This is a genomic window from Streptomyces sp. NPDC006510 (assembly GCF_040611955.1).
Lineage (GTDB): Bacteria > Actinomycetota > Actinomycetes > Streptomycetales > Streptomycetaceae > Streptomyces.
Genome location: NZ_JBEXPH010000020.1, coordinates 1 through 56,319 on the forward strand (window position 1 = coordinate 1; position 56,319 = coordinate 56,319).

At 69.7% G+C, this 56,319-nt stretch carries 52 protein-coding genes and 9 pseudogenes (1 of these 61 only partly in view); 33 read left to right on the forward strand and 28 right to left on the reverse strand.

The features are described from left to right. From ABZY11_RS09355 to ABZY11_RS09380, 6 genes are all read left to right on the forward strand, one after another. The coding region (locus ABZY11_RS09355) for a helix-turn-helix transcriptional regulator (protein WP_356478557.1) at positions 1-390 on the forward strand (390 nt) is incomplete at its 5' end. Positions 391-586: 196 nt separating this feature from the next. Then, a complete protein-coding gene (locus ABZY11_RS09360; protein WP_356478558.1) occupies positions 587-2,290 on the forward strand; it encodes an SMI1/KNR4 family protein in 1,704 nt (567 codons plus the stop codon). Between the two features lie 221 nt (positions 2,291-2,511). Next, positions 2,512-4,002 (forward strand): hypothetical protein, encoded by a 1,491-nt coding sequence (locus ABZY11_RS09365; protein ID WP_356478559.1) that lies wholly within the window; start codon positions 2,512-2,514, stop codon positions 4,000-4,002. 105 nt (positions 4,003-4,107) lie between these two features. Further along, a complete protein-coding gene (locus tag ABZY11_RS09370; protein WP_356478560.1) occupies positions 4,108-6,453 on the forward strand; it encodes a leucine-rich repeat domain-containing protein in 2,346 nt (781 codons plus the stop codon). Between the two features lie 214 nt (positions 6,454-6,667). Continuing rightward, entirely contained in the window at positions 6,668-7,462 is a 795-nt protein-coding gene (locus tag ABZY11_RS09375; protein WP_356478561.1) for a hypothetical protein, read from the forward strand. Between the two features lie 533 nt (positions 7,463-7,995). Next, positions 7,996-8,922 (forward strand): hypothetical protein, encoded by a 927-nt coding sequence (locus ABZY11_RS09380; protein WP_356478562.1) that lies wholly within the window; start codon positions 7,996-7,998, stop codon positions 8,920-8,922. 152 nt (positions 8,923-9,074) lie between these two features. Here the strand turns inward: ABZY11_RS09380 and ABZY11_RS09385 are convergent, their stop codons facing one another. Both ABZY11_RS09385 and ABZY11_RS09390 read right to left on the reverse strand, forming a co-directional pair. Then, complete coding sequence (locus ABZY11_RS09385) at positions 9,075-9,521, reverse strand: hypothetical protein (protein WP_356478563.1); 447 nt, start codon at positions 9,519-9,521, stop codon at positions 9,075-9,077. A gap of 234 nt (positions 9,522-9,755) precedes the next feature. Next, positions 9,756-10,613 (reverse strand): annotated as a pseudogene (locus ABZY11_RS09390) (MFS transporter); the annotation flags it as partial. 117 nt (positions 10,614-10,730) lie between these two features. On the opposite strand from ABZY11_RS09390, the pseudogene ABZY11_RS09395 reads away from it, so the two are divergent. The 3 genes and pseudogenes from ABZY11_RS09395 to ABZY11_RS09405 all read left to right on the forward strand — a co-directional run. Then, positions 10,731-10,994, forward strand: a pseudogene (locus ABZY11_RS09395) (transposase); the annotation flags it as partial. Positions 10,995-11,504: 510 nt separating this feature from the next. Next, positions 11,505-14,354, forward strand: a complete 2,850-nt coding sequence (gene uvrA / locus ABZY11_RS09400) for an excinuclease ABC subunit UvrA (RefSeq protein ID WP_356478564.1) — start codon at positions 11,505-11,507, stop codon at positions 14,352-14,354. Further along, a complete protein-coding gene (locus ABZY11_RS09405; RefSeq protein ID WP_356478565.1) occupies positions 14,351-15,376 on the forward strand; it encodes an RNA polymerase sigma factor in 1,026 nt (341 codons plus the stop codon). The genes uvrA and ABZY11_RS09405 overlap by 4 nt, the downstream gene beginning before the upstream one ends. A gap of 107 nt (positions 15,377-15,483) precedes the next feature. Here the strand turns inward: ABZY11_RS09405 and recA are convergent, their stop codons facing one another. Beyond that, entirely contained in the window at positions 15,484-16,683 is a 1,200-nt protein-coding gene (recA, locus tag ABZY11_RS09410; protein ID WP_356478566.1) for a recombinase RecA, read from the reverse strand. Between the two features lie 501 nt (positions 16,684-17,184). On the opposite strand from recA, the gene ABZY11_RS09415 reads away from it, so the two are divergent. Then, the gene (locus ABZY11_RS09415; RefSeq protein WP_356478567.1) at positions 17,185-17,820 is read left to right on the forward strand and encodes a CarD family transcriptional regulator; all 636 of its coding nucleotides are present in this window, start codon (positions 17,185-17,187) and stop codon (positions 17,818-17,820) included. A 104-nt stretch (positions 17,821-17,924) separates the two neighbouring features. Next, complete coding sequence (locus ABZY11_RS09420) at positions 17,925-18,251, forward strand: HAD-IA family hydrolase (protein ID WP_356478568.1); 327 nt, start codon at positions 17,925-17,927, stop codon at positions 18,249-18,251. 403 nt (positions 18,252-18,654) lie between these two features. On the opposite strand, the gene ABZY11_RS09425 is transcribed toward ABZY11_RS09420, so the two are convergent. Further along, positions 18,655-19,371, reverse strand: a complete 717-nt coding sequence (locus ABZY11_RS09425) for a hypothetical protein (protein WP_356478569.1) — start codon at positions 19,369-19,371, stop codon at positions 18,655-18,657. 89 nt (positions 19,372-19,460) lie between these two features. Here ABZY11_RS09425 and ABZY11_RS09430 point away from each other — a divergent pair. Beyond that, positions 19,461-19,892 (forward strand): annotated as a pseudogene (locus ABZY11_RS09430) (transposase); the annotation flags it as partial. 28 nt (positions 19,893-19,920) lie between these two features. Here the strand turns inward: ABZY11_RS09430 and ABZY11_RS09435 are convergent. Further along, positions 19,921-20,796 (reverse strand): DUF3626 domain-containing protein, encoded by an 876-nt coding sequence (locus ABZY11_RS09435; RefSeq protein WP_356478570.1) that lies wholly within the window; start codon positions 20,794-20,796, stop codon positions 19,921-19,923. A 365-nt stretch (positions 20,797-21,161) separates the two neighbouring features. On the opposite strand from ABZY11_RS09435, the gene ABZY11_RS09440 reads away from it, so the two are divergent. From ABZY11_RS09440 to ABZY11_RS09455, 4 genes are all read left to right on the forward strand, one after another. Beyond that, positions 21,162-21,680, forward strand: a complete 519-nt coding sequence (locus tag ABZY11_RS09440; protein ID WP_356478571.1) for a hypothetical protein — start codon at positions 21,162-21,164, stop codon at positions 21,678-21,680. A 92-nt stretch (positions 21,681-21,772) separates the two neighbouring features. Beyond that, positions 21,773-22,615: a DUF4097 family beta strand repeat-containing protein gene (locus tag ABZY11_RS09445; RefSeq protein WP_356478572.1), complete on the forward strand. Its 843-nt coding sequence runs from the start codon at positions 21,773-21,775 to the stop codon at positions 22,613-22,615. 146 nt (positions 22,616-22,761) lie between these two features. Further along, entirely contained in the window at positions 22,762-23,751 is a 990-nt protein-coding gene (locus tag ABZY11_RS09450) for an ATP-binding cassette domain-containing protein (RefSeq protein WP_356478618.1), read from the forward strand. Further along, positions 23,748-24,530, forward strand: coding sequence for an ABC transporter permease (locus ABZY11_RS09455; protein WP_356478573.1), 783 nt, complete (start codon positions 23,748-23,750; stop codon positions 24,528-24,530). Before ABZY11_RS09450 ends, ABZY11_RS09455 begins: the two co-directional genes overlap by 4 nt. Before the next feature lie 323 nt (positions 24,531-24,853). Here ABZY11_RS09455 and ABZY11_RS09460 read toward each other — a convergent pair. From ABZY11_RS09460 to ABZY11_RS09470, 3 genes and pseudogenes are all read right to left on the reverse strand, one after another. Continuing rightward, positions 24,854-25,031, reverse strand: a pseudogene (locus ABZY11_RS09460) (cytosine deaminase); the annotation flags it as partial. Between the two features lie 184 nt (positions 25,032-25,215). Continuing rightward, complete coding sequence (locus tag ABZY11_RS09465; protein WP_356478574.1) at positions 25,216-25,785, reverse strand: TetR family transcriptional regulator; 570 nt, start codon at positions 25,783-25,785, stop codon at positions 25,216-25,218. After that, on the reverse strand, positions 25,782-26,171 hold the full coding sequence (locus tag ABZY11_RS09470; RefSeq protein ID WP_356478575.1) for a hypothetical protein: 390 nt from the start codon (positions 26,169-26,171) through the stop codon (positions 25,782-25,784). The genes ABZY11_RS09465 and ABZY11_RS09470 overlap by 4 nt, the downstream gene beginning before the upstream one ends. 727 nt (positions 26,172-26,898) lie before the next feature. Between ABZY11_RS09470 and ABZY11_RS09475 the strand changes: the two genes are divergently transcribed. Both ABZY11_RS09475 and ABZY11_RS09480 read left to right on the forward strand, forming a co-directional pair. Continuing rightward, a complete protein-coding gene (locus tag ABZY11_RS09475; RefSeq protein ID WP_356478576.1) occupies positions 26,899-27,396 on the forward strand; it encodes a DUF4232 domain-containing protein in 498 nt (165 codons plus the stop codon). Further along, positions 27,390-27,620: a hypothetical protein gene (locus ABZY11_RS09480; RefSeq protein ID WP_356478577.1), complete on the forward strand. Its 231-nt coding sequence runs from the start codon at positions 27,390-27,392 to the stop codon at positions 27,618-27,620. The genes ABZY11_RS09475 and ABZY11_RS09480 overlap by 7 nt, the downstream gene beginning before the upstream one ends. Positions 27,621-27,749: 129 nt before the next feature. Here ABZY11_RS09480 and ABZY11_RS09485 read toward each other — a convergent pair whose 3' ends face one another. After that, positions 27,750-29,036, reverse strand: a complete 1,287-nt coding sequence (locus tag ABZY11_RS09485; RefSeq protein WP_356478578.1) for an MFS transporter — start codon at positions 29,034-29,036, stop codon at positions 27,750-27,752. Positions 29,037-29,284: 248 nt separating this feature from the next. On the opposite strand from ABZY11_RS09485, the gene ABZY11_RS09490 reads away from it, so the two are divergent. From ABZY11_RS09490 to ABZY11_RS09500, 3 genes are all read left to right on the forward strand, one after another. Then, complete coding sequence (locus ABZY11_RS09490; RefSeq protein WP_356478579.1) at positions 29,285-29,872, forward strand: YdeI/OmpD-associated family protein; 588 nt, start codon at positions 29,285-29,287, stop codon at positions 29,870-29,872. Further along, positions 29,869-30,273 carry a hypothetical protein gene (locus ABZY11_RS09495; RefSeq protein WP_356478580.1) on the forward strand — a complete coding sequence of 135 codons (405 nt, stop codon included), beginning with the start codon at positions 29,869-29,871 and terminating at the stop codon, positions 30,271-30,273. Before ABZY11_RS09490 ends, ABZY11_RS09495 begins: the two co-directional genes overlap by 4 nt. 68 nt (positions 30,274-30,341) lie before the next feature. Beyond that, a complete protein-coding gene (locus ABZY11_RS09500; protein WP_356478581.1) occupies positions 30,342-31,106 on the forward strand; it encodes a class I SAM-dependent methyltransferase in 765 nt (254 codons plus the stop codon). A 40-nt stretch (positions 31,107-31,146) separates the two neighbouring features. Here ABZY11_RS09500 and ABZY11_RS09505 read toward each other — a convergent pair whose 3' ends face one another. From ABZY11_RS09505 to ABZY11_RS09525, 5 genes are all read right to left on the reverse strand, one after another. Then, positions 31,147-31,995: a MerR family transcriptional regulator gene (locus ABZY11_RS09505; RefSeq protein WP_356478582.1), complete on the reverse strand. Its 849-nt coding sequence runs from the start codon at positions 31,993-31,995 to the stop codon at positions 31,147-31,149. Next, entirely contained in the window at positions 31,992-32,966 is a 975-nt protein-coding gene (locus ABZY11_RS09510; RefSeq protein ID WP_356478583.1) for a DUF2268 domain-containing putative Zn-dependent protease, read from the reverse strand. Before ABZY11_RS09510 ends, ABZY11_RS09505 begins: the two co-directional genes overlap by 4 nt. A 63-nt stretch (positions 32,967-33,029) precedes the next feature. Beyond that, positions 33,030-33,599 carry a transcriptional regulator gene (locus ABZY11_RS09515; protein ID WP_356478584.1) on the reverse strand — a complete coding sequence of 190 codons (570 nt, stop codon included), beginning with the start codon at positions 33,597-33,599 and terminating at the stop codon, positions 33,030-33,032. After that, positions 33,600-35,189 (reverse strand): helix-turn-helix domain-containing protein, encoded by a 1,590-nt coding sequence (locus ABZY11_RS09520; protein ID WP_356478585.1) that lies wholly within the window; start codon positions 35,187-35,189, stop codon positions 33,600-33,602. It abuts the gene before it with no gap. A gap of 76 nt (positions 35,190-35,265) precedes the next feature. After that, positions 35,266-35,598: a hypothetical protein gene (locus ABZY11_RS09525; protein WP_124723588.1), complete on the reverse strand. Its 333-nt coding sequence runs from the start codon at positions 35,596-35,598 to the stop codon at positions 35,266-35,268. 266 nt (positions 35,599-35,864) lie between these two features. On the opposite strand from ABZY11_RS09525, the gene ABZY11_RS09530 reads away from it, so the two are divergent. Further along, the gene (locus tag ABZY11_RS09530) at positions 35,865-36,077 is read left to right on the forward strand and encodes a DUF5988 family protein (protein WP_356478586.1); all 213 of its coding nucleotides are present in this window, start codon (positions 35,865-35,867) and stop codon (positions 36,075-36,077) included. Positions 36,078-36,091: 14 nt separating this feature from the next. Here ABZY11_RS09530 and ABZY11_RS09535 read toward each other — a convergent pair whose 3' ends face one another. The 6 genes from ABZY11_RS09535 to ABZY11_RS09560 form a co-directional block, all read right to left on the reverse strand. After that, complete coding sequence (locus ABZY11_RS09535) at positions 36,092-36,679, reverse strand: TetR family transcriptional regulator (RefSeq protein ID WP_356478587.1); 588 nt, start codon at positions 36,677-36,679, stop codon at positions 36,092-36,094. 383 nt (positions 36,680-37,062) lie between these two features. Beyond that, positions 37,063-37,539: an anthrone oxygenase family protein gene (locus tag ABZY11_RS09540; protein WP_356478588.1), complete on the reverse strand. Its 477-nt coding sequence runs from the start codon at positions 37,537-37,539 to the stop codon at positions 37,063-37,065. A 164-nt stretch (positions 37,540-37,703) separates the two neighbouring features. Then, positions 37,704-38,696, reverse strand: coding sequence for an AraC family transcriptional regulator (locus ABZY11_RS09545; RefSeq protein ID WP_356478589.1), 993 nt, complete (start codon positions 38,694-38,696; stop codon positions 37,704-37,706). Between the two features lie 49 nt (positions 38,697-38,745). Then, entirely contained in the window at positions 38,746-39,537 is a 792-nt protein-coding gene (locus tag ABZY11_RS09550) for an NmrA family NAD(P)-binding protein (RefSeq protein ID WP_356478619.1), read from the reverse strand. 269 nt (positions 39,538-39,806) lie between these two features. After that, entirely contained in the window at positions 39,807-40,505 is a 699-nt protein-coding gene (locus ABZY11_RS09555; RefSeq protein WP_356478590.1) for a sigma-70 family RNA polymerase sigma factor, read from the reverse strand. A gap of 145 nt (positions 40,506-40,650) precedes the next feature. Then, positions 40,651-41,013 carry a hypothetical protein gene (locus tag ABZY11_RS09560; protein WP_356478591.1) on the reverse strand — a complete coding sequence of 121 codons (363 nt, stop codon included), beginning with the start codon at positions 41,011-41,013 and terminating at the stop codon, positions 40,651-40,653. A gap of 119 nt (positions 41,014-41,132) precedes the next feature. Between ABZY11_RS09560 and ABZY11_RS09565 the strand changes: the two are divergent. The 3 genes and pseudogenes from ABZY11_RS09565 to ABZY11_RS09575 form a co-directional block, all read left to right on the forward strand. Further along, positions 41,133-41,699, forward strand: a pseudogene (locus tag ABZY11_RS09565) (MFS transporter); the annotation flags it as partial. Next, a complete protein-coding gene (locus ABZY11_RS09570; RefSeq protein WP_356478620.1) occupies positions 41,696-41,983 on the forward strand; it encodes a hypothetical protein in 288 nt (95 codons plus the stop codon). The pseudogene ABZY11_RS09565 and the gene ABZY11_RS09570, both read left to right, overlap by 4 nt. Before the next feature lie 77 nt (positions 41,984-42,060). Further along, positions 42,061-42,444 (forward strand): annotated as a pseudogene (locus ABZY11_RS09575) (long-chain fatty acid--CoA ligase); the annotation flags it as partial. Between the two features lie 55 nt (positions 42,445-42,499). Here ABZY11_RS09575 and ABZY11_RS09580 read toward each other — a convergent pair. The 3 genes from ABZY11_RS09580 to ABZY11_RS09590 are packed head-to-tail and all read right to left on the reverse strand — an operon-like array spanning position 42,500 to position 44,768. Continuing rightward, a complete protein-coding gene (locus tag ABZY11_RS09580) occupies positions 42,500-43,309 on the reverse strand; it encodes a zinc ABC transporter substrate-binding protein (protein ID WP_356478592.1) in 810 nt (269 codons plus the stop codon). Beyond that, on the reverse strand, positions 43,258-44,136 hold the full coding sequence (locus tag ABZY11_RS09585) for a metal ABC transporter permease (RefSeq protein WP_356478593.1): 879 nt from the start codon (positions 44,134-44,136) through the stop codon (positions 43,258-43,260). The genes ABZY11_RS09580 and ABZY11_RS09585 overlap by 52 nt, the downstream gene beginning before the upstream one ends. Next, positions 44,133-44,768: an ATP-binding cassette domain-containing protein gene (locus tag ABZY11_RS09590; RefSeq protein WP_356478594.1), complete on the reverse strand. Its 636-nt coding sequence runs from the start codon at positions 44,766-44,768 to the stop codon at positions 44,133-44,135. Before ABZY11_RS09590 ends, ABZY11_RS09585 begins: the two co-directional genes overlap by 4 nt. 141 nt (positions 44,769-44,909) lie before the next feature. On the opposite strand from ABZY11_RS09590, the gene ABZY11_RS09595 reads away from it, so the two are divergent. After that, on the forward strand, positions 44,910-45,638 hold the full coding sequence (locus ABZY11_RS09595; RefSeq protein WP_356478595.1) for a DJ-1/PfpI family protein: 729 nt from the start codon (positions 44,910-44,912) through the stop codon (positions 45,636-45,638). Between the two features lie 219 nt (positions 45,639-45,857). Here the strand turns inward: ABZY11_RS09595 and pip are convergent, their stop codons facing one another. Then, entirely contained in the window at positions 45,858-46,817 is a 960-nt protein-coding gene (gene pip / locus ABZY11_RS09600; protein WP_356478596.1) for a prolyl aminopeptidase, read from the reverse strand. A 206-nt stretch (positions 46,818-47,023) separates the two neighbouring features. Between pip and ABZY11_RS09605 the strand changes: the two genes are divergently transcribed. The 5 genes and pseudogenes from ABZY11_RS09605 to ABZY11_RS09625 form a co-directional block, all read left to right on the forward strand. Continuing rightward, a complete protein-coding gene (locus ABZY11_RS09605) occupies positions 47,024-47,236 on the forward strand; it encodes a hypothetical protein (RefSeq protein WP_356478597.1) in 213 nt (70 codons plus the stop codon). 225 nt (positions 47,237-47,461) lie between these two features. Then, the gene (gene abc-f / locus ABZY11_RS09610) at positions 47,462-49,096 is read left to right on the forward strand and encodes a ribosomal protection-like ABC-F family protein (protein ID WP_356478598.1); all 1,635 of its coding nucleotides are present in this window, start codon (positions 47,462-47,464) and stop codon (positions 49,094-49,096) included. Positions 49,097-49,180: 84 nt separating this feature from the next. Beyond that, positions 49,181-50,878, forward strand: a complete 1,698-nt coding sequence (locus ABZY11_RS09615) for an ABC-F family ATP-binding cassette domain-containing protein (protein ID WP_356478599.1) — start codon at positions 49,181-49,183, stop codon at positions 50,876-50,878. Between the two features lies 1 nt (position 50,879). Beyond that, entirely contained in the window at positions 50,880-51,443 is a 564-nt protein-coding gene (locus ABZY11_RS09620) for a CGNR zinc finger domain-containing protein (protein ID WP_356478600.1), read from the forward strand. 15 nt (positions 51,444-51,458) lie between these two features. Then, positions 51,459-51,614 (forward strand): annotated as a pseudogene (locus ABZY11_RS09625) (Tn3 family transposase); the annotation flags it as partial. A 257-nt stretch (positions 51,615-51,871) separates the two neighbouring features. On the opposite strand, the pseudogene ABZY11_RS09630 reads toward ABZY11_RS09625, so the two are convergent. From ABZY11_RS09630 to ABZY11_RS09640, 3 genes and pseudogenes are all read right to left on the reverse strand, one after another. Beyond that, positions 51,872-52,302, reverse strand: a pseudogene (locus ABZY11_RS09630) (VOC family protein). Positions 52,303-52,414: 112 nt separating this feature from the next. After that, positions 52,415-52,768, reverse strand: a pseudogene (locus ABZY11_RS09635) (hypothetical protein); the annotation flags it as partial. Between the two features lie 42 nt (positions 52,769-52,810). After that, on the reverse strand, positions 52,811-53,431 hold the full coding sequence (locus ABZY11_RS09640) for a ScbR family autoregulator-binding transcription factor (RefSeq protein WP_356478601.1): 621 nt from the start codon (positions 53,429-53,431) through the stop codon (positions 52,811-52,813). A 453-nt stretch (positions 53,432-53,884) separates the two neighbouring features. Here ABZY11_RS09640 and ABZY11_RS09645 point away from each other — a divergent pair, with 453 nt between their 5' ends. After that, entirely contained in the window at positions 53,885-54,859 is a 975-nt protein-coding gene (locus tag ABZY11_RS09645) for a ScbA/BarX family gamma-butyrolactone biosynthesis protein (RefSeq protein ID WP_356478602.1), read from the forward strand. Positions 54,860-54,994: 135 nt separating this feature from the next. Here the strand turns inward: ABZY11_RS09645 and ABZY11_RS09650 are convergent, their stop codons facing one another. Then, positions 54,995-55,834: an NAD(P)H-binding protein gene (locus ABZY11_RS09650; RefSeq protein WP_356478603.1), complete on the reverse strand. Its 840-nt coding sequence runs from the start codon at positions 55,832-55,834 to the stop codon at positions 54,995-54,997. A gap of 128 nt (positions 55,835-55,962) precedes the next feature. Between ABZY11_RS09650 and ABZY11_RS09655 the strand changes: the two genes are divergently transcribed. Continuing rightward, positions 55,963-56,319, forward strand: partial view of a ScbR family autoregulator-binding transcription factor gene (locus ABZY11_RS09655; protein WP_356478604.1) — the 5' portion only. 315 nt of this gene lie beyond the right edge of the window; the window shows 357 of its 672 coding nt (coding positions 1-357); its start codon is at positions 55,963-55,965; its stop codon lies off the right edge, out of view.

The window sequence follows — 56,319 nt, forward strand, 5'->3', positions numbered from 1 at the left end:
TTCACCAGGGCCGCCGGTGACGGCGCCGGCGCGGCCGCCATGTGGCGCCGTGCCCGTCGGCAGGCCGCCGAGGGCGGGGCCACGCTGCTGGTCGCCCTGGCCGACCAGCAGCGCCCGGAGGTGCTGGGTGACACGGACGGGTCGGCGGAGCCGTCCGGACCGGCCGCCGGGCTGGCCCAACTGACCTCGCGGGAACGGGAGATAGCGGAACTGGTCGCAGAGGGTCTCACCAACCAGGCCGTGGCCTCCCGGCTCTGCCTCAGTCCGCGCACGGTCGAGAGCCACATCGCCCGCGTCTACCGCAAGACGGGCGTCCCGTCCCGCGCGGCCCTCGCCACCCTGGTGGCCCGCCACACGGTTACGGCACCGGGCACGCCGCCGCCCTCGTGACCAAGTGCCGTCGGCCGGACGCGGACCGGGACGCTCCTCGGCCGAGCGTCCCGGAGGGCCTCCGTGCCGTGGAGTGCGGGTCGAGTTGCGTAGTTTCACTGAACCTCGCTCGACAGGGGACGGGCGACGGGACGTCGGAGTGCCATCGGACCAGACTGTCGGTGCGGGTGCGGGAAACCAGTTCGATTGCTGCGGATTGCTGTGGGAGGAACATGTGGCCGGTGACGTGGTGTGGACCGAGGAGCAGCGCGGCAAGGTGTATTCCACGCGGACGCGGGTCAATCCGGACCATCTGACCGAGGGGCTCGACCGGGGGCCGTGCTGGCTGGCGGCGGTGCCGCCGTTCGACGCCGCGGGCTGCTTCGCCGAGGCGCGTGACAAGAGCCGTCACGCCACGGACAAAGGCTGGGAGTACGCGGTCCACCAGGTGGAGAAGGGGGCGCGGCACGCGGCGCCTTCGATGGCCGCACTCGGGCAGAGGGCGGCGGCGCTGTACCGCAGCGGTGAGCGTTCGGATGTGCTCGACCTGGACGTGGAAGTGGCCATGGTGGAGCTGCAGTTGCAGGCGACGTGGGACGCGGTGCCCTTCTGGCTGGCGGCCGAGGGTGTCGTATGGACTCTGCGCGCGATGCTGCGGCTGCATGAACTGGCCCACAACCAGCACAAAATCCACTACGACCCGCGGTTGGAGTGGAGCGGGACCTGGCTCGTCGAGACCACCGCACATGCCTCGTTCCAGGTGGCCGAGTGCGAATCGAGCTGGCAGTTGCTGCGGGGCGTGCTCGCGGTGGCCGACGAGGCGGACCACCGTGCGGCGCGCGCGGTCGCGGAGGCCGCGTTCGAAGCGGCGCCGGTGCCGGTGAAGGCGGCGCTGTCCTTCGTGTTCCCCGACGAGCGGGAGTGGGCCGACCGGGCGGCGGAGGACTGCCTCGCCCAGGGAGGTGGCGGTGACAAGGTGGTGCGGATGCTGGTCACCACCGCCGGTGTCGACTGGGGCGAGCGGCTCGTCGAGCGGCAGCCGGGCTGTCTGGACGAGGCGACCCTGCTGACCCTGCTGGCGCGGGAAGGGGCGGGCGCCGCTCCCGTCCTGGACGCGGCGATGCGCCATGCCCGCGGCAACAACGAGCGGCTGGTGTTCGCCCGCCATCTCGCCATGATCCGCACCCGGGACGCGGCGGAGCGGCTGGCGGCCTGGCGGGGCAACCGCAGGCTCGCCCCGCTGATCGAGGACTACTTCCGGCAGGCACCCCACCTGGAGCCCTCGCCGTCCGGGGCGTCGGAGCCCCGCATACCGGCCGAGGACGCGACCGCCGCCGCACTGACCGGACTCTTCGAGGAGTACCGCACCTGGTATCGCGAGCACTGGGTGCCCAAGCTGCTCGACGACGGATGGGAAGAGGAGGAGCTGGACGAGGAGGGCTGGCTGGATCCGACCGGCGACCTCAGCCCGGTCGGCGAGGACGACATCGCCGTCCTCGAAGCGCGGTTCGGGCCGCTTCCGGCCGACTACCGGGCCTTTCTGCGCGTGATCGGCACCGGAACACTGCTCCAGCCGATGGAAGCGATGCCCGGTGCCGCCCTGGAGCCGACAACGCAGAACTTCATCCATCCCGCGGACATTCCGGGGGCGCACACGGTCTACACCCGCTGGCTGCACGACGGCTGGCACGAGGAGAACGAGGGCGTCGCGGATATGACGAGGATGATGCCGGTCATGGGCCATGACGGGTACGCGAACTTCGCTCTGCTCTCGCTCCAGCACGAGGGCGACGACCGTGTCCACGTCTGGTACCACGACGAGGAGCCGGACCGGATGGACGACGGCGTGCCCTTCGTGGAGTTCCTGCGCAGGATGATCGACAGCGCCCGGCAGGAGGAGCCGTTCCCCAACGGGATATGACCGGGACGCGGCGCCCTGTGCCGACCGATCGTCCTTCCCGGACCGGCCCCGGGTCCGTCCCGACCTCGGCCCATGGGGCCGAATACGTGGGGAGTCCCTTACTACGCCCGGCGAGGGCATCAGTAGAACTACCCAATCGGCTACGGAAGGGCCGGTCGTCGGCAGGCAGGCCCGGCCCACTGTCAGAGGCACGTCCTATGGTCCCCACTGTGAGTGAATCGATGAGTGAATCCCTTCTTGCTGCTGTCACCCCTGCCCATGGCGGCGACGCCCCGGAGCAGGCCAACCTGGTCCGTTCCCTGATCGCGGACGGGGCGGATGTCTCGGCGCACGACGAGCAGGGCGCCACCGCGCTGCACCGGGCGGTGAAGGCCCCGTACAGCGCCGACGACCCGCTGCCTTCCCTTGAGGTGATACGGGCGCTGCTGGAGTGCGGCGCGGATGTGCACGCCGTCGACAACCGCGGTGTCACCCCCGCCGTGTGGGCCGTGGCCTTGAGCGACTCCGATCCGGCGGCCTGGGCGGAGCGTTCCGTGGAGGTGCTGGCGCTGCTCGTCGAGCACGGCGCCCGGCTGGACGGCCCGAGCCGTTTCACCGTCGGCGGGTCCCTCGCACACGAGAGCTGCGCAGCCGTACCGGTCTACGCCTTCCTGCTCGACCACGGCGCACCGACGGACGCGGTCACCGATCGCGGAGACACTCCGCTGCATGCGACCGTCCGTTCGGCGCGACCGGGGCTGGTGAAGCTGCTGCTGGAGCGCGGCGCCGACAACGCCGCGGTGGACGGCCTCGGCCGGACTCCGCTGGGGATCGCGTTGCGTCTGCCGGAGTACAGCATGGAGCAGCGGCAGGCACGGTCGGAGATCGTGGCTCTGTTGGAGGCTGCGGGTGCCCCGGCGCATGTGCGGTATCCCGTGGTGGAGGGCGGGCCGCTGCCCATCGACATGGAGGCGCTGCGGCAAGTGGCCGGGGTGATGCGGGCCGAGCTGGCCGAGGTGTGTGAGGCCGCCGGGATCCCGGACGACAGCGGCTGGCTCACCAGGCGGGTGGAGCCGGACTTCGACAGCTACCAGGACTTCGTGGCCGGACTGGGCTACGGCTGCCATCCCGACCATCTGCCGCATTTTCCCGAGTTGTGCGCCAGGGTGCTCGGCGGGACGGGCGCGACGCGCACCCTGGTCGGCGACCAGTCGGTGGACACGCCGTTCTTTCATCACGGCGACCTGGTGGTGAAGGGCGACCTGGATGTGGTGGCTCCCTTCGTGGTCACCGGCTCGCTGACGGTCGAAGGCGTGCTGGCGGACTGCGGCCCGGATTCGGTGGTGGCCATCCGCGGCGGGGTGACGGCCCGAGGGGTGTACACCGACGGCGAGATGTCCGTCGACGGAGACATCGAGGCCGACGTCGTCTACGGCTACTACAACGACAACACGCTCCAGGCGGGCACCATCCGCGCCCGCCTGGTCATCGAGGACGAGCACGCGACGATCGCCTCGGTGGAAGCGGATCTCCACTTCGACCTGGACGACTTCCAGCAGGGGTACGGCGATGGCGTCCAGGAGCAGTTGCGCGAGCTGCTGGTGGACGAGGTCTTCGCCGTTGACGAGGACGAGGACGAGGGCAAGGAAATGATGGACCGGGGTCTGCTGTTCGCCCGGCTCCGCGAGGGTCTGCCGGTCTTCCGCACGGACGCGCAAGCCGAGGCCCACTGAGCGCAAGTACCCGTCGGCCTGGCGGCTTGCCCCAGCCGACCGCGCCTCGCGCTTCCCCCACCGAATCCGCCTTACCGGGCACTTCACCCCACGGAGCAACCACAGATGGCCGATGACGAATCCCAGAGCGGCCCTGCAGCATCCCCGGTCCTCGCGGCGGTGCACTCACCAGTGGGGTACCGCCTCATCGGCGCCCAGGAGGCGGAGGAGCGGTTCCGGGTCTCCGCCGATGTCGGCTACCCGTACGCCGAGTTCGCCGACGAGCAGGAGATCCGCTTGTACGAGGGCGGCCTGCATGTCGCGGGCCACCTGGAGCCGGAGGGCGACAGCGACTGGGTGCCGTACAACACCATCGTGGACGGTGACCTCACCGTCGACGGTGACCTGGACTGGTGGGACGACAGCGGCGGCAACTTCCTCATGGTGACGGGCAGTCTGCGGGCCCGCAATGTGATCCTGTCCGGCTGCCCCAACGTGGTGGTGCGCGGGGACCTGGAAGTGACCGGCGGCATCTGCGGCTCATACGGGGAAGACGGCGGTGTGCTCGTGGTGTGCGGACGCACACGCGCCCAACTCGCCATCGGCATGCTGTACTTCGGCATGACCTTCGCCGAGCAGCCGCAGGCACTGCTCGTCGCCGATCCCTACCGCACCAACTGCCCGGTGGACTTCACCGACGAGGAACTGGACACCGTCCTGCTGCCCGAACTCCTCGACGACCACGGCACGGCCGACGCGCGGAAGATCAAGGAGGCGCTGAGCGAGGGACGGCAGGTGCTGCGCGCCGGGGTCCGGCCGAGCCATCTGGCCGCCTTGGAGGAGCTGGACGCCCTGCTGGTGCGTGCGGAGGAGGTGACCGGACTCGACCTGTCCGAACGCAAGCTGAGGCACTTCCCCGAGCAGCTCCTCTCCTTCCCCAACCTGCGGGTCCTCTCCCTGGCGGGCAACGCCGAGCTCAAGACAATCGACCCGCGCATCGGCGAGCTGGCCGCCCTCGAAGAACTCCACCTGGCCGGGACACAGCTGACCGGGCTGCCCGAGTCCGTCGGCCGGCTGCGGAACCTGCGGCTGCTGGACATCTCGGACAACGCCTTCACAGCCCTGCCAGAGTCCCTTGGTGACCTGGACCGTCTGGAGGTGCTGCGCGCCGCGCATCTGACGTGCCCGCTCCCCGACGCGCTCGCCCGGCTGCACACGCTGCGCGAGCTGGACCTGTCCCGCCAGCACCAGGGCCGCTACTACTGCGACACCCTGGTCGACTTCCCCCCGATCGTCACCCGCCTGACCGGACTGAGGACGCTCGACCTGTCGTACGTCTGGCTGGCCTCCGTCCCCGACGAGCTGCTGAACCTGACCGAACTGGAGGAACTCAACCTGCGCAACTCCCTGTCCGCCCGGCTGGCGCGGCTGCCCGACCTGGCCCGGCTGCCCCGGCTGCGCGTCCTGCGCCTGAGCGGCAGCGCCCCGGGCTCCAACCAGCCCCCGCCCAGCCGCGACCTGCTCTCCGGCATCTGGGACATCACCACCCTCGAACACCTGGAGATCGACCGCTGGGGCAAGGAAACGTTCGACGGCCGGAAGGCGCGCACCGCCTTCCGCGCGCTGCCCGACGACGCGTTCACCCACCTGTCGAACCTGCGGCGCATCGACCTGTCGTTCAACGAACTCACCACCCTTCCCGAGTCGTTCTTCGGACTGCGCCGGCTCGAGTTCGCGGGCCTGCGGTACACCAGGCTCGACCGGCCCACGCTGGAGCGTCTGCGCACGGCGTTTCCGCGGACCCGGCTCGACCTGCGGGACACCGGCACCAAGGAGGTCGTCCACGACCCGAACTGGCAGGCCGTGCACGCCCTGGTCAGGACCGGCGCCGAGAAGCAGGCCGCCCAGCACCACGCGGCGGCCGTCACCGCCTTCGAGGAAGCCGTCGCGCTCTGCGCCCCCGGCACGCGCTACTCCGACTACGACCAGCTCTACGCCCACTACGGCCTGGTCGACGCCCTCGGCCACCTCGCCGACAACGCACCGGACGCCGACCAGCCCCGGTTGACCGCCACACTCATCCGGTACGCCGAGCAGACACTCTCCCTGATACCCGGCACGATCTGGCACTTCACCAACGAGGGCGCCTTCCAGGAAGAAGTCAAACGCCGCACCGGCAACGCCCTGGCCTGGCATCTGCTGCACAGCGGCGAACCCGAGCGCGCGCTCGCCGCCGTCGAACAGGCGCTGTCGGTGGCCGACGACCGGGAATACGACTTCGTCCGCGACACCCAGGTCCGCGTCCTGCTCGCCCTCGGCCGCACCGACGACGCCTACCGGATCGCCGACCAGGTCCTCACCCGCGACCCGTCCTTCGGCGACTTCACCGACATCGCGGCCCTGCCCGAGTTCCAGTCCTGGCGGCAGGCCCAGCGCACCGCCGCACGCGAGGCCCCGGGGAGCGTCCGGTGAGACCCGACCGCGCCGTACCGTCGCCCGGCACCCGCCCACTCGACGAACTCGACCAGGTGCCCTGGGCCGAACTCCGCCACGCCTACGGCCCGGCGACCGACGTCCCGGAGCAGCTGCGCGCTCTGGTCCGCGACGACGGGGAACGCCGGACACAGGTATGGGACCGTATGTGGTCCAACCTCTACCACCAGGGAAGCGTCTACGAGGCCACGCGGTGCCGTTCCTGTTGCACATGCTCGCCGAGGAGACCACACCTCACCCGGCCCGCGTCCTCGTCTCCCTGCGTCACCTGCTCGTCGGCGAGGATGAGGCCGAGTTGCTGCCGGACGGCTACGACGAGGCCGGATTCGCGGACTGGCCACAACAGGACAGGGAACTCGAGGCCGCCACCCATGCGGCCGTGGCAGCGGGCGTGCCGGTCATCGTGCCGCTGCTGGACCACCAGGACCCGGGGATCGCGGGCGAGGCGGCCCATCTCCTGGCCTGGTTCCCCGGCAGGGCGGCGGACATTCTGCCCGCGCTGCGCCGGCTGAGCGTCCGGAGCCCGCTGCCCAGAAGCGACCGCACGACGGTGCTCATCGCCATCGGGCTGCTGGCGGGCGTCTGCGGGGACCGGTCCGGCACTGCCTTTCTGGAACGGATGCTCGACGACGTGGACGACCCCGACCGCTGGGCGGCGGCGGTGGCGCTGAGCAGGATCGCCACCCCCGATGTCCCGGCCGCAGCCATTGACGTACTGGTCGCGGAGCTGGGCGCGATCAGTGTCGATCCGGAGGAGTACGAGATGGAGCCCAGGACCGGCTTCTGCTTCAACTCCCCGGAACGGCTGATCGTCCCGACGCTCCACCAGCTGCCCACCGCCTCCCAGGACGCCGCACTGGACGCGGCCGGACGGGCCATCGCCGGTATCGAGAACCAGGACCGGGTGCCATGGGCAGAGGCCGCAGACCTGGTCGTCCTCGCGCTCGGCGACGCCGAACCCGGCAGCGCGGACGCGCTGACGCGCTGACGCCCTGGCAGCACGCGATGCTGCGGGCGCTGCTGACCGGTGACCGGATCTGGGCGTCGGGGCAGGTGGGCATGCGCCTGTCCTCGGAGTACGGGCTCCCCGACACCCGGACGCGCTGGAGGAATGGTTGGACCGTGCATGACCGGGGGCGGCCGGGCGTCGGCCGGGGGGCCGATTGTCAGTGGCCGCCGCCAACGTCGAAGACACCGATGAGATGAAGGCCGGAACTCCCGGCAGCTCTGTACTGCGCTGTCGCGTCGCCAGGCTGCCGGGGCGCCGGGGCGCCGGGGCGCCGGATGACCGAAGTGCGGCACCGCTGAATCGCACCATAGCTGGATCGCAGGGATTGCTGAACAATCTGCGCGAGCTCGACGTCAAGCCGCAGGAGCCGCAAGGCAGAGCCTCTGCCGCCTGCCCCCGCTCAAACTGCCTCGTGACGAATCCAAGGTTTCGTCGACACAGCCGGCGAAGGGCATTTACGGGACAGCCCTTAGCAAGTCTGGCCGTTAATTTACTCACATCAGGAGACCAACATGGACACCCGAGATCCACGGTTCAGCGGACTCAGCATTGGCACTGGAGTCGTTCGCTATTCAGACCTCAGCTATTTGATTACCACGAACGATGCCGCTGTCAGCGAAGGTTACACCGATTCGCTACTTTTCTCTCTGGATCGTGGAACTTGGGGCGCCGGCACAGTGGAATGGCCTGCCTGTTCCGGAACGGTCTGCCATGCGCCGACCGAACGTTACCTGGTGCTGGGCACCGATGGATCGGTACGAGCTAGTGGTGGCGGCGCTGTAAAGGAAGAGGCACCCATCGCAAGCTGCGGAGTGGATCCGAGGAAGCGCGGCCCTCTTCGTGAAGTACGTGGTATCGCGAAAGGTAGAGCCTATGCCGTAGGAACCTGCCGGCAGGCCTATGTTCGCGATGGCGAAGATCAGTGGAAATGCATTGACCAGAGCGCCCAAGCCAGCGACATCCCGATCACTGAAACGAGCTTCGAGTCCATCGATGGGTTCAGCGAACAGGAGATATACACGGTCGGTTGGGAAGGTGAAATCTGGAAGTATGACGGTTCCTTCTTCACCCAGCAGAACAGTCCGACCAACCTGGCGCTCTACAAAGTTCGCTGCGCGTCGGACGGTTTTGCCTATGCCTGCGGCCAGCTCGGCACCTTGCTTCGGGGACGCGATGATCAATGGGAAGTGATCGAGCATGAAAGCACCAAAGAAGACCTCTGGGGCATGGAGGTTTTCGATGGACAGCTGTACGTGTCTTCCACCCATTTCGTCTATCGACTCGAGGACGGCAAGCTCAAGCCCGTCGATTTCGGAGACGACGTTCCGCAGACCTGTTACCACCTGAGCGCGGCCGACGGGATCATGTGGTCCATCGGGCCCAAGGATGTAATGGAGTTCGATGGTTCGAACTGGAAGCGGAGGCTGCGAATTGACTGACGTGGCTTTCCCGGCCTGCCCATGCATCAGGATCGGCGACTGACGAACACCCTTCCCATCGTCCTTGACCTACACGGCGAAGAAGCCGGCTTCCTCGCCGTCCTACGCGACTACGCATTGCGCGCGCCACATGACGATCTCGACCTAGCTATTCAGCTGGGTTGAGTGGTTCGGTCAGGCGGCTGCTGTGTCGGGGTGAGGGTCCTACGCCCTCCGGCGGTATGGCCGGCGCGGGAAGGCGGAGAACGCGGCAGTGGCGGACATCGCTTGGTCACCGACAGCGAACCCGGGACCCGGGCCTGGATGTCCAGGCTCGGCGTCGGTCCGCAGGCTCGGGCAGCCGAGGCCTTGACGCCGCCCTTGCCCCGGTAGTCCGGGGTCTGCGTCTTCTTCTGGGACTGCTTGTGCTGCTCGGTACGCGTCGTGGTCGTGGCGGAGGTTGTCTTCTTCTGGTCCCGGAGCTTGGCGACCCGGTCGGTGACGCAGGTGTCGTACCCGCCGCACTCGGTACGCGCCTGCTGGTACAGCGGGTCCGCGTCCGACACGTCCGAGGGATACCGGCGTTCCCGGTCCGGATGGTCGGCCGCGTTGCCGTACACATGCGCGAGGCAATCACACGATGGAGCAGCCGAGTTGAACTGAACGTGCTCGGGCACGTACAACAACGACACCAGGGCCTCCCGGTCTTGCTCGGTCAGATTCGCATCCCCGAGCTACCGAGAGGCCCTGCCCTCATGCGCCGACCGGCCGTAGATCACCCGCGCGGGAACCCTGTTCGACCCGCACGTTCCAAGACCGGTTGAGATACGGCTTCTCACGGTGGAGTAGTCGCTGTCGAATGCGCTGGATGCGGCCGTGATCAGCGACCGGTTGTCGTCCCCGGCCAGGGCAAGTGCGCTGTCGAGGCTGTCGCGTGCGGAGTGCGGGACTCCGGAGGGCAGGTCGATGGTCGCTGTGTAGACGGCGGTCAGCAGGCTGCCGAGCAGCGCGACCACGATGAGGCTGCCGAACCTGGCGCCGCCAGCCATGGCTGGCGGGAGTGCCCCCACAGCGACGGCGGCGACCAAGAGCCCGGCGCGCAGCGGGGTGAAGCCCTCCACGAGCTGGAAGCGCTGCGTGGTGATCAGTTGGATGCAGGCGATGGCGAACATGGAGGGCCCGGCGGCCAGGACTCCGGCGAGGAAGGCCCGGTTGCGGAAGATCGCGAAGTCCAGCAAGGGGTAGGGCAGGCGGCGCTGCCTTCGAGCGAACGCCCACCCACCGACGGCGGCGGCGAGGACTGCGGCAACGATGAACAGGGGCGCGGGTTCCGTCTTTGCGGTTTCCTTGATCGCGATCACGAGGCCGACCAGGGCGACGAGTGCGAGAAGCGAGGAGGGCAGGTCCCATCGTTTGGTGGAGCCTGCGTCGTTGGGCGGCGCGAGGACCAACGTTGCGGCCAGTGCCACGGTGACGACGGGGACGTTGATCAGGAAGACTGACCCCCACCAGAAGCTTTTCAGCAGGAGCCCGCTGATGATCGGGCCCAGTGCGCTGCCCACGAGTGCCAGGGTGCCCCAGATGGCGATGGCCACGTTACGCTCGCGCTCGTCCTCGAACGTGGTGCGGATCAATGCGAGCGTTGCGGGCATCATCACCGCCGCGCCGACGGCCAGGAATGCCCTTGCCGCGATCAAGGTCTCTGGTGTCGGCGGGCGGTCGGCAGCGTCCGTCCTGGCACGCACCCCTGTACGTCGGCGACCACCGGGCGGGGTCTGCCGGGGTATTGGCAACCGGTGGCCGGGAGGGCCTGTCCGATGACTGACCTATTGGTGGGGCGGGGTGAGCTGACGGATGTCGCGTGGGAGCGGATGGAGCCCTTGCTGCCAGGTGCTGACGGACGGGGTCGTCCGTGGCGGGACCACCGGCAGGTGATCAACGGTGTGCTGTGGCGTCCGCGGACGGGTGCTCCGTGGCCTGACCTGCCAGAACGGTATGGGCCATGGCAGACGGCGTATGAACGATTCGCTCGTTGGGAGGCTGACGGAACCTGGGCCACCCTGCTGGAGCAGGTTCAGGCACGGGAAGACTCCGCCGCAACGAAGGGCCAGTGAGCACTCCTTGAGACGTCGTTGCAGGGGGGCGCGGTCACGGAAGAGCTCGTTGAGACGACCAGGATCGCCCTGCTGGGGATCCGGGCCCTTCCTGGGACCTTGGCTGACCTGTTCACCTCCCCAGGCAATACGGCGGCACAGGCTCATTCCGTGATTCGCGCGCGGGCGTCGTAGCTCAGCTGTCGCGAATCACCCCGTCGAATCACGACCGCGAGAAGGATTTCCCCACACCATCTAATCATCCATGGCCGCCGACATCATCGCCTGATGCCTTGTTGTTGCACACAGGGTCGACCAGAAGTCAACAGCGAATACTAGGCCATTCCCACTGCCTTCCGGCTGGCTGCATAATTCTTTGCCCACACCGCTGGACTCACTGTCAAGCGCGATATCCCCCACAGCTGAAAACTGCTGAGCAACCGCCCTGGCCAGCAATGTTGTGGTGTTACGGTGGAATCTGGCTAACTCTCAACACCTGAGGTTGACAAAGTGAGAAATCGGCTTGTCGTCAAGGGCGCGCGGCAGCATAATCTCCGTGACGTGTCCGTGGAACTGCCGCGGGACGCGCTGATCGTTTTTACGGGTGTGTCCGGATCCGGAAAGTCAAGTCTGGCGTTCGATACCATATTCGCCGAAGGTCAGCGGCGCTATGTCGAATCCCTCTCGGCATATGCGCGACAGTTTCTCGGGCAGCTCGAGAAGCCCGACGTCGATGCCGTCGAGGGGCTGTCCCCGGCGATCGCCATCGATCAGAAGACGTCGAGTCGCAACCCGCGCTCCACGGTCGGCACCATCACCGAGGTCTACGACCACCTGCGGTTGCTGTACGCCCGCATCGGCCGCCCCCATTGCCCCGAGTGCGGCGAACCAGTCAGCCGGCAGACCCCGCAGCGCATCGTCGACCTGTTGCTGGACGAGGACGAAGGGACCCGTTTCCAGGTGCTGGCCCCGGTCGTCCGTGACCGAAAGGGCGAGCATGCCGAGGTTTTCCGTCAGCTGTCCGCTGACGGATTCAGCCGGGTGCGGGTGGACGGGACGGTCCTCGCACTGGCCACCCCGCCCGCGCTCGATAAGCGCAAGAAGCACTCCATCGACGTAATCGTGGACAGGCTGGCCGTCAAGCGGGATATCCGGCAGCGGCTGACGGAGTCAGTGGAAACTGCACTGGGAGTCGGTGGCGGTGTCCTGCGGGTCGAGTTCATAGACCGGGAGCCTGGCTGGGCCGGGCGCGAGCTGGTCTTCTCCGAGGCGATGGCCTGCCCACGCTCCCACGACATCGGCTTGGAGTCGCTGGAGCCGAGGTTGTTCTCCTTCAACGCCCCTTGGGGCGCCTGCCCTGCCTGCACGGGCATCGGTTCGGCCATGGAAGTCGACCCCGATCTCGTCGTACCCGACGAGACCAAGTCGCTAGCCGAGGGCGCCATCGCCCCATGGACCAACACCAGCGGCGCCGACTACTTCACCCGTCTTCTCGAAGCTCTGGCCTCCGACGCCGGATTCAGCACCGCCACTCCCTGGCACCAGCTCTCCTCCGAGATGCAGGAGATGGTGCTGCACGGGGCGGACCGTCGGCTGCACCTCTCATTCCGGAACCGGCTGGGCCGCGAGCGTTCGTACCTGGCCCGCTTTGAGGGCGTGATCCCGCACATCGTGCGCCGCTTCGCCGAAGGCATCGAGTCTGGTGGCGCGTCGAATCGCTTCGGTGGATACATGCGTGCAGTGCCCTGTGCGGCCTGCGGAGGCGCCCGCCTGGCCCCAGCCGTCCTGTCGGTCACCGTTGGAGGGCACAGCATCGCTCAGGCAGCCGAGCTGCCGCTCGGTGAACTCGCCCGCTTTGTGGCGACGTTGCAGCTGACAGGCAGTGAGCGGCGGATCGCGGAAGCCGTCCTCGCGGAGATTGGTGAGCGGTTGCGATTCCTGCTCGACGTGGGCTTGGACTATCTCTCGCTCAACCGGCCTGCCGCCTCCCTCTCCGGCGGGGAGGCCCAGCGGATCCGGCTGGCAACGCAGATCGGCGCCGGACTGACCGGCGTGCTGTACGTGCTGGACGAGCCCTCCATCGGGCTGCACCAGCGCGACAATCAGCGGCTCATCGAGACACTCAAGCGGCTACGCGACCGTGGCAACACCGTGATCGTCGTCGAACACGACGAGGAGACCCTGCAGGTCGCCGACTGGGTGGTCGACATCGGCCCCGGCGCCGGTACACACGGCGGCCGCGTCGTCTGCTCAGGCACCGTGCAAGAGGTCGCCGAGCACCCCGAGTCCGTCACCGGCGCCTATCTCTCCGGACGCCGAACCATTCCCCTGCCCGCACGGCGCCGAAAGCCGACGGCAGGCCGGGCCCTCACCGTGCACGGGGCCTGCGAGCACAACCTACGTGATATCACCGTGTCCTTCCCGCTCAGTCTGTTCACCGTGGTCACCGGCGTCTCCGGCTCCGGCAAGTCGACCCTGGTCAACGACATCCTGCACACCGCCCTCGCCCAGCAGATCCACCGTGCGTACAAGGTGCCCGGCCGGCACCGTACTATCGCCGGCGTCGAGCACCTCGACAAGGTGGTCCAGGTCGACCAGACCCCGATCGGCCGCAGCCCTCGGTCCAACCCGGCAACTTACACGGGCGTCTTTGACCACCTGCGCAAGTTGTTCGCTCAGACCCCGGAGGCAAAAGTCCGTGGCTACCAGCCCGGCCGGTTCTCCTTCAACGTCAAGGGCGGCCGCTGCGAGCACTGCTACGGCGATGGCACCGTCAGGATCGAGATGAACTTCCTACCGGACGTGTACGTGCCGTGCGAGGTGTGCAGAGGCGCCCAATACAACCGCGAGACCCTGGATGTCCACTACAAGGGCAAATCCATCGCCGACGTCCTCGCCATGACCGTGACAGAAAGCCTGGAGTTCTTCGACGGCCACCAGATCATCTCCCGCCACCTACGGGCCCTGGACGACGTCGGGCTCGGCTACCTCAAGCTCGGCCAAGCGGCCACCACCCTGTCCGGAGGCGAGGCGCAGCGTGTCAAACTCGCCGCCGAACTCCAACGCCGTAGCCGCGGTCGAACCCTCTACGTACTGGACGAACCCACCACCGGCCTGCATGTCGCCGACGTTGACCGGCTGCTGACTGCCCTGCAACGCCTCGTCGACGGCGGCAATACGGTCGTCGTCATCGAGCACAACCTCGACGTGATCAAGACGGCCGACTGGATCGTCGACATGGGCCCAGAAGGCGGACACCGAGGCGGAGAGGTCGTCGCCGAGGGCACCCCGGAGGAGATCGCGGCCCACCATCGGTCACACACCGGGCAGTTCCTCAAGCACTTGGTGGGGAACCGATGAACGCCACGGATCTGCAGGACCCGCAGGACCCGCAGGACCCGCAGGACCTCCAGCTGGACCAGGACGACGAGAGCGAGGCGCCTCCACCCAGTCTTCCCACGGACAGCGGCACCGTCGACCAAGTCAAGGACTACCTCCGGCTCATTGCCAAGGTCAAACTGCTCACCGCCGAACAGGAGGTGGAGCTGGCCAAACGCATCGAAGCCGGACTGTACGCGGAGCACCTTCTCGCCGAAGAGCCAGGCCTGGACCCGCACTACCGTCGCGAACTCAGCCTCCTCGCTGAAGACGGACACCGCGCCAAACAGCACTTCACCGAGGCCAACCTCCGCCTGGTAGTCGCCGTCGCCAAGCGCTTCACCGGACGAGGACTCCACTTTCTTGACCTCATTCAGGAAGGCAATACCGGACTCATCAGAGCCGTCGAGAAGTTCGACTACGTCAAGGGCTTCAAGTTCTCCACCTACGCCACTTGGTGGATCAAGCAGGGAGTCTCCCGGGCCCTTGCCGATCAGAGCCGCACCATCCGCATCCCAGTGCATACCGTGGAAATCATCAACCGCGTGGCGCGGATCCGCCGTGAGTTCCTCCGCGACACCGGTTCCGAGCCCACCCCGCAGGAACTGGCCGACAAGGCGGAAGTCCCGATGGAGAAACTGATCGAACTCGACGCCTACACCAAGGAGCCCGTCTCGCTGGACGTCAGTCTGTCCGACGATGGCAATACCGGGTTCGGTGATCTCATCATGGACAGCGACCTGCCCTCCCCCTGGGAAGTGGTCGCCTTCGGACTTCTCCAAGAAGCCATCCAGGCCATCCTGGCCGGCCTCAGCCCTCGTGAAGCCGGCATCATCTCTCTACGGTTCGGCCTCCTCGGCGGTCGCCCGCGGACCCTGGAGGAGATCGGCAACACCTACGGCGTGACCCGCGAGCGTATACGCCAGATCGAGGGCAAAGCGATGAGCAAGCTCCGGCACCCCTCACGCTCCCATGAGCTGCGGGACTACCTCAGCGACGCGTGACGCGACGCCGCTTGATGTTCCAGGCCCGCTTGATCTGCGACAACCAAGCCGCCCACCAAACCGCAGCAGGGAGCCGGTGTACCGGCTTGCCCACATCTCGTTCAGGACTACAGTCCCGACGAGAGAGCCCTCCGGCTTGCGGCCGCTTCGGATGAGAGCCCTTCGGCCTTCTGCGCGCTGGTCGGTTGCCCTTCTGCTGCTGCGTCGGTGCGGTCCGACTGGGCAACGTTGATCGGCACGGCGGAGGGCGAGGACTCGTTTCGGGTGTACGCAGCGTCCGCCGCGCCTTGGCTGACCTGCTTTGCGGACCCCTCGAAGCGAATACCGATGCCGAGTTTTTCCTTGATCTTCTTCTCGATCTCGTTGGCGAGGTCGGGGTTGTCCTTGAGGAAGTTGCGGGAGTTCTCCTTGCCCTGGCCGAGCTGGTCACCCTCGTAGGTGTACCAGGCACCCGCCTTGCGGACGAAGCCGTGCTCCACGCCCATGTCGATCAGTCCGCCCTCGCGGCTGATTCCCTGGCCGTAGAGGATGTCGAACTCGGCCTGTTTGAACGGCGGCGCGACCTTGTTCTTGACGACCTTGACGCGGGTGCGGTTACCGACGGCGTCGGTGCCGTCCTTCAGCGTCTCGATCCGGCGGATGTCAAGGCGCACCGAGGCGTAGAACTTGAGCGCCCGGCCACCGGTCGTGGTCTCCGGCGAGCCGAACATCACTCCGATCTTCTCGCGCAGCTGGTTGATGAAGATCGCGGTGGTCTTGGACTGGTTGAGCGCGCTGGTGATCTTCCGCAAGGCCTGGCTCATCAGGCGGGCCTGCAGACCCATGTGCGAGTCGCCCATCTCCCCCTCGATCTCCGCACGGGGCACCAGCGCCGCCACGGAGTCGATGACGATCAGGTCGAGGGCGCCGGAGCGGACCAGCATGTCCACGATCTCCAGCGCCTGCTCGCCGTTGTCCGGCTGCGAGAGAATGAGGTTGTCGATGTCGACGCCGAGCTTCTTCGCGTACTCCGGGTCCAGAGCATGCTCCGCGTCGATGAACGCCACCGAGCCGCCGAGCTTCTGAGCGTTCGCCACGGCGTGCAGCGTCAGCGTCGTCTTGCCGGAGGACTCCGGCCCGTACACCTCCACCACGCGACCGCGCGGCAGACCACCGACGCCGAGCGCGACGTCGAGTGCGGTCGACCCGGTCGGGATGACCTCGATAGGCTCCTTCGACCGGTCGCCCATGCGCATCACCGCGCCTTTGCCGAACTGCCGCTCAATCTGCGCTAGTACCAGATCCAGCATCTTGCCCTTGTCAGCCATGCGCAACTCACCCCTCACTCTTCGCTCCGCACGACTGTCGCCCGGAGGATACGACAGCGGGTCCCGAAGTGAAAGAAGAGAGAAATCGTGAACGCGTGTGCGCGCACTGAGGCGTATCTCATCGATATGCGTGTCGCTTGCATGTTATCAGCAAAGCTTCACAGCTGACCGGAGCGCAACGGTCGTTGAGGCATCTCGCCAGAGCAGATTGGCCCGAATCCGCTCGGCTGCCGGATAACGGGGCGTTAGGCAACCGGCTACGCATACTCGTTAATGCGCGGGCTGATAATTCAAGACCTTTTCCGACGGTCCTGAGGCGGCAACTCGTCGCCCATTCCTACCTCTTACCGATGTTACTTCTTCACTCTGGCGCGCCAGCCGACAATGTGATCGAAATTACACTGATGTCCACATGCGGTGTGGTGGGAAAATGGAAAAGCTGGTTCGCAGAGGCTTTGCGCGCTCATCCGTGTGACCGCGTCGATCTCTGCGCTCCCACCCTTGCCCACTACCGACCAAACGCGGCCGGAACTGAGCGGTGGGACGGCCATACGCCCTGCATCACGCTCCGGCACGGCCGAGCGCGGCGCCGCACGCACAACGAGGTTTATGAACGGCATGCAGTTCTCCGAGGGACAGACACTCATCCACCCCCAACACGGTCCGACCACTGTCACCGACGTTCTCGAACGCACGGTCAACGGCAAGAGCAGGCGTTACGTCCACCTCCAGGTCCACCGGACCGACCTGCGCATCGCCGTTCCTGTCGAGAAGGCCCGCGCAGTGGGTCTCCGATCCGTGTACGCCGCGACACAGGTACAGGACTTGCTCGATGTCCTGAGGGCTCCCACAGGTGAGCAGGAGGATGCCTGGTCGCGGCGGTTCAAAGCCAACCGTGAGACGCTCCGGATCGGCGACCTTCTGCTCACCGCCGGCGTCATTCGTGACCTTGTGCGACGCCAGAACGAGAGCGGGCTTGCCACGGCGGAGAAGGACATGCTCAAGCACGCCCGCCAGCCGGTCGTCGCAGAACTCGCACTGGCGCTCTCACTGACCGACGAGGAGGCAGAAAAGCTGCTCGACTCGGCCATCCTCGGTGAGCAGCAGACCACTGAAGACGCGATCACTCGCCCATGACGCCGGGATGTCGGGGAGCCCCTCCTGCTTGGAACCTCGGCGTGCCGCCCCGCCGGCCGGCCACGGCCTGTGCGGGCCGGAGTGATCATCTCAGAGAGCGGTTCGTGAAGCCCTGGTTCCTGCCACCCGCCCTCACGGACCTGCTGGACGTGGTGACCACCTGGCAGGACGCACCAGCGAAACCAGCCCCCGACGGTCTGCACGCCGCCCTGGCCCGGATCGACGTCCCGCCCGAACAGGCGGTATTCGTCGGCGACAGTCCCGGCGACATGACCGCCGCCCGCGCCGCCGGCGTCCTCGCGCTGGGCGCCGTCTGGGGCTGGCACCCGCCCGCCGCACTCCATACGGCCGGAGCCCGTCACCTCCTGCCCGATCCCACCCGCATCGGCCCGTCCCTCCTGCACCACCTGACCCCAATCCCCGCGAACTGACCCTCCCGCCCCGCTACGGTGGAAGGGCACCCAAAACGGGTGCCCTTCCTGACTTCCTAGGGACTCAAGGCATGCGTGTGATGCGGCGACAGGCGCCAAGCGCCGGTCTGGACCACTGAGGCACCGCCTCACCGGTCCGGGTCGGCGCTCACCTCCGCGCCCTGCCCACCACTGCTCCTGTGAGTCGCCTCCATGTCTGTGCTTCCTCCCGTCGGCCGTCTGCGATGGATCGACGTCCCCGCCCGCTGCGGACCCGCCTCGAAGCCGCCTTCGACGCCCCGTCACGGACGCCGTCACCCCGGCAGGCGGCTTCGGCCACCAGCTGGCCGCCGCCCTGACCCTTGCCGACGGACGCCGGTTCTTCGTCAAGGCAGCCCCCACCGGCGACCCCCTCACCGCTGCGTCACGAGTGGTAGAGCACCCGCACGACCATTGTGTCGCCGGGCAGGCCGTCCAGGCAGGCGTTGAACATCCGCTCGTAGTCGGGGCCGCCGTCCTCCACCCACCGCCCGTCGAGGGTGAGCAGGGCGGGGGTGGGCAGCACGGCGGCCACATGGCGGGTCACGTAGGTTTCCAGGTCCTCGTCGAGGTGGAGAGCGGGGTCGGAGGTGAACCGTTCCTCCAGGGCGGGGTCGGCCTCCATTGCCTGGATCAGGGGCTGTTCACGGAAGGCGGCGACAGCCGCCTCCCTGGCGTGCTCCGGCTCCAGGATCCTGGCCCGCTCGGCGAAGTGGTGGAAAGGCAGCGCGGGCGGGTAGCGGTCAGCGAAGGCGCGGTACGCCGTCCAGGTGCTGGCCGCCCGGCGGGCCTCGGTGGCGCGGGGCGTGTCGAGGTCGAGGATGCCGCGGGGGCCGCCGTGGCAGCGGGGCGGCGGCAGGACCTCGGGGAGTTCGGTCCAGTCGTCGTATCGCACGAGCCGGGGGTCGTCCTCGTGGCCGGGCAGTACGTCGAAGAGACAGCCCGCCCCGGAGACGAACCAGTAGCTCCACTCGCCCACCCAGTCCGGGTGAGGGCGGTCCTCACGGTCGTACCAGAAGGGGGTCATGGCCTGCCCGATCGCCTGCTTCAGCCCGTCGGGGCCGACGGGCGGCAGGCAGACGGTGATGCGCTGTTTGCCCATGGTGTCCCCTCCTGTGGTGCGGGCCGCGCTGGGTGCACGGTCGGACGGCGCGCGTGGTGCGGTGCGCGACCCACCTTGGCATCGCCGACGGCAGCGTCATATCGGAACTGCACCGCCGCCACCGGGCCATCGAGTTCAAGAAGTTCCTGGTCACGATCGACAAGGCCGTGCCCGTTGGCCTCGACATCCACCTGGTCTGTGACAATTACGCCACCCACAACACCGCCGAGATCAGGACGTGGCTCGGAAAGCACCCACGCTTCCACGTCCACTTCACCCCCACCGGCTCCTCGTGGATGAACCAGGTCGAGCGGTGGTTCGGCCTGCTGACGGACAAGCTCATCCGCCGCGGGGTGCACACCTCAGTGAAGGCCCTGGAGCAAGACATCAGGGCCTGGATCGACGGATGGAACGAGAACCCCAGGCCCTTCATCTGGACCAAGACCGCCGACGAGATGCTCAAATCCCTCGCCGACTACCTCACCAAAATCAACCCACCCAGCCAGCCATCAAAGGAATAGTTACCCTCGTGATTTGCGGCGCATCACACTAGGAGCGGTCGGGACGCACCGGTTCGTCGGCGACCTCCCCCGACACTCCGAAACGCGCCAGGTAGTGCCACACCTTCTTGACCGCCTGGGGGTCGTAGCGGCCGTCACGTGCCGCATCTCCGACGATGCGTGGATCGAGTACGCCACCGACCGCGATCCGCGTGCCCAGGTCGACGTACTCCTGGCCCCGGTAGCCGGGGTGAAGACGAAGTGTCTCGGCCCCGAGACGGAAACCCGGGTGCCACTCGACGGGGCAGCCGAGGGACAGGGCCGCAGCCTCGACAGCCGTGCCTCGGTAGCACGGGTCCAGGACCAGCGCCTCCACATGACGGTCCAGTCGGACCGGTCCGTGCACCTGGGCCTCGATGTAGTCGTCGAGGTCGTCCCGGCTGTCGGCCAGGGCGAGCCCGATGAGCCCCATGCGGGCCGCGACACCGAAATCCGAGGGTTCGAGGAAGCTGTCCGGGTAGCAGAACGTGGTCCGCGCCGACGTCCGGGCGGTCAGCCGGAAGTGGGCGGAGCCGAACCGCGGCGCCCCTCCGACCGGCTTGCGGCGGAAGTTCAACGCCCCGTAGACGGGTCGCTCATGAGCGGCCGCCGCGTCGTACGCTCCATTGAAGATCCGGCTCTCCCAGCGCCACCGGTCTCCGCCGGGATGCGCGGTCAGGCCGCCGTTGCTGGTCCCCGTGACGAACTGGGAGCGGTAGATGCCGTCTTCGGCCAGGGCCTCAAGGATCGGCCGGCCGTGCAGCAGACGGTCCGGGTGGAAGTTGAGGGTCACCCTCAGCACCGGGTCCACCGGAGGGCCCGACGCAAGCTCCGCCACATGACGAAGGGCTCTTGCCTGCGGTGTCCGGGGAGTTTCGGGGCTCATCCACGCAGTGTCCTCCAGGCCGATCAGCCGGCGCACATGGATTCCCGCAGGGCGGCAGCCCCTTATTCGAGGGCGTATCCCGGGGCGCATCCGAGGGCGGCGGATCACGTCCGGGGTCGCGGCGTCGCCCGGCACGGTCTGGCACCGTCTGGCACCACCCGGTGCCAAATGGCGCCACGTGACGCCATCCGGTGCCATGCGGCTCCATTCCACACCCACAGAAGCGAATGATCGCGCATGGCGCCACAATGACTCAGACCGACCCCTTCACGTTTCAGCAGGTCAGACGGCCATTCTCAAGCCCAGGCCACAAAAGACGCCAGCCAGGCTTGCACATAGCGCCATAGTGGTGCCATGATGGCGTCATGGACCTCACCCCGTATGTCGACAACCTGCGTCGCGAACTCGCGGTGGCCGCTGAAGCCGGTGGCGAAGATGCCCGCGAGCTGGCCGATCGGCTCACCGCCCCTCTGGAGTCGGCGACCCGTCTGACCATGCTCAATGTGCTCTCCGCCGCGATGGACGAGATCACCCGCGAGCTCGCCCCCGGCTCGGTCGACGTACGGCTGCGTGGGCTCGACCCCGACTTCGTGGTGACGCTGTCGCCCGCCGACGGCGGCCCCATGGAAACGGCCGCCGTGCCCGTCGAACCGCTCAGGGGACAGGCGCCCGCCGATGGCGACGAGGGCGGCACCGCTCGCGTCAATCTGCGTCTGCCGGCCCACCTCAAGGCCCGCGCCGAAGAGGCCGCGAACCGCGAGGGCCTGTCGGTCAACGCCTGGCTGGTGCGCGCCGTGTCGGCCGCGGTCGACGGCGGCACCCGGCCGCGTACGCCGGAGAAGGCCCAGACCGTCGGACAGAGCTTCACGGGCTGGGTGCGCTGACCGCGCCCACGCCCGACCCGTTACGCCCGCATTCGCCCACACCACGTCCCACCAGCGGGGACGCCCTGAAGACCCAAGAGGACGGGACAGCCATGCCTTCTTTCGACACTCCCGAACCGATCTCGGCCACGGCGCACGTGGTGGCCGGTTCCATCCAGTTCACGGCGGGCGACCGCCTCGACACGGTCGTCGAGGTGCGGCCCCGCAACCCGAAGAAGGACCTGGACGTGCGGACGGCCGACCAGACCGAGGTCACGTACGCGGGCGGCGTGCTGACCATCAGGACGCCCAAGTCCAATCTGTTCGGCCGCACCGGCACCGTCGACGTGACGGTCGAACTGCCCACGGGCTCGCGCATCGACATGACCGGCTCCTGGACCCAGGTGCTCGGCGAGGGCCGGCTCGGCGAGGTCCGCGTGAAGACCTCGTCCGGCGACGTCCGCCTCGACTCGACCGGCCCGCTGAACCTGACCGCGTCGCACGGCTCGATCACCGTGGACCGGATCGCGGGCACGGCCGAGATCACCACCAGCTCCGGCAGCCTGCGCGTCGGCCTCGTCGACGGGCCCGCCGTCCTGAAGAACTCGCACGGCACCACGACCGTCGGCGCCGCGACCGGTGAGCTGCGGGTGAGCGGCGCCAACGGCGACATCGAGGTCCGGCGCGCCGAGGGCTCGGTCAACGCCACCACCGCGCACGGCACCCTGCGCGTGGGCGAAGTGGCCCGAGGCACCGTTCAGCTGGAGACCTCCTACGGCTCCATCGAGGTCGGCGTCCGCGAGGGCACGGCCGCCTGGCTCGACGTCAGCTCGGGCTCCGGCCAGGTGCGCAACACGCTCACCGCGTCCGAGAGCCCGGAGAAGACCGAGGACACCGTCAAGGTCCGCGCCCGCACCCGGCACGGCAACATCGACATCCGCCGCGCCACCGCCTGAGAGCCGCACCGCCGCCTGAGCCGCGCCACCGCCTGACCCTGCCCCACCCCGTACGGCACCGCGCCCCACCCCGTACGGCACCGCAACTCGCCAACTTCTCCTGCCACTTCACCCTTCGATCGGAGGGCTCCATGCCCAAATCTGTCATGCCCACGTCCAGGCAGAGCGACGATCACCCCTCGCCCGCCGCCATCTCCACCGTCGGTCTGCGCAAGTCGTACGGCGACAAGACCGTCCTCGACGGCATCGATCTGCGCATCCCGGCCGGCACGGTGTTCGCCCTGCTCGGGCCGAACGGCGCCGGCAAGACCACCACCGTGCAGATCCTGTCCACGCTCATCGCCGCCGACGGCGGACAGGCCCAGGTCGCGGGCCACGACGTCGCCACGTCACCGGACGGCGTACGTGCCGCGATCGGTGTCACGGGGCAGTTCGCCGCGCTCGACGATCTGCTCACCGCCGAGGAGAACCTGCTCCTCATGGCCGATCTGCTGCGCCTCGGCAAGCGCGAAGGCCGGTCCCGCGCCAGGGAGTTGCTGGAGCGGTTCGAGATCGCGGACGTCGCGGACAAGCGGGCCGCGACCTTCTCCGGCGGCATGCGGCGCAGGCTCGACCTCGCCATGACGCTGGTCGGCGACCCGCAGGTGATCTTCCTGGACGAGCCGACGACCGGGCTCGACCCACGCAGCCGCCGCACCACGTGGGACATGGTGCGCACGCTGGTCGCGGGCGGCACCACGGTCTTCCTCACCACCCAGTACCTGGACGAGGCCGACCAACTGGCCGACCGGATCGCCGTGCTGGACGGCGGCCGGATCGTCGCCGAGGGATCCGCCGACGAGCTCAAGGCGCAGATCCCCGGCAGCCACGTACGACTGCGGTTCACCGACCCCGACGAGTACGAGCGCGCGGCGGCCGCGTTCCCCGGCGCCGCACGCGACGAGGAGAACTTCGCCCTGCGCGTGGCGGGCGACGCCGGGCTCGACGCGCTGCGCGGCCTGCTCGACCGGCTCGACGGCGCCGGGATCCGGGCCGCCGACTTCTCCGTGCACACCCCCGACCTGGACGACGTGTTCCTCGCCCTGACCGGCAACGGCACCGCCACCCCGCTTCACGTCAAGGAGACCCTGCGATGAGCACCCTCACCTATGCCGTGCACGACTCGATGACGATGCTGCGGCGCAACCTGAAGCACGCGATCCGCTATCCGGCCGTGGGGTTCGGCAGTGCCATGACGCCGATCCTGATGCTGCTGCTGTTCGTGTACGCCTTCGGTGACTCGATCGGCGCCGGCATGGGCGGCGGCCGGGACGCGTATCTGGACTACCTGACGCCCGGCATCATCGTCATGGGGGTGGCCGCCGGCTCGATGTCGACCTCGATCGCGGTCTGCTCCGACATGACCGAGGGCATCATCAACCGCTTCCGCACCATGAACATCACGCGCTCGTCGTTCATGACGGGGCATGTCATCGGCAGCGTCGTCCAGACGATGGTGTGCATCGTCCTGGTCGTGGGCGTCGCACTCGCCGTCGGGTTCCGGTCCGGCGCGAACCCGCTGGAGTGGCTGGCCGCCGCCGGTCTCCTCGCGGCCATCGCGTTCGCGGTGACCTGGCTGGCGGTGGCACTCGGCCTGATGTCCAAGACCGTCGAGTCCGCGAGCAACAAGCCGCTGCTGATCCAGTTCATGCCGTTCCTCGGTTCGGCGTTCGTGCCGGCCGACTCGATGTCGCCGGGCCTGCGCTGGTTCGCCGAGAACCAGCCGTTCACGCCGATGACCGAGACCCTGCGCGGCCTGCTCTCCGGCTCCGCGATCGGCAACAACGGCTGGATCTCGCTCGCCTGGTGCGTCGGCATCACGCTGGTCGGCTACTTCTGGTCGCGCTCGCTGTTCAACAGCACCACCAAGCGCTGAGAGCCGGTCGCTCCACCCGGTCGATCTCGTACCCGCACCACGGCGGAGGGCTCCATGCACGCGGAGCCCTCCGCTCGCCGCTGTCCGGCATCCGTCCCCGGGCGCCCCGTCAGCCGTTGGGGTGCGCGTCGCCGCGGCGGACGGCTGTTCCCCGTCGCCCTTCCGGCCGGTGCCTGCCGCCACGTGTGCCGTCCTCCTTGTGCCTTCCCGGCCTGTCCCGGCGCCCGCGGGTCGTCCAGGGCGTCCCGTCACCCTCTGCGTGCGATGAGGCGACGGGAGGCCACCGGGGCGGCCGGGGCGGAGGACCGGAAGGACGAGAACCGTCAGGTCGGTCGGCCGTCACGGGCGACGACCCGTCCGCCGTGCACCACCATGTCGCGCGGGCATGTCGACCACGACCTGCGGCAGGCACTCGGCGCGGGGCAGGACGAAGTCGGCCGGCGAGCCCGGGGTGAGGTCGGCGCAGGGCAGCCGCATGACGTCGGCACCGCCGTGCGCGCCGGCTTCGTAGTCGCGGTGGACCCGGCCGGACCGTCCTGGTGCTGCCGCTTCAGAGAGGAAGGGGACAGGAGGGAGTGGGTGATGCCTGAACTGCACGCGCTGAACGACGATTTGGAGCGCCCCTCCCCTGTCCGGCCCGGCGGCCTCCTCGCATCTGTTCGAGGAGGCCGAGTCCGGGTCGGCTCTATGTGAGCTGTCGCCCGACCAGGCCGACCAAGCCGTCGATGAGCGGGCCGGGCTCAAGGGTCGGGTCGAGCGACCGCTGGAGCAGGTAACCGTCTATCGCCGCGGTGAGGGTCACCGCGACGGTGAGCGGGCGCGCAACCCCCCGCTCTGCGAACCAGTCACTCAGCTGCTGCCGCAGCTCGGCCAGCGAGGCAGCGATTTCGGCGCGCAACCGGTCGTCCCGGCTCGCTGCGACGAGGGACTCGTACAGCAGCAGCAGTTCCGGGTCACGCGGATCGTTCGCGGACAGCGCGCGGAGCAGGGTTTCGACGGCCGCCGCCGGGTCCGTCTGCGCCAGAGCCTCACCGATCCGGTCGAGGAAGAACGCTCGGATCTTACGTACTGCGGCGATACGCCGGAGTTCACCGATGCTCCCCACGTGGTAATGGATCACACCGGTGTTCACGCCCGCGCGTTCCGCGACCCGACGACTGCTCACGCCGCCCCAGCCCAGCTCGGGGATGAGGGAGGCAGCAGCCTCGATGATCTTCTCGCGTGTATCCGTCCTGTGCGAGGACTCGTTGCTCACAGCCGCATCCCCTGGATCGCAATCACGACGTTCACACCGGCCGAGGCCAGGGCGATGGCTTCGAGGACGAGCAACTGCACAGGCAGCGGGTCGGGCACGACCGGGAAGACCGCGCCGAGGTCGGCCGCGAAGACCGCGATGTACCCCAGGCTCAGTGCCAGTGCCGCCACGAAGGCCCAATGCTGGTTCGCCATGGCGAACCCGGCCACCACGAAGCTGGCGAGCCCCAGAGAGGTGAGATACACGTTGAAGCTGTTGTACTGCCACCGGGGAAGCGGGGAGAAGTCCCGCGTATCGATCAGCTTCCCCGGCACCATGGGGATCAGCAGCAGCGCTTCCCAGACCAGCAGAGCCGCGGTCACCGTCGCCAACAGGGATTGATTCATCACGTTCTCCGTCGCTGTGCGGGAGTCGGTCGTCGATTTGGACGATAGTCCTGGACGGTCGTCCAAATCAAATGGAAGGGCGAGTTACCAGCGAGGGCAGCGGAAGGCAGTGGGAGGCCCCGTCGGGTCCGTATCAAGTCGGCAGTGTGGCGGGCCGGAGGGCTGCCGGAGGGCTGCCGGACATCTCACAAGAAGGTTGCGGGCAGGCCGGTCCGCCTCGCGGCCGCCCCGGCCCGCATCATCCGCGAGCTGCGCCCCGCGACGGGGTGAGGTCCGAGGGGGGCGGTGCCTCGACGGGGCGATCGACGGCCTGCCGCGCAAGGGGGGCGGACACCGACCCGCTGACACCCCTAGCGGAGAGCCCCCGTGCCGCGGCCGGGGGACGAGGCATTCGTCCGGGCCGCAGGAGCCCGGTGGTTCGTTCCCCGCTCGGCCGATCTCGCCGAAGCCGTACGCGCGCTGGTCCCCGGTGGTACGGACGGGCGCCCTGCTCCCCTCCACGAAGCGGCGCAGGCCCACCGCCGACTGGCCGAGGGCGGCACCCGCGGCCGACTGGTGCTGGTTCCCTGGCAGGGCCCGTCGGAGCGTCGGCGGGGCGGCGGTGATGGCGTCAGCGGCACATCAGCCGGACGTCAGCGGAACAGCAGTCCGGAGGCCAAAGCCATGAGCAGACCAGCCGCCGCACCGGCAGCAACCGCACCGACCGCATCACACGGGGAGCACCGACATGCGTACCTCCATCCGCCGCCCTGCCGTACTCGCCGCGACCGCCGTCGCCGCCCTGAGCATGACGCTCACCGCCTGCGGCGGTGACGACAGCTCGAAGGACAACGGGGCCGCCGCGTCCGTCTCCGCCGAGCAGGGCACGAGCAGCAACAGAGGCACGGGCACCACGGGTTCGACCACCGCCGGCTCCGGTACCTCCGGCTCCACCGGCACCGCCGTTCAGGCCGGCGTCAAGAAGCAGGTCAGTGTCGAGAAGCAGGCCGACGTCAAGAAGCAGGCCGGAACCAAGGCCCCGGCCTGCACCGTCAACGACGTGAAGATCTCCGCGACCAAGCAGCAGGGCGTGCCCACCACGCACATCACGCTGACCGCGACCAACGTCTCGGGCCACGCCTGCACGCTGCTCCAGTACCCGCTGCTCGGCTTCGGCGACCTCCCCCAGACATCCAAGGACGTCCGGCCGTCGCCAAGAGCAAGCCCGGCACCGCCATCGTGCTGAACTCCGGTACCCCGGCCTACGCGGCCGTGCGGATCAACAACGGCGGTGTCGACGAGGAGAACCACGCCGTCAGCTCCTTCTACGTGAACCTCTTCGCCGCCGACGGCCCCGCCGAGGGCAGCAAGACCGTCACCGCGCCCAAGGGCGGAATCGCGGTCGACGACGCGGCCGCGAAAACCGGCTACTGGACGTACGAACTGCGCAACGGCGCCGACGAGTTCTGACACACCGACGAGTTCTCAGGCGCCGCCCTGTGCGGCGAGGCGGCGAGTCGGCACACAGGCAGCAGCGCCCCGGAACACTCCCCCGTTCCGGGGCGCCGCGACGTCGCGAGCGGAATCAGGTGCGCGACATCAGGTGCGCGGGGCCGGAAGGACCCGTCCCAGGCGGGCGAGCGGGGACAGGGCCATCAGGGCGGGTGACAGCATCATGCCCGCGGCCGTCACCAGGAGGGCGGTGCGCGGCGCCCACTCCTGCGCGAGGAAGCCGCCGAGCAACGAGCCGACCGGGGCCAGTCCCATGCCGGCGAAGGTGATCGTCGCGGCCACCCGGCCCTGCATCCCGTCCGGGGTGACGGCCTGCCGGACGGCCATGACCGTGACGTTCACCAGCTGGCCGAAGACCCCGAACACGAAGTCGACCGCCAGGAGTACGGGGACCGTCACCGCGGCGGAGCCGTGCAGCGCGGGCACGCACAGCATCACCCCGTCGCCCAGTGCCGCCGCGGACACGAGCACCGCCCCGTGGCCGAACCGGCCCGGAAGCCGGGCTGCGAGCAGCGAGCCCAGCAGCGCTCCCGGTCCCGTCGCCGCGAGCGCCGGCCCGACAGCGGTGCCCGAGAGGTGCAGCTCGCGGGTGAGGAAGAGCAGATAGGCGGTCATCAACGCCGCGAAGGAGAACTGGAAGGCGGCCGAGGCGAGCCCCACCGTCCGCAGCAGTGGATCGCCGACGACGAAGCGGAGACCCTCGTGAATCCGCCGCCGGACCCGAGGGGGACGTTCCCCTCGACCCGGGACCGGTTCGTGGCGGCGGATCCGCCGGATCGACAGGAACGACAGCGCGAAGAACAGCGCGCCGGACGCGGCGGCGACCGGCGCCGACAACAGGGAGACCAGCATGCCGCCGAGGGCGGGGCCACCCGTCTGGGCCGCGGACCGGCTGCCCTCCAGCGCGCTGTTACCGCGTACCAGCCGATCGCGTCTCACCAACCGTACGAGGGAAGCCTGGTAGGCCACGTCGAAGAACACGGACAGGGTCCCGACGGCGAAGGCGACCACGAGCAGGAACGGCAGGCCCGGCCCGCCCAGGAGAGCGGCCACGGCGGCCGATCCCAGCGCCAGGGCCCGGCCGAGATCGGCCAGGACCATCACCGTACGGGTCCGCCATCCGTCCACCCACGCGCCGACGAGGAGTGAGAACAGCAGGACCGGCGTCTGCCCCACCGCGCGGAGGCCGCCCAGTTGGCCGGCACCGGCGTCGAGGTTCAGAACGGCGATCAGCGGAAGGATCACCAGGCTTGCGTGTTCCCCGAGTTGGGAGGCCGTCTGGCCCACCCAGAGCCGACGGAAGTCACCGTCCCGCCACAGGCCGGGCGGAACAGGGCGCCCGGAATCGGACGCGGTGGAGGAAGCGGACAGCACAGGAACCCCTCGGGTTGCCGGAGAAGGTGCCCACCACCCGGCGCACGTCGGATGTGCCGCCGGTTCGGGTGGGGGAAGGCTCGCTGTGCCGCGTATCAGGAGGCAGCACGCGATGACAGGCCGTCACGGCCCAAAACGTCAACGCGTGCTCGGGCGACCGGGCATGTCCTGGCTCCTCACGGTCATTCGCTGCCCGAACATCCGGGCGTGCGGCAAAGGTACCGTCCGCCGGCGATAGCCTGAGCCGTATGGACGAGATCGACGGGGTGGAGGTCATCGCGTTCACGGACGCCGAGGCGTTCGAGGACTGGCTGGCCGAGCACGGCACCCGCAGCGCGGGCGTATGGGTCAAGGTGGCCAAAAAGAAGTCCGGCATCGCGACGGTCACCGACGACGAGATGGTCGACCTCGGGCTGTGCTACGGCTGGATCTCCGGGCAGCGCCGGTCGTGCGACGAGCGGTACTACCTGCAGAAGTACGTGCCGCGTCGCCCCAGGAGCCTGTGGTCGCAGGTGAATGTGGACAAGGTGGCGCAGCTGACGGCCGCGGGGCGGATGCGCGAACCCGGGCTGGCCGAGGTGCGCAGGGCCCAGGAGGACGGGCGGTGGGCGGCGGCGTACGAGTCGCAGCGGACGGCGACGGCACCGCCCGACCTGGTGACGGCACTCGAAGCGGATCCCGGGGCCAGGAAGGCGTTCGAGGCTCTCGACAGGACGGGGCGCTACCAGCTGATCCTGCCGTTGCTCCAGGCGCTCACCCCGGAGACCCGGAAGGCCCGGATCGACAAGGTCCTGCACCGGCTCGCGCGCGGCGACCTGGCAGAACGAGCGGAATGAGCGTGCCGGTCCGGACGGAGGCGGTGCGGCAGGTCCCGTCGGAGCCCGCGACGGTCCGGGTGCGCTCCGCGGTGGGCACCGCCGTGGTGCTCTGGCACGGTGACCCCGAGGAGGTGGGGCGCGAGCAGCATGTCGAGTGGACCGTCGACGAGGACATCGTCTGGTCGGAGAACGCCTGGCCGGCCTCTTCTGCCGCCCCCGGGCTCCGGGAGGACGGCGACCGCATCGTCTTCCGGGGGCGGCTGAGCCTCACCGGGGACGGCATGGCACTGCTGGACGTGGGCGGCGCGCCGATCCTGTTCGAACTCGCGGTTCCACCACCGCCGGAGAGCTCCGATGCGCCCTGGGTCGAGGTCCGCGTCGCACGGGAGAACGTCGGCCTGTGGCCCTGCCGGCTCTGAGGTGAGCCGGTGCGGCGGGAGCGAAACTCGGTGTCCATGGCGGGCCCGTCGGCGTTAGCGTGCGCCACATGACTGAAACCGATCTTCCGCCGCGCCTGACCCGGCTCACTTTCCACGGTCCGCTCTCCGAGGCGCGGGCCGCGCGGATCGTCGACAGGCTCGGCCGGGCCGCCCCCGCACGGGTTGTGGACATCGGTTGTGGCTGGGGGGAGTTGATGCTCCGCGTCCTCGACGCGGTGCCGGGGGCGACCGGGATCGGAATCGATCTCAACGGTGAGGACATCGCCCGGGGACGCGCGAATGCCGAGGCCCGTGCGCTGACCGGACGCGTGGAGTTCGTCGAGGGGTCCGCCGAGGAGGCGTCGCACGGGTCCGCCGACCTCGTCCTGTGTCTCGGGGCCAGTCACGCCCTCAGCGACGCGGAACCGCCCGAGCACAGTGCGGGCGCACTGCGGGCGCTGCGCCGGATCGTCGCGCCAGGAGGGCGGGTCCTTCTCGCCGAGGGCTTCTGGCAGCGCTCCCCCACCTCCGCCGAACTGGCCGCGATGTGGCCGGACGCCCGTGCCGACGAATTCCATGATCTGGCCGGACTCGTCGACCTCGCGGTGTCCGCCGGGTTCCGGCCCGTCTGGATCGAGACGGCCGGCGACGACGAGTGGGAGGACTTCGAGTCCGGCTATCAGTCGGACGTGGAGGAGTGGCTGGCCACCCACCCGGACCACCCGCTGGCGAAGGAGACGCGCGAGCGCGTCGACCGGCACCGGGCGAGCTGGCTGAAGGGCTACCGGGGAGTGCTCGGGATGGCCTACCTCACGCTCGTTCCGGTGGGCTGAACGACTCCGGAACACCTGCCGTCCCGAGGGCGGAACGCGCTCACTCCCATTTCGCGGACTCCGGGTCGACGCCTCGCGCCCCGGCGTTCGCGAAGATCGCATCGCGCAGCCAGACGGTCAGGCCCGGCGCGAGCGCGTCGTAGTACTCGGCGTACTCGGGCTCGTCGACGTACATCCGGCCGATGCACACCTGCATCGCGTGCGTGCAGTCGAAGTACGCCGAGATCAGGGCTCGGTGACGCTCCGCGAGGGTGTTCGCCGCGTCGGAGCCCGGTACGACTCCGGCGCGCTTCGCCGTGGCGAGGTCGGCGTTCAGGGCCTCGGTCGCGGCCGCGGTCTCCTGCCAGTCCTCCGGGGTCATCCCGGCGGCCCGTTCCGCGTACTGTGCCCACTGCGCGCTGTCGCCCCAGCGGTCCTCGGCCTGCTCGACCCAGGCGGGCTGCCAGTCGGCACCGAAGATCTCGGCCTGCTCCTCCGGCGTCAGCCGCATCCCGGGTTGCGACGCCTCCATCATGCGATCGACGGCGTGCACCATCCGCTGCAGGCGGGCGATGCGGTCCACGAGCTGTGACCGCTGCCGGCGCAGGTGGTCGTGCGCGTCGACGTCCGGGTCGTCGAGGATCCGGCCGATCTCGGCGAGCGGGAACCCGAGCTCCTTGTAGACGAGGACGCGGTGGATCCGGGCGATGTCGTCGCCCGAGTACACCCGGTGTCCGGCCCAGGTGCGCCCGCTCGGGCGCGCGAGACCGATCGCGTCCCAGTGGTGCAGTGTCTTCACGCTGACCCCGACGAGCGCGGCCGCCCGGCCGACGGCGAGGCTGCCGGGACCGGGCGCTCCGGCGCCCTCCTCGGTGGTGGCCGGTTCCTGCTCGGGGGCGTCGCTGGTCATCCGTCCAGTGTCGCCCGGCTCGCCGGGGCGGGGGCTTGGGGGCCCGCTGTGCCGGGGCCCGCTGCTCCGGGAGGCGCATCAGCCGCCGCCCCGGTGGGCACGCCCGCGTTCGTGAGGATGTCGTGCGTGGGCAGCGCGGTGCTCTGGGCCGCGGTCAGGCCGGAGGCCGCCAGATGGGCGTCGACGATCCGCAGACCAGCCGCGTACCCGGCGAAGTCCGGCAGTCCGACGGGCCGGCACCCCATGCGCTGCGCGGTGGCGTCGCCGTACACGTACGCGGGCAGGTTCTGCATACCGGCCACGTCGATCCCGGCCGTGACCTTCTCGTACACGTCGTCCAGTTCCGCGCCGGACAGCGCCGTCGCCCAGGGCCCCATGGCCCGCTCACCGGCCAGTTCCCGTACGAACGCCTCGGCCAGCCCCTCGGCCACGACCTGTTCGCCGACCGTGACCGTCACGGGGTTCCAGACCACGTTGGCGTAGCGCACATTGTGGTGGAGCTCGTGCGCGGCGGCGTGGCCGATCTTCGCCAGGCTGGTCGCGGTGGGCCAGATCGTCAGCTGGATGGCCCCCGGGATTCCGCCCATGCCGAGGTAGCCGGCGTTGCGGACCGTCAGCAGGTCGTCGTCGGGGTTGCCGAGCACCAGGACGACATGCACGGTCCCGGCGTTCCTTATTCCGGGCACCGCACCGCTCAGCCGCTGCCACGCGGCGGCGAGGCTGTCCTCGATCCGGTCCCACACCTCAGCGTCCCGCAGCTGCCCCAGGGCCGTCAGGTAGCGCGGGTCCTCACGGTCGATCCTGAAACCACTGCCCATCGTGTGCATCCGGAACGTGTCGACATCGCCCACCGTGGACATCACGCTCTGCAGCGGGCCGAGCAGCTCCCGCAGGGCGTCGGGCCGTTCCGCCAACGGGCGCCGGAAGAGATCGGCCATGGCGGACGCCGTGTCATGAACAACAATCTTCATGCCATGGGAACGTAGGACCTCCTGTTACGGGAGGGGCAAGCCGTGCGGCGGCGGAACGGCCGTTTACGCGGCGAAGCCGATGTTGGTGACGTACTCGTACTGGCCCCACTGGGATCCCAGGTCGACGATGACGTCTTCCCAGGCGTCGTCCAGGGCCTGGTGGTCGCCGGATACCCAGGCCTCGACGATGCGGTCCCAGCGGCGGACGTTCATCGTGCGGTACTCCACCACCCGCTGGAGCGGACGCGGCACCTGCGACTGGTTCAGTGGATGGATCTCCACCCGCGTCCCGCCGTCGGCGTTCAGGCGTCGGAGGAGATGCCGGGCGACGTTCTGGCGGCGCACCTGGCGGTAGGCGGCGTCGATGCGCTCCAGGTTGGCCTTCGACGGCCGGCGTCGTTCGTCCAGCCACGCCTTCAGCGTGCGGTCGGTCACCGTCAGTCCGGCGTCCCTGGCCGCTCTGCGGCTGTGGCCGGTCCTGGTCAGGTAGTGCAGTCGGGCCATCAGGCCGCGTTTCACGGTCACCGGGGTGACGATGCCGTCGGCCAACTCGTCGAGTTTGCGTGCGACGGCGTCGCTGCCCTTGATGCCCCGGGCGCCGAACTTCCCGAAGTCGAGGGTCCTCTCGGGCATCTACTCCTCCTCCCCCGCCATGTCCTCGGACTCGCTGCTGCCCGCGGTGTAGGTGTCCTTCATCTTGACCTCGGTCACACCGCGGCCCTCGGCAAAGACACGGTGCCAGTCGCCGATGACATGGAGCTCGTCGGTGCCCATCGCGCGTACGACGGTGAGACCCTCGTCGTGGGCCTTGAGGGCCTTCATCCAGAGGTTGGAGAACGCCTGGCTGCGGATGATGTGCATCCAGTCCGGGCGGTAGAGCTCCCGGTTGTAGTTCGACTCCCCCATCGTGGAGACGAACTTCGAGTACATCGCCTTCACGTACTCCAGCGTCACCTCGTCGCCCTCGGCGATCGCCGTGTCCCGGGCGTCCTTGAGGGCGACGCGGAACTTCTCCAGCAGATTCTCCGTCGCACCGGACGTGTAGGACTCATGGATCTCCGGGGGTGCGCACAAGGCGTGCTTCGGGCCGGAGAGGCGCAGCAGGAGGCGCAGGGTAGGTTCGGTGACCCACAGCGGGCCGGGCTCGTCCCGGTTGCCGATCGGGTTGGGCAGCACCGCCTCGTGTTCCCACTCGGGCGGGGTGATGAGGTGGACACCGGCGCGGCGGCGGTCGTGGGCGAAGCCGGTGGTGTGTTCCAGCTGACCGAGCGGGAGGTGGGTCTTGAGGGCGGAGAGGTAGGCGCCGTTGATGTCGAGTGCGGTCACCTCGTGGCGGCCGGGCGGCAGTTCGTGGCGGGTCCACTTCGGGCGCGCCTCCCAGATCCGGTCCGCGTCCTTGGAGGTCTGCTTGCGCAGGATGTCCGGGATCCACGGGTGCGCGACGATGTCGTACCGCGCTCCCTTGCGGGTCTCGTCCAGCAGCCGCATCGCGTCCGGGATCGCCCGCTTCAGCAGCGCCGCGAGGGCCGCGTCGACGTCGCCCTGATGCTCGGCGAGCGCCGCCTGGACGGTCCGGCCGATCAGGTCCCCGGGCCCGGACTGCTCCTGGAACGCGCGCTTGGCCGGGCCCCGGGAGCGCTGGGCGGAGTGCGCGGCGGCCCGGGAGGGTGCGGCCTCGGGGGCCGGGGCCTCGGGCGCTGCGGCGGTGGGCGACGTACCGGTGGGCTGTGTGGCAGTGGGTTGTGCAGCGGGGGCGGGTCGGCACTCGGCCGGGTCCAGGTGCTGGGCGAAGCCCGCCACCCGGTGCCTGGCGGGCGATCCGCACAGTACACACGGCTCGGGGGCGCCGAGGGACTCCACCTCGTCCCCGGCCTCGCCCTCCTCGGTCACGGGTGACGGCGTCGGTGATGGCGAAGACGAAGGAGCGTCGGCCGCCGCGGGCTGTTCTTCCGTCCCGGGCGCCGCTCCCTGCACCGTACCGGCGTCGAGCTTTGCGGCCAGTCCGTCCAGCAGATACGCGTACTTGGCGCGGATCGCGTCCGCCGGGTCACGGCCGCCCTCCCACGCGCCGACCGTGCTCGGACTCACGCCGAGCGTACGGGCCACCTGGGCCTTGGAGAGCCTGGCCCGCTCCCGCAGCTCCCGCCGGACGTCCGGCGGCGGGAGTTCGGCCTGGGGACCGACGGCCGCGAGCAGCGCGTCGATCGTGTCGAAGTCACTCACCGGAGCGCTCCCTTCGCGGTGTCGCCGCGGCCCGTTCCGGGGACACGCGGGGCAGCTGGAGTGTCATGGGGGCCCGTCAGATGTAGGTGACGGGGTTGCGGGACAGATGCGGGCTCCCGGTGGGGCGGCCGACGCGGGGGTCGTCACGCAGGAGTTCGCCTTCGAGAGCGTAACGGTCACCGTGCTTGGAGATGCCGATGATCCTCGCGACCGCGAGGACCGTGCCTTCGGTGTTGATGATCTGCACCTCGTCCTGCGACAGGGCCCGGTCGGCGTTGAACTTCCAGATGCCGCGGCCGGCTTCCCACGCCTCGTCCTCGCTCATGCCCCGGCGCCAGCCGAGGGTGGTGCGCATCAGGCGGTCGTCCGGATCCGCCGCACGCTCGGCACCGATCTGGATCTGCAGCACCCGTCCACCTCCCGGAGGAACACCACCCGAGGGAACACTACCCAGAGGGGGTACTGTCCAACTTGTTGCGAAGTTACCACGTACTTAACTTCGCAACAAGTTGGACAGTATCCGGCCCACCGACGGAGGCGACCGGGGCGGGGCGGCGTCGGTGATGCCCCACCGGGAAGCCACGGGCACGCCGTCGGAGTGGGGCGCGGCGGGCGGCGGCGACCCCTTCGGCGCGTCATGAGGGAGCCGGACCACCACCCGGCGAAACTCTCGCCATGACCGACGCACCGAAAGCAGTCCTCGAAGGCGGCCCCGACGATCTCCCCGACCGGATCGTCCCCCTCACCGCACCCGGACCCGCGGCCGATATCAAGATCCCGTTCCGTGGTGGGTACGAACACTTCAGGGCCACGGCGCGCCACCAGAAAACAGCCGAGGGGAAGTTGCCCGTCTACGAATGGTGGGAGCGCACGGAAGTCCCCGGGTAGCCCCGGCCCTTCCGTCAGGCATTCCCCGTCGCATCACGGGGCAGGAGGCGCCGGCACAACTCGTCGATCAGCTCGCCCGCCGAGCCCGCGAGGACGTCGGGCACGGTGAGGTCGTCCACGATCATGCCGTGCACGGCGAGGTACAGCAGGACGACGGCGACACGGTCGCCGGGCAGCCCCGCGTCCCGGTGGAAACGGATGTTCTCCTCCAGCCCCGCGCGGTGGATCCTGTTGAGCTCGGCGCCCAGTTCGGGGCGGCGGACGCCCTCCAGGCGCAGCTCCAGCATGGCGAGGTAGCTGCTGCGGTCGGCATCCATGCGCTGGTGGACCTGGCGCAGCAGGAACGCGACCAGTTCGGGGGACGGCGGGACGGCCAGGGCCTCGGCGAGCTCGGCCGGGTCCGGCGTCAGACGCTCGCGGGTGCGCTCCATGATCTGCAGCAGCAGTTGGGCACGGTTGGAGAAGTAGTTCGAGCAGGTGCCGACGGGCACCTGCGCCTCGGCGTCGACGGCCCGCAGGGTCAGTCCGCGCGAGCCCTCGCGGGCCAGCACCTCGATGGCCGCATCGAGCAATGCGGTGCGGCGGGCCGGGTTCTGACGCATGGGAATCCTCCGAAAAGCGTTGACACCACTTCAAGTGAAGTACTACATTCAAAGCACTCCAACCGGAGGGTACATCTCAGTCACACACAGGAGTCAACTTGCGAGCTCGTACGACCGCTCGGCACGGCGCCGGCACCTTCACCGAGTTCAACCGAGGCGGCCGCGGACCCCAGCCGCTGAAGCCCCGGTCGGTCCCCCGTCCCCGACCGCTTCCCAAGCCGGGCACCCGACGGTGACCCGAGGGGACGCACAGCACAACGCAGGCTGCGGATGGCCGGTGTCGGCCGGCACGGTACGACGGCCGGACTCTCGGTCCGGATCACCGTTCCATCCGCAGCCCCTGCAATCCCCGTAATCCCCGCAGTCTCCGTAGCCCCCGCTCCTCAGGACACGGGGGTGCCGCGGCCGTGCAGTTTCAGGCAGTGCGCCAGGCAGCCCAGGGCCGCGCTGCAGAGCAGGGTGCGCATGATGTCGGTCGTTTCCCAGATCCCCTTGAACTCGTCGACGACCGACAGGTCGCGGGCCTTCGCCGGGTCACCGATCGCGGCGAGCTCGTTGTTCAGGGGGATGTCGACGGAGAACGTGACCAGCAGCGCCACCACGTGGAGCGCGGCGGCGGCACCCGCCCGCAGGGCGACCGTACGACGCCCCTTGCGGTACTCGATGACGGCAACGGCCACCGTCACGGCGAGCGCGCCGAGAAAGACGAGTACGAACAGGCCGCTGGTGTCCATCGCCTTGTTGAAGTTCTGCATGGCCTCCGCGTACAGGCGGTCGTCGGTACGGGCGAGGCCCGGCACGGCCGACACGTCGAACGCGAAGAACAGACCGGCCATCAGACCGACGCCGATGACGGACATCACCAGCAGAATTCCCGCGGCCCTGCTCGCCCCGGGCGACGACGCCCGCGGCGCGAGCGGCACTTGGAGGCCGCAAGTGCTGTGGGGACGGTGGGAATCGGCAGTCATTGGGCGTCCCCGCTGGCAACGTACGACGTACGACGGGAGCGGACCGGGCCGGGTCGTCAGCCGCCCAGCACCACCGTCCGGGACGGTGCCGCCGGGGGCAGGACGATCCGCGAGGCGCCCCTCTTCCGGTACTCCTGCGGACTGACCCCTCGCACCCGCTTGAAGGCCGAACTCAGCGCGAACGCACTGCTGTAGCCGACCTGGTGCGCCACCGCGGCCACCGTGGTACCCGGTTCGCGCAGCAGGTCGGCGGCCAGGGCGAGACGCCAGGTGGCCAGGTACGTCATCGGCGGCTCCCCCACGACCTCGGCGAAGCGGCGGGCGAGGCCCGCCCGGGAGACGCCGACCTCGCGGGCCAGCGACTCCACCGTCCACGCCCGGGCCGGATTCTCGTGCAGAAGACGCAGCGCGGGCCCCACCCTGGGGTCGGACCGGGCGCGGTACCAGGCCGGCGCACCGGCGTCCGGCTCGGCGAGCCAGCTGCGCAGCACACTGACGAAGAGCAGGTCGAGGAGGCGGTCGAGGACCAGTTCCTGTCCCGGCTCGTCGCGGCCGATCTCCTCGGCCAGCAGGGGGATGAGCGGGGTGTCGTCGAGGGCGGCGGGCCGCACCAGGAGGGTGGGCAGGGTGCCCAGCAGACGGCGGCCGATCTCGCCTGGCGCCTGATACGTACCGCTGAGCATGACGGACGAGCCCGGACCGATCGGGTCCCCCCAGGTGCGGACCCCCAGGGCCATGGTGTCGGTGACGTCCTCGCCGACGATGGTGTTGCAGCGTTGATCGGGGCCGACGGTGATCTGGACGGGGGTGTCCTGCGCGTCGGCGATCGTGTACGGATCGGGGCCGCGCAGGACAGCGATGTCGCCGGGGCCGATGAGGGCCGGTGCACCGCAATCGGGCATCACCCAGGCGTTGCCGCGGACCATCGTGGCCAGGGAGATCGGGGCACGGTCCTCGATGCGGAGCGACCAGGGCGGGTCGAAGACGGACTTGAGCAGGAAGGCGCCGCGCGCCTTGGGCCCGTCCAGGAGTCCGGTGAGCACGTCCATGTGGTGATCCCCATTCGGCTTGAGGGCGCGGTGCCGAGTCGAATCCGTATCAGACGTTCCAGATGCCGGTGGCGGCGGCATCCTTCGCGAAGGCGGAGAAGTCACGCGGCTTGCGGCCGAGGACCTTCTCCACATCGTCGACGACGGCGGCGTTGCGCCCGTCGAGGATCAGACCGAACAGGTCGGCGAACTCGACCGGCAGCCCGTTCTCCCGCAGGCCCGCCCGGTAGTCGTCGAGGGTGACCGGGGTGTACGTGATCTCCCGGCCGGTGACCTGCGACAGCTCGACGGCCACCTCGTGGAAGCTGAGCGACCGGGGCCCGGTCAGCTCGTAGGTCCTGCCGATGTGGCTGTCGTCGGTGAGGGCCGCGGTGACGACGTCGGCGATGTCGTCGGCGTCCACGAACGGCTCCACGGCGTCGCCGGTGGGCAGCGCGAGCTCACCGGCGAGGACGGGCTCCAGGAAGAAGCTCTCGTTGAAGTTCTGGTTGAACCAGCCGGCCCGTACGACGGTCCAGTCGGCGCCCGACTCCTTGAGCCTGTTCTCGCTGATGACCGCACCCTGCTCGCCGCGTCCGGCGAGCAGCACCAAGCGGCGCGCGCCCTTCTTCACGGCGAGCTCGGAGAAGGCGCCGACGGCCTCGGCGGCCCCCGGGAACCCGAGGTCGGGGTAGTAAGCGACGTAGACGGCTCCGACGCCCTCGATCGCCGCCTCCCAGGTGCTGGGGTCCTCCCACGCGAAGGGCGGTTCGCCACTGCGGGATCCCACACGTACCGGCAGCCCCTGTGCGGTGAGCCGCTCCGCCACACGGCGCCCGGTCTTTCCGGTGCCGCCGATCACCAGGGTCGTCCTCGTTCCGGTCCGCTGGATGTTCTGCCGAGTGCTCTGCCGGCTGTCCCGCTGGGTGCCCTGCTGAATGTTCTGTGCGTTCGTCATGCCGATCAGTCAACTCCGGCCCGGCGAGACGAACCATGGCCACAACGCTCAACTCCATACGCGTGCGTCTACGAAAAAGCGGAGTGCGGCCGGCAGGCGCTTTGGTTCCGACGGGACGGGGCGGGGCCGCGGCGCACCGCGAACCCCGCCCCGTCACCCGCCCGACACGAGGGTCAGGCGAGGACGGCGGCCCTCGTGAACCTCCCGCGCGCGGGTGTCGCGCAACCGTCTGCCCCTGCCGGGGCACCGGGCCCCTCCTCACCCCGCAGCAGGGCGACCAGCGTCGCCCGGGCCCGGGCGACGCGCGAGCGGACCGTGCCGACGGGACAGCCGATGGTCTCGGCCGCCTCCGCGTAGGGCAGGCCCAGGAGTTGGGTCAGGACGAAGGCGTCGCGCCGCTCGGCCGGGATCGAGGCCATCAGCTCGGCGAGGGCAACGCCGTCCTCGAAACCTGGCAGGCCCCGGGGCTGGGTGTGCTCGGCCTCCGCCTGCCAGTCGTCGCGGTCCGACAAGCGAGGGCGGGCGGCCGCGTACCGGAGGCTGTCGACCACGGTCCGGCGGGCTATCGACAGCAGCCAGGTACGGGCCGAGGAGCGCCCCTCGAACCGGGGCAGCGCGGCGAGTGCGCGGAGGAACACCTCCTGGGTGAGGTCGTCGGCCGCCTGACGGTCGGCGCTGAGGTACGCCACGTACCGCCAGACGTCGCGGTGCAGGGCGCGGACGAACAGGTCGGCCTTGACCGGGTCACCGTCCCGGGCCGCCAGCGCGAGCAGGGTCGTCGCCGCGTCGGTGTCGCCGTGGCGGGCGTGTGAGGTGCGGGCCGGTTCGGTCGGCCCCTGGTCGGGGGTGTTCTGGGCAGGAGTCATCGCCACAAGTCCTTACGAGGCAAAGGGAATCCGGCAGTGCGCGCGGGAGTGCGGCGGCGCCGGTGAGGGGCACGGCCTGCCGGGACGGCAGGGCCGAGGCCCGAGCGACGGGCATGAACGATGCGTGCCGTCGAGCTCGGGGAGCCGGCTGTCAGGAGACAGCGAGTACCTGTGGGGGACCTCGGGAGATGACGGAATGGGCGAGTACGAGCGGCCGGGGGGCGCGCTCGTCACCGGCGCGTGAGCGTCGGACACGGGGCCGTCCCGGTGCGGCGGGGACGACGGCGGCGATCAGCAGTCGCAGGGGCCGGAAGATCCCCAGGGGCAGCGCCCGCACCAGACGGAAGACGACACACTCTCCGTACGCCATCCACAATCCGCTCAGGAGAGCGGCGAGAAGGTGCGCCGACAGCATGCCGAAGGACGAGGACATGTCTGTCATGTCGTGTGCGACGGCATCGTGGACCACGGTCTCGTGCCCCATGGCGGCATGACCCATGGCAGCGTGGTCCATGGCGGCATGACCCATGGTTCCGGGCCCCGTGGGCATGTGCCCCATGGCCGCATGGCCCATCTGGAAGTGATCCACCGGCATACGAGAAGCGGTCGGGGGTCTCGCCAACCGGTGGCCCCGTGCCCTGGCTGGCGGCGTTCTCGCTCTTCCTCGGCGCCGGCATCGCCTCCGTCAACACCTACCTGGCACTGTTCGGCGCCCAGCGCCTCGGCATGGGGCCGACGGTGGCGGGCACACTCGTCGCGGTCCTCGGCGTCGCCGGGATCGCCGGCCGCGTCGGCTGGTCCCGCGCCGCCGCACCGGGCCGGGCCCGGTGGTTTCCGGGCCTGCTCGCGGGCGGCGCCGTCGGTGCGGCCCTGCTCCTCGTCGCGTCCGTCCGGGTCGAGCCATTGGCGTGGGTGGCCGCCGTGGCGGTGGGGGTGTTCGCGGTGTCCGGCAACGCGGTCTCGATGGTCCTCGTGATGCAGCGCTCGGCGCCCGGGCGGGCCGGGCAGGACTCGGCGCTGGTCGCGGCCGGATTCTTCGCCGGATTCGCCGTGGGGCCGCCGCTGTTCGGACTGCTCGCGGAGCGCGGCCGGTACGGCACGGGCTGGGGCCTGGTCGCCGTGGAGTTCGCCGTCGCGGGAGCCGTCGCCGTCGTGTGGGCGCTGCACGACCGCCGTACGGGAACGGGCAACGCGACGTGACCGCCGGCGACCGGGCCGCAGCGGCCCTTCAACTGCTCGTGGGGCGCGTCGAGAAGACCGCCGAGCTGGTCGGAACCCGCTTCCCTCTGTACGCGGACCCGACGGACGGCCACTGGACGACCACAGGGCGGGGGTCGTGGACCGGCGGCTTCTGGGCGGGGCTCCTCTGGCTGCGGGCGCGGCACACCGGCAGCGCAGCGGACCGCTCGGCGGCATCCGCCGCCACCGCCCGGCTCGCCCCCTGGATCGAGTCCGACACCGCGGCCCGCGGCCTCATCCTCTGATACGGGACGGTCCTGGCCACCCGCGACGACGCGGCCCATGCCCTGCGCGAGCGCGCGGCGAAGGCCGCCCTCGCCGCCTGGGACTCGACGACGACGGCGTGCTGCACGTCGTCGGCCGGCTCAAGGACGTCGTGATACGCGGCGGCGCCAACATCAGCCCGGCCGAGGTGGAACGCGAACTCGTCGGCCATGCGTCGGTGCGGGACATCGTCTGCGTGGGGGTCCCGGACCCGCTGATGGGTGAGCGGCTGGCGGCCTGCGTGGTGGCCAGGGCGGGTGAGCCGCCGACCCTCGACGACCTGGGCACGTATCTGACCGTCCGGGGTATGGACCGGCACAAGCACCCGGAGCATGTGCTGCTCCTGGACGAGCTGCCGCTCACCGCCGCCGGCAAACCCGACCGCGCCGCCCTCCGGCGCCGGATCGCGCAGCAGCGGGCCGTCGTACCCGCCGGGGAATGACCGAAGAGGGGGAGGGTCGCGTCGACGCGCGCCCCTCCCCCTCTCTCGTTCCGGCTCAAGCCCCGCTCATGGCCCTCTTCAGCTCGGCGGCCGCGCTGCGGTACACCGCGAGCAGGTCCAGGTCCTCACCCGGATAGTTGACGATCTTCACCTGCTTCGCGCCCGAGTCGGGCAGGACGGTGCCCGTCGACATGTGGGCGTTGTCGAGAACGAAGGCGGGCTTCTTCCCGGAGAGCGAGGCCAGTTGGGCCGGGGTGACCGGCTCGGGGCCGTACGTGCCCACCGTCGTCGCGCCCGCGAGCCGGGCCGCCCAGCCGGTGAACACCTGCGTGACGACGGCCGGGCTCCTGCCGCCCGGCCAGGCGGTCTTCAGCTCACCGTTCAGCTTGGTGACCTCGCCGTCGAGGCGCTTCTTCCACTGATCGGCGGCGGCCTTCGTGCCGAACAGCTCGCCCAGGCGGGCCACTTCGGCCCCGGCCTTCGTCGGGTCGTTGTCGAGATTCACCTCGACCAGCTTCGCCTCCGAGCCGGCCGCTTCCTTGATCTTGGCCGCGTACGGCTCGAACGGCGCGTACAGCACGAAGTCGGCCTTCGCGACGGCGGCGAGGTCGGAGGGCTTGGGGTCGTAGTCGGGTGCGTGGTGGACGGACTGCGGCACGATCACCGTGACGTCCTCTGCACCGGCGGCCTTGGCGAAGGCCCCTTCCCACGTGGTCGTCGCGACAACCACCGGCTTGTGACCGGCGGCCTTGTGGTCCTCCGAGCCTGATCCGTCCTCCGCCCCGCACCCGGCGAGGAGGGGCACCGCCGCACTCAGTGCGACGAGGGATGCGATACGGGCGGTACGGACGCGGGTGCGCGCCATGAGCTGTTTCTCCGTTCGGGAATGAGGTGCGCGGCGAGGACGACGGTCCCCGCCGTGAGGACGAGGACCGGACCGGGAGGCCAGTCCAGCCACAGGGCGAGGAGGAAGCCCGTGAGATTGACGGCGACGCCGATGCCGACCGCCCACAGGGTGATCGACCACAGCGAGCGGCCGAGGCGTCGCGCCGCGAGCGCGGGCAGCAGGGTCAGCGCGTCGACGAGCAGTGCCCCGGTCAGCTTGATCGCCCCGGCGACCGCCACCGCGACGAGCACGAGGAGCACGGTGGTGAGGAAGCGGACGGGCACGCCTGAGCACTGGGCGAGCTCGCGGTCGTGCAGGAGGAGGGCCACGTCCCGCCGCTTCCACCGGAAGAGCGACGGTACGGCCACGGCGAGCGCGCCCAGGACGACCAGGTCCGCGGTGCCGACCGAGAGGATCGACCCCCACAGCAGGGCGAATGCGCCCGACGCGTTGACGCCGGAGACTGCGAGGACGAGGAGCGCGGCGGCGATCGCCAGGCTCATCAACAGGCCCATGGCGCCGGACAGCCCGTCCGGCGTACGGGCCAGCGGGGCCACACCGGCACCCGACAGGGCGCAGGCGACCAGCGCGCACAGCATCGGATCGAGCCCGGTCAGAAGTCCGATCGCGATGCCGAGGAGCGCCACGTGCATCATCGCGAACCGCACCGGCATGATGTCGAGGCCGACGATGACGACGCCGATCACCGGCAGCCCGATGGCTGCCAGGAACAGGGCGATTCCGGCCCGCTGCACGGGCACGAGCTGGAGCATGGAGCCGAGGTCGGCGGCCGCGAGTGCGTTCACCGCACCTCCCGCAGCCGACCGGCGGCCATCTCCAGAACGCGGTCGCACCGCTCGGCGAGCGCCCGGTCATGGGTGACGACGACCAGCGTCACCGGCAGCGCGGTCAGCACGTCGGCGGCCTCCTCCTGCCCGTCGAAGTCGAGGGCGGCAGTCGGCTCGTCGGCGAGCAGCACCTGGGCGCCGGCCGCGACACAACCGATGGCCCGCGCCAGGTACATGCGCTGCAACTGCCCGCCGGACAGCGTGCCCACGGGCCGTGAGGTCAGTGGCCCGATGCCCAGCCGCTCCGCGGCCCCGGCCGCCTCGGCCGGTGCACCACTGCCGGCCAGCAACTCGTCGCCGCGCAGCGGGAACCGTCCGGCGGCCGGCTTCTGCGGAATCCAGGCACAGGAGTGGCGCCGCCACGCCCACTCGGCGGCCGAACGAGCGGACCGCCCGCCGACCTCGATCGTGCCGTCCGTCTGCCGGTGCAGCCCCAGGACAGCGCGCAGCAGCGTCGTCTTCCCGGACCCGTTCGTGCCGGTCAGAGCAACGCGTTCACCTGCGGCGATCTCCAGATCGACATCGGCGACCGCCTCGTTGCGGCCGTGCCGGCACGCGACACCGCGCAGCCGTATGTCCAGTCCGCCCATCCCATGCCCCTCACCACCGCCGTGCCCGTGCGGTGAGGGAGTCGGACGGAGCGGGCGCCGGGTTCCCGCGCGTCGGCGGGAACCCCGGGACACCGCGGCCCGACCCCCTCCACGACACCCCACCCGGAACAGGAGTCCCGCATGAACCGCAGGCAGTTACTTCGCGCCACCACCGCCCTGGGCGCCACGGGCGCGATCACGGCCACGACGACCGCCGCGCGGGCATCCGCCGACGGGCCCGGTCCGACCGGCCCGCTGCGCGTCCACGTCGTGATGTTCGACGGCGTCGAGGAACTCGACTTCGCCGCCCCGTACGAGGTCTTCTCCGCCGCGGGCTTCTTCACCCCGCGCCCGGTCGAGGTCCGTTACGTCTCGGCCACAGGTGCCCGCAGCGTCACCGGCGCGTACGGCACGGTCGTCCGCGGCATCCGCCCCTGGGCCCCCGACGAGGCCGACGTGCTCGTGGTGCCCGGCGGCGGCTACGCCCGCCGCGACAGCCCCGGCGTCCGGGCCGAGATCGACCGCGGCACCCTGCCCCGCGCGCTCGCGGCCGCCGTCCGCCCCGGGCTCACGCTCAGCGCCCTCTGCACCGGAGTCATGCTCCTCGCCGCCGCCGGCCTCACCCGCGGCCGCCCCTGCACCACTCACCACAAGGCCCGGCCTGACCTCCGGCAACAGGGCGGCCTGGTGAAGAACGCCCGCGTCGTCGACGACGGCGACCTCGTCACCGCCGGCGGCATCACCTCCGGCCTCGAACTCGCCCTCTGGCTCGTCCGCCGCGACCTGGGCCCGGACGCGGCGATCAATCTGGAGGCCATGCTGGAGTACGAGGCACGGGGCACCGTCTGGACGTCGAGCCGAACCGGCTGAGGCACGACACCGCGCCGAGCGGCACACCCGTCCGGGGCAGTACACCGATCGGCGAGTACCGGCGTTGCCCTGGAGCGAGCGGCTGCGCCGCCCCGGCGTCGGCCTGCCGGACCCAGGCCGTGAGGCTCCTGCGACTGCCCCGCAGCTCCGCCCGGCTCGCACCACCATGACCGAGCCCGCGTCACGGCTCCTGGGCTTCGTTTGCCGTTGAATCACGCACTACTGCTGCGCGAACCGCTCGAACGCTGCGTACAGCGCCGCGCTCATGGCGGCGCTGCCCTTGTGGCCCGAGTCCTCGATGACCACGAGTTCCGCACCGGGCCAGGCATGGGCAAGTTCCCAGGCCGTGTCGAGGGGTCCGCTGATATCGAGGCGGCCGTGGATCAGGACGCCGGGGATGCCTGCCAGACGTCCCGCGTCGCGGATCAGCCGGCCCTCCTCCAGCCAGGCCCCATGGGCGAAGTAGTGCGAGCAGATCCGTACCAGCCCCAGCATGGCCCGGGGCGGCCTGCTGCCGTACGGGTTGGGCGTGCCGTTCGGCTCGGCGGAGAGGACCGCGTCCTCCCAGGCGCACCAGTCGGTCGCGGCCTTGGCCCGTACGTCCGGGTCGGGGTTCTCCATGAGACGCGCGTACGCTCCGACGAGGTCGCCGTCGCGGTCAGCCTCGGGGAGACCGTCCCGGAATCGCTCCCACGCTTCCGGGAAGAACCGCCCCGCTCCCCGGTAGAGCCAGTCGATCTCGCGGCGACGGGTGCTGGTGACAGCGGCGAGGACGATCTCCGACACCCGCTCCGGGTACCGCTCGGCGTACGCGAGGCTGAGCGTGGAGCCCCAGGAGCTGCCGAACAGCAACCACTGGTCGACACCGAGGTGTTCGCGCAGCTGCTCCATGTCGGCGATCAGATGCTCGGTGGTGTTGAGCTTCATGTCGGTGGTGGGGTCGGCGGCATGGGGTGTGCTCCGGCCGCATCCGCGCTGGTCGAAGAGGATGATCCGGTAGCGCTCCGGGTCGAAGGACTTGCGCGGGCCCGTCGAGCAGCCCGAACCGGGGCCGCCGTGGACGACCAGAGCGGGCTTGCCGTCGGGGTTTCCGCAGGTCTCCCAGTAGATGAGGTTTCCGTCGCCGGTATCGAGCATGCCGTGGTCGTAGGGATCGATCGGCGGGTACGGGGCTGCCATGTCCGGTTCTCCTCCATCGAGTTCGTCTTCTCCCCCGTCGAGTTCGTCGAGTTCGTCGAGTTCGTCGAAGACACAAGCCGGACACAGTACACGCGGATCGCGCGCGTCACCGGTTTGACTGGTGACGCAAGCGGTGCGACGCTGATATCAGCCCAGCGCTACGGCGCGATCCGCGACCGATCGAGCGGAGGTTGACCGTGAACACCGTGAGCACCGTGAACACGACGAACAGCGAAAACACGACGGACAGTGCCGCAGCGGCCCGGCACGAGCGGTTCGGGAAGCTGCCCGAGCGCGTCCCCTACCAGGACATGGTCGAGGTGAAGCCCACCTCGCCGAAGGAGTCCGCGAGGGATGCGTACGACCCGGAGGGCTCGTGGATGTCTTTCTCCTGCCTCGCCGCCGACCTCGGCCTCTAGGGTTCTGGGGCCTGTTAGGCTCGCAAGAGCGTTGATCGTGTACCGAATCGTTTACTGAGGAGACCAGACATGGTGGGTGACGACGACATCTCGGGGTGAGACCCCGATCTGTCAGGCCACCGGCCGATGCCCAGGAGCATCGCCGTCGTGGCCGTTCTGTCGTCCCCTTCATCCATGTCCCGGGCAGCAGTCCGTGCCTGCCCGTATGCCATTCGAGGTCTCTCCATGTCCGACGCCTCCGTCATCTGCTCGAACCTGTCCTTCGCCTGGCCCGACGACACCCCGGTCTTCGAGGACCTGTCCTTCACCGTCGGCAGCGGCCGGACGGGCCTGGTCGCGCCCAACGGCTCCGGCAAGAGCACCCTGCTCAAGCTGATCGCCGGCGAACTGCGGCCCAACACCGGATCCGTGTCCGTGGGCGGCACGCTCGGTTATCTCCCGCAGTCCCTCCCCCTGACCGGTGATCTCACGGTGGCCGAGGTCCTGGGCATCGCCTCGGTGATCCGGGCCCTGGACGCCGTGGAGTCCGGGGACGTGAGCGAGGAACACTTCACGACCATCGGCGACGACTGGGACATCGAGGAACGCACCCGGGCCCAGCTGGACCGGCTCGGTCTCGCCGGCCTCGCCCTCGACCGGAGCCTGAACACACTCAGCGGCGGCCAGGTCGTCTCGCTCGGCCTCGCGGCCCAGTTGCTGAAGCGGCCCGACGTACTGCTGCTCGACGAGCCGACCAACAACCTCGATCTCGACGCCCGTCACAAGCTCTACGACGTGCTGGAGGACTTCAGCGGCTGCCTCCTGCTGGTCAGCCACGACCGGGCGCTGCTCGACCGCATGGAGCGCATCGCCGAACTCGAACGCGGCGAACTGCGCTTCTACGGCGGCAACTTCACCGAATACGAAGAGGCCGTGCAGGCCGAGCAGGAGGTCGCCGAGAAGAACATCCGCAACGCCGAGCAGGAGCTGAAGCGGGAGAAGCGGGAGATGCAGCAGGCCCGCGAGCGCGCCGAGCGCCGCGCGAGCAATGCCGCACGCAATCTCAAGAGCGCGGGCCTGCCACGTATCTTCGCCGGAAACATGAAGCGAGGCGCCCAGGAGTCCGCGGGCCGGTCGGGGCAGTTGCACGCATCCCGGGTCAGCGAGGCCAAGGCCCGGCTGGACGAGGCGGGGCGCACCCTGCGCGACGAGCAGCGGATCACGCTGGATCTGCCGGAAACCGATGTGCCCGCCGGACGCACACTCGTCCTCGGCGAGCAGATGCAGGTCCACCACGGCGGACGGGCCCTGTTCGCCGAATCGGGCGTCGACCTGACCGTCCGGGGCCCCGAACGCATCGCGCTGACCGGTCCCAACGGCTCCGGCAAGACCACGCTGCTGCGGCTGCTCAACGGCGAACTGGAGCTGGACAACGGGCAGATCAAGCGGGCCGACGGCCGGATCGCGTACCTCTCGCAGCGGCTGGACCTGCTGGACCTGGACCGTACCGTCGCCGAGAACTTCACCGCGTTCGCACCGCACCGGGCGGAAGCGGAGCGGATGAACCTGCTCGCCCGCTTCCTCTTCCGGGGCCCCCGGGCCCATCTCCCCGTCGGAGCGCTGTCCGGCGGCGAGCGGCTGCGCGCCACTCTGGCCTGTGTCCTGTGCGCCGAACCGGCTCCGCAGCTGCTGCTCCTGGACGAGCCGACGAACAACCTCGACCTGGTGAGCGCGGGCCAGTTGGAGAGCGCGCTGGGCTCGTACCGGGGGGCGTTCGTGGTGGTCAGCCACGACGAGCGCTTTCTCGCCCGGATCGGCGTGGAGCGGTGGCTGCGGCTGGTCGGCGGTCGGCTGACGGAGACGGGGGCGCCGGAGGTGTGAGCCGCTGATGTGCCGACCGGGCCCGCGCCCGAGGTGGGTCACCACCCGGCGGGCCGAACAACCGATCACATCAGGTGGACCACCATGTCTCGACCGGCCCTGCTCGCATCCGACGTCGTCCGCACCCTGGGGACCAGACGGGTACTCGACGGCGTCTCCCTCACCGCCTCCCCCGGCCACCGCATCGGGCTGATCGGGGAGAACGGCGTCGGCAAGTCGACGCTGCTGCGTCTGCTCGCCGGAGTGGACGAACCCGACGCCGGGAGCATCACGCGCCCGGCCGACCTGGGTTTCCTGCACCAGGAGATGCCGTTCGACGACGCGTCGACAATCGCAGACGTGCTGGACGAAGCCCTGCGCGAGGCCCGCGACGACCTGGCCGAGCTCGAACGTCTCACCGAGCGGCTCGCCCACGTACCGCAGGACTCCCCCGGGTACGCCGAGCTGCTCGACGCGTACGGCCGGCGGCTCGAACAGGCCCAGGAGCGGGAGGTCTGGGACGCGGACCGGCGTGCCGCGATCGTGCTCGACGGGCTCGGCCTCGGCGCGTTCCGGCACGACCGGCCGCTCGGCTCCCTCTCCGGCGGGCAGCGTGGTCGGCTGGCGCTGGCCGCGCTGCTGGTCCGGCGCCCTTCGGCGCTGCTGCTGGACGAGCCGACCAACCACCTCGACGACGGCGCGGCCGCCTTCCTGGAGGAGCAGGTGCGCGGCCTGCCCGGGGTCGTCGTGGTGGCCAGCCACGACCGGGCCTTCCTCGACGCCGTGTGCACGGACCTGATCGACCTCGACCCGGCCATGGACGGCCCGGTCCGCTACGGCGGCAACTACAGCGCCTACCTGGCCGAGAAGCGTGCCGAGCGGGAGCGCTGGGAACGGCGGTACGCCGAGGAACAGGAGGAGCTGGCGGCGCTGCGCCACTCGGCCGGTGTGACCGCGCACCGCCTAGCGCCCGACCGGGAGCGGCGCGACAACGAGAAGATGGGTTACGGCCACCGGGGCGGCCGGGTGCAGAGCCAGATCTCCCGGCGGGTGCGCAACGCCACCCGCAGGCTGGACGGGCTGGAGCGCAGACGGGTCGGCGAGCCGCCGCAGCCGCTGCGGTTCCACGGGACCGCACTCGCCGTCAGCGCGCCCGTTGTCACCGCGTCCGCCGAGGAGTCGGTGGACGATGCCCTCGTCTCGCTGCGCGATGTGCGGGTGCCGGGTCGGCTGGCCGTCGCGCACCTGGACGTACCGGCGACCGAACGCCTCCTCGTCACGGGAGGCAACGGAGCCGGCAAATCGACGCTGCTCTCCGTGCTCGCCGGGCGGCTCGCGGCCGAGGGCGACGTACGGCGGCGGCAGGGGCTGACGGTGGGTCTGCTGGCCCAGGACACCGTGTTCGCCCGGCCCGACCGGACCGGGCGTGAGACCTACGAGCGCTCGCTCGGCGCCGAGCGGGCGGAGACGGTCCCGCTGCACTCGCTGGGGCTGCTGCACGAGGCGGATCTGGACAAGCCGGTCGGTCAGCTGTCGGTCGGTCAGCGCCGCCGGCTCGCGCTGGCGCTCCTGGTGGCGCGTCCGCCGGAGCTGCTGCTGCTCGACGAGCCCACGAACCACTTGTCCCCGCGGCTGTGCGACGAGCTGGAGGCCGCCCTGGGCACCGGGCCCGGCGCGATCGTCCTGGCCAGCCACGACCGCTGGCTGCGCAGACGCTGGCAGGGCCGCGAAATCCGGCTGCACTCCGGCCGGGAGCACACGGACGAACCTTGCCGACACAATAGTCACCTGCCAGAATGGTGACGTGAATCTGGATCACGTCTTCGTATGCGGAAATCCGGCACTCGACTTCGCCGCGACGCTCCGGGCACGGCGTTCGGTGCGGTTCGAGATGTTCGTGACGCCGGAGCGGCTGCGGGCGTGGTACCTGGAATCCGGCCTCGTCGACGCGGTCTCCCCCGGCGACCGGGCCGACGTCGATCGCGCGACGGCCGTACGGGAGGCCGTCTACGAACTGGTCACGGCCCGTCGCCTCGGTGAGGACTACGCCGACGAGGCACTGGAAGTGCTGAACGGTGCGGCCCGCAAGCCGCCCGCGACACCGCAGCTCACCGCCTCGGGGCGCTGGACGGAAGCGACGCCGGACGAGGCCCTGTCCACCGTGGCGCGCCATGCGGTCGAGCTCCTGAGCGGGCCGGACGTACCCCTGCTCAAGGAGTGCGGCAATCCCGAGTGCACCCGTATCTACATCGACCGCTCCCGGGGCATGCGGCGGCAGTGGTGCGGCATGGAGTCCTGCGGGAACAAGATCAAGGCAGCCGCCTACCGCGCACGCAAGAAGAGCGCACACACCGCGGCCGCGCGGTAGGGGCGGCCGGAGCGGGCCGCGAGCGCCACGCTGATCGAGCACCAGGCGGCGATTCCGCTCGCGAACGCGTGGGGCGGCGGGCTGGTCGCCTCGGTCGACGGGATGCAGTTCGTCGTCCCCGTGCCCGGCGTGTACGCACGGCCGAACCCCAAGTTCTTCGGGGGCCGGGGCGGGCGGCGCCACCTGGCTCAACATGATCAATGAGCAGGATCAGCAGCAGGGTGCCCAGCGGTGTCCGGATCACCCTCAGCTGTCATCTGGTCGTCGTTGATGCCGTTGACGCGGCCGGCGCCCACGCCTTACCGGTCCCTGCTCGTGGACACCGAAGGCTGGTTCTGGATCAGGACCATTGGCGCGCCGCGGTACGGCGACCCTCGTGATGGCGAACTGCACCAGCCGACTCGCGAAGGTGCAGCGTTCGCGGCCACTCAGTCGAGACAGAACTCGTTGCCCTCGATGTCCTGCATCTGGAGGCACGACTCGTTGTCGTCACCGGCAAGCAGCAGTCGCCCGCGTACCGCGCCGAGCGCGACCAGTCGTGCGCATTCGGCCTCAAGTACGGCGAGGCGCTCTTCACTCACGAGCCCGGTGCCGACCCGCACGTCAAGACGGAGCCGATTCTTGACGACCTTGCCCTCGGGAACGCGCTGGAAGTACATGCGCGGGCCCACACCTGAGGGATCCATGCAGACAAACGCTGAACCCTGACGCTCAAGCGGCAGCGAGCGATTGAAATCGCCCAAGTAGCAATCCCTTCCGGCGGCGGTACGACGTACCCCGACACCTCGCACCAGATACGAGCGACGCGCTCAGGTTCCGCGCAGTCGAAGGTGATTTGGATCTGCTTGATCGACGTCATCGTTCCATCGATGAGGCAAGGTCCTTCGTCGTCTCCAGGGGCCCGCCCCTGGCCAGGGCTGTGGCGCATGCGGCCAACTCTAGGCGATGAGTGGGACCTTGAGCCGTGGGATGAGAAGCATCCGGGCCTGCCCGTAGGAGAGGCGGGCGAGCCCGGTGTCCGGGCAGATGTCGCGCGGGCTGACGACCCTGCCGGGACCCGGCTTGCGGTGGGTGACGAACACCGGGCCGCGAGTACGGCCCTTGAGAAGGCGGGGCAGCAGCCGGGCGGTACCCGCGTCCCAGTAGACCGTCTCCAGGACGAAGTCCTCGCAGACGGCACCGCGGCGACGCCTACGAGACCGGCGCACGCCGGCGTTCCAGGTGTTCACCGCGGAGCTGCCCCACAGCAGTTCCAGGGCCTCGCCGATCTCGTCGTCCGCGACGGACCGCGGCGAGCGCAGTTCGTACCCCCTGCCGTAAAACAAATGGCTGTGGGCGGCACGTGGTTCGGGTGCCAGCCATTTGTTCTACGGCTGCCGGGTTCCCCCGCCCTCGATCACGGCGAGACGCGCCGCGGGCACGAGCGTCGGCAGCAGCAGCCGCCAGAACTGCGTCACCGTCGACGCCGAGAGCCACGTCGAGTCCCGGACCCCGAGCACCTCGAATCCCACGGTCGCGGCCACCACGGCGGTCGCCGCGTCCTGCACCGCCGTCCCCCGGTGCAGTTCGCCTTCGGCCTCGGCCTGTTTCAGGGTCTCCTCGACCCAGCACCGCCAGCGCTGCCGCAGGTCCATCCGGAGCGGGCGGGACGTCTCGCCGCTGAGCGCGAAGCCGACCCGCAGCACCACGTCGGCGCGCAGCGCGTCGGCGAGCGCGTGGGTGACGTCGACGAGGAGTTGCACCCGGCTCGCCCTGAGCGGCAGGGCGCCGTTCGTCACGGCCAGCAGCCTGGTCAGCGCCGCCTCCTCGACGGCGTCCACCAGGATGGCCTTGCTGGCGAAGTGAAAATGCAGCGCCCCGTTGCTCACCCCCGCCTGCGAGCTGATCGCGGTGAGTGACGCCGTCGAGAAGCCGTCCCGGTCGAAGACCTCGGACGCGGACCGGATCAGGGTTTCACGCGTGCGCGCCGCGCGTTCCTGTTTGACCATCAACTGCTCCGTCACTGCCGGGGGTTGCCGTGCTTGCCGAAGGGCAGGCGACGACTCTAACAAACCGTGCGTGCGGTTTGTGAAACTCCCGGCTCCCCCATCAAACAAGCACCGGGTTTCGGCCCACCCATCAGAACGCCGTGAGAGCACCCCTTGAGTCATCCCACTCAAAGGCAACTTGTGTCACGCTCGAACCATGTCGGACCCGAAATGGACGCCGACTCGGCACCGGAACGCGTCGGCCCTGCCTCATCTCCAGGAACAGGCAGACCGGAATAAATGCCTCCGCTGTTTTCGGGAGACAGCGAGCCAAAGACACTAGAAATTAAACCGGTTGGTATGTATTTTCAGGCCAAAGAACAGCCCAACCCTGAACACACCTCTCGCACCAGCACAGGGGGAGCAATGCCTGCGAGCACATTTCAGGTCGACCCAACAGCGTTCGACAGAGACATGACAGGAGGCACCAAGGCTTCCACAATCAAGCCCGGCGGCTTCTACCCCACCACTCTGACCACTACCGTCCCCAAGGAACTCGTACACCGGTCCGCTGTCGCGGAGGTCTTGCTCACCGACTGGGAGCGGGTGGACGACACCCATTTCGTCATATCCGCCCAGTGGCCGCGCGGCCACAGCTTCTTCACCCCGGTCGCGGACGGCTACCACGATCCGCTCATAGGCTGCGAGACGGTCCGCCAGATCGGCATCCTGCTGGGGCACGCGGAGTTCGGTGTGCCCTTCGGCCACCAGTTCCTCGTCTGGGACCTCGACATCGCCGTACGTCCGGAGCATCTGCGGATGGGGTACGAGCCCGCTGCGCTCAGCATCGACGTCGACTGCACGGAGATCAACCGGCGTGGCAAAAACCTGTCGGGGCTGCGCTTCGAGGCTGTCTTCCACCGCGACGGGAACGTCGTCGCGACCGGGGGCGGCTCCTACTCCTGCATGGCCCCTGCGGTCTACCGCAGGGTGCGCGGCGAGCACATGCCCGACGGCCACCCGTACCAGCTGCCGCTGATCAGCCCGGCGGCCCCGCAGAGCGTCGGACGCATGTCGCCCATGGATGTCGTGCTCTCCCCCACGAGCCAACGGAACCACTGGCAGCTGCGGGTGGACACGCGGCACCCCGTGCTCTTCGAGCACGCGGTCGACCATGTGCCGGGCATGGTGCTGATCGAGGCCGCCCGCCAGGCCACGGCAGCAGCCCTCGGCCGGTCCTCCTATCTCCCGCTCGGCATCGCCAATGAGTTCAAGCGGTACGTCGAGCTGGACTCCCCGTGCGTGATCGAGGCGTCCCTGCTGCCCGGCACCGCCCCAGGAGGCGAACAGAGCGTCCTGGTGACCGCCCATCAGGACGGTGCGCTCGTCTTCACCTCCACAGTGACGGCCGGGCCGCGCGGAACCCGGCCGCTGAAGAACGGCAACTGACCGGTGCCGAACAGCGGTTCACCCATGCCGGACAGCAGCCGCCCCCCACCGGGCAGTTGCCGTCCCCCACCTGACAGCAGCCGCCCCCCACCGGGCAGTTGCCGTCCCTACGCCCTCACCAAAGCCCGAAGGCACTCACCCGAAGGCGCCCAGGTGATCGCTCGCCCATTCACGGAAGTCTCCGGCAGGCCGGCCGAGCAGAGCGGCGACCGTGCCGTCCACCTCCGCCTTCGAGCCCTCACGGCCGCGCTCCGCGCTCTCCAGCAGTGCCTCGACGATGTCCGCCGGATAGCGTGCGCCCAGCGCTGCACGGGCCTGCTCCGGCCCCAGCTCCTCGAAGCGGAGCGAACGGCGCAGCAGTTCGGCGAGCCGGGCCGTCTGCTCGACCGCGCTGATCGCCTCCGGCCCGGTCAGCGTGTGGATCCTGCCCGCATGGCCGTCCTCGGTGAGGGCGCGTACCGCCACCTCCGCCACGTCACGCGGATCGACGCAGGCGTTGGGCGACGCCCCGTACAGGGCCCGTACCACGTCGTCCGAGCGGATGGAGGCCGCCCAGGAAAGCGTGTTGGACATGAACGCGCGCGGACGCAGCAGAGTCCACTCCATACCGGATCCGCGCAGCAGTTCTTCGTTGCGACGCTGCCACCGGGTGATCAGGTCCTCGGCCCGGCTGTCCGCGACCGCGGCGGCGGACAGCTTCACCACATGTCGCACCCCCGCCGACCGGGCGGTCCGGATGAAGCACTCGTCGTCGTCCCCGCCGGGGTTGGTCACCAGGAAAACGGTACGAACCCCACGCAGAACGCCCACCAGCGAAGCCGGATCCGAAAAATCCCCGGTAACGATCTCGGCCGCCGCACCCGCACCCGTGACCCGCCCCGGATTCCTGGCCATGATACGAACTGCCAGGTCAGCCGGGATCCTACGGACCACTTCCCGCCCGATGGTCCCCGTGGCACCGGTGACAAGAATCATGAATTTCCCTCTCTTGCCTGACATTTCCCCGGCCGGAACAGGCGAGGAAGCGGCCTGTAAGATACGAACTGGACGGTTTCTTTACCGGTCTCCCGACGTTCGACCACCCCGAGGAGGGAGGAGGCAGAGTGGCTGAGCAGCTACGAGCCATCCGTACCCGTCAGACGATTCTTTCGGCGGCGGCCAAGATCTTCGAGGAGCACGGGTACCAAGCGGCCACCATCTCCCAGATCCTCTCCGAGGCGGGAGTCACCAAGGGCGCTCTGTACTTCCACTTCCATTCGAAGGAAGACCTGGCTCAGGGCGTCCTTGCGGAGCAGGACCAGCGGATCATCGTTCCTCACCGCGCTTCCAAGGTGCAGGAGATCGTGGACGTCGTGATGCTGCAGGCCCACCAGTTGCAGACCGACCCGATGGTCCGCGCCGGCGTGCGGCTGACAATGGACCAGCTGGCGCATAGCCTCGATCGCAGCGGCCCATTCCTG

Excerpts from the sequence above, each read along its gene's own strand:
- ABZY11_RS09500 (WP_356478581.1), top strand. The coding sequence starts at position 30,342 with ATGACTGAAACCGATCTTCCGCCGCGCCTGACCCGGCTCACTTTCCAC.
- recA (WP_356478566.1), bottom strand. The coding sequence starts at position 16,683 with ATGGCTGACAAGGGCAAGATGCTGGATCTGGTACTAGCGCAGATTGAG.
- ABZY11_RS09560 (WP_356478591.1), bottom strand. The coding sequence starts at position 41,013 with ATGGACCACGCTGCCATGGGTCATGCCGCCATGGGGCACGAGACCGTG.
- ABZY11_RS09450 (WP_356478618.1), top strand. The coding sequence starts at position 22,762 with ATGCCCACGTCCAGGCAGAGCGACGATCACCCCTCGCCCGCCGCCATC.
- ABZY11_RS09405 (WP_356478565.1), top strand. The coding sequence starts at position 14,351 with ATGAACGCCACGGATCTGCAGGACCCGCAGGACCCGCAGGACCCGCAG.
- ABZY11_RS09370 (WP_356478560.1), top strand. The coding sequence starts at position 4,108 with ATGGCCGATGACGAATCCCAGAGCGGCCCTGCAGCATCCCCGGTCCTC.
- ABZY11_RS09365 (WP_356478559.1), top strand. The coding sequence starts at position 2,512 with ATGAGTGAATCCCTTCTTGCTGCTGTCACCCCTGCCCATGGCGGCGAC.
- ABZY11_RS09595 (WP_356478595.1), top strand. The coding sequence starts at position 44,910 with ATGAACCGCAGGCAGTTACTTCGCGCCACCACCGCCCTGGGCGCCACG.
- ABZY11_RS09650 (WP_356478603.1), bottom strand. The coding sequence starts at position 55,834 with ATGATTCTTGTCACCGGTGCCACGGGGACCATCGGGCGGGAAGTGGTC.
- ABZY11_RS09645 (WP_356478602.1), top strand. The coding sequence starts at position 53,885 with ATGACAGGAGGCACCAAGGCTTCCACAATCAAGCCCGGCGGCTTCTAC.
- ABZY11_RS09640 (WP_356478601.1), bottom strand. The coding sequence starts at position 53,431 with ATGGTCAAACAGGAACGCGCGGCGCGCACGCGTGAAACCCTGATCCGG.
- ABZY11_RS09515 (WP_356478584.1), bottom strand. The coding sequence starts at position 33,599 with ATGCCCGAGAGGACCCTCGACTTCGGGAAGTTCGGCGCCCGGGGCATC.
- ABZY11_RS09380 (WP_356478562.1), top strand. The coding sequence starts at position 7,996 with ATGGACACCCGAGATCCACGGTTCAGCGGACTCAGCATTGGCACTGGA.
- ABZY11_RS09510 (WP_356478583.1), bottom strand. The coding sequence starts at position 32,966 with ATGAAGATTGTTGTTCATGACACGGCGTCCGCCATGGCCGATCTCTTC.
- abc-f (WP_356478598.1), top strand. The coding sequence starts at position 47,462 with ATGTCCGACGCCTCCGTCATCTGCTCGAACCTGTCCTTCGCCTGGCCC.
- ABZY11_RS09590 (WP_356478594.1), bottom strand. The coding sequence starts at position 44,768 with ATGGGCGGACTGGACATACGGCTGCGCGGTGTCGCGTGCCGGCACGGC.
- ABZY11_RS09535 (WP_356478587.1), bottom strand. The coding sequence starts at position 36,679 with ATGCGTCAGAACCCGGCCCGCCGCACCGCATTGCTCGATGCGGCCATC.
- ABZY11_RS09425 (WP_356478569.1), bottom strand. The coding sequence starts at position 19,371 with ATGGGCAAACAGCGCATCACCGTCTGCCTGCCGCCCGTCGGCCCCGAC.
- ABZY11_RS09505 (WP_356478582.1), bottom strand. The coding sequence starts at position 31,995 with ATGACCAGCGACGCCCCCGAGCAGGAACCGGCCACCACCGAGGAGGGC.
- ABZY11_RS09495 (WP_356478580.1), top strand. The coding sequence starts at position 29,869 with ATGAGCGTGCCGGTCCGGACGGAGGCGGTGCGGCAGGTCCCGTCGGAG.
- ABZY11_RS09530 (WP_356478586.1), top strand. The coding sequence starts at position 35,865 with ATGACCGACGCACCGAAAGCAGTCCTCGAAGGCGGCCCCGACGATCTC.
- ABZY11_RS09445 (WP_356478572.1), top strand. The coding sequence starts at position 21,773 with ATGCCTTCTTTCGACACTCCCGAACCGATCTCGGCCACGGCGCACGTG.
- pip (WP_356478596.1), bottom strand. The coding sequence starts at position 46,817 with ATGGCAGCCCCGTACCCGCCGATCGATCCCTACGACCACGGCATGCTC.
- ABZY11_RS09540 (WP_356478588.1), bottom strand. The coding sequence starts at position 37,539 with ATGTCCGTCATCGGCGTCGGTCTGATGGCCGGTCTGTTCTTCGCGTTC.
- ABZY11_RS09490 (WP_356478579.1), top strand. The coding sequence starts at position 29,285 with ATGGACGAGATCGACGGGGTGGAGGTCATCGCGTTCACGGACGCCGAG.
- ABZY11_RS09470 (WP_356478575.1), bottom strand. The coding sequence starts at position 26,171 with ATGAATCAATCCCTGTTGGCGACGGTGACCGCGGCTCTGCTGGTCTGG.
- ABZY11_RS09455 (WP_356478573.1), top strand. The coding sequence starts at position 23,748 with ATGAGCACCCTCACCTATGCCGTGCACGACTCGATGACGATGCTGCGG.
- ABZY11_RS09615 (WP_356478599.1), top strand. The coding sequence starts at position 49,181 with ATGTCTCGACCGGCCCTGCTCGCATCCGACGTCGTCCGCACCCTGGGG.
- ABZY11_RS09435 (WP_356478570.1), bottom strand. The coding sequence starts at position 20,796 with ATGAGCCCCGAAACTCCCCGGACACCGCAGGCAAGAGCCCTTCGTCAT.
- ABZY11_RS09580 (WP_356478592.1), bottom strand. The coding sequence starts at position 43,309 with ATGGCGCGCACCCGCGTCCGTACCGCCCGTATCGCATCCCTCGTCGCA.
- ABZY11_RS09440 (WP_356478571.1), top strand. The coding sequence starts at position 21,162 with ATGGACCTCACCCCGTATGTCGACAACCTGCGTCGCGAACTCGCGGTG.
- ABZY11_RS09475 (WP_356478576.1), top strand. The coding sequence starts at position 26,899 with ATGCGTACCTCCATCCGCCGCCCTGCCGTACTCGCCGCGACCGCCGTC.
- ABZY11_RS09545 (WP_356478589.1), bottom strand. The coding sequence starts at position 38,696 with ATGGACGTGCTCACCGGACTCCTGGACGGGCCCAAGGCGCGCGGCGCC.